Genomic DNA, 49,189 nt, shown 5'->3' with positions numbered 1-49,189 from the left:
TTGCTGTATCTATTTTATAAAATGAAACGCTATTTTTATATTTAATGAAAAGTACATTTCATTTTTCGGAACAAATGTTTATACCGACTGATTTTGTGGTGATCCCGTGCCGTTCGCGGGTTTGCGCAAATGCGGAAAGAATCTGAAAAAATAAAAAATAAAGTTGCTTGAACGATTCACCGTTTTTTTCGCTGAGGTAAATATGCCAAGATAATTACGCAAAATTGAGTTTCCTAACCTCGTTCATATATAAGGATTGTTCGATGTCCAACAATGGCTCGTCACCGCTGGTGCTTTGGTATAACCAACTCGGCATGAATGATGTAGACAGAGTTGGGGGCAAAAATGCCTCCCTGGGTGAAATGATTACTAACCTTTCAGGTATGGGCGTTTCCGTACCGAATGGTTTTGCAACGACCGCCGATGCGTTTAACCAGTTTCTGGACCAAAGCGGCGTAAACCAGCGCATTTATGAGCTGCTGGATAAAACGGATATCGACGATGTTACCGAGCTTGCAAAAGCGGGTGCACAGATCCGCCAGTGGATTATCGACACTCCTTTCCAGCCTGAACTGGAAAATGCCGTCCGCGATGCCTACGCGCAGCTGTCAGCGGACGATGCCAATGCTTCTTTTGCTGTGCGTTCCTCCGCTACCGCAGAAGATATGCCAGATGCGTCATTCGCCGGCCAGCAGGAAACGTTCCTTAACGTCCAGGGCTTTGATGCGGTACTGGTCGCTGTCAAACACGTGTTTGCCTCTCTGTTTAACGACCGCGCAATCTCCTACCGTGTTCATCAGGGCTATGATCACCGCGGCGTAGCGCTGTCTGCGGGCGTTCAGCGTATGGTGCGTTCTGACCTGGCGTCTTCCGGCGTCATGTTCTCCATTGATACCGAATCCGGCTTCGATCAGGTGGTGTTTATCACCTCCGCGTGGGGACTGGGTGAAATGGTGGTGCAGGGTGCTGTGAACCCGGATGAATTCTACGTGCACAAACCGACACTGGCGGCCAACCGTCCGTCCATCGTGCGTCGTACTATGGGCTCTAAGAAAATCCGCATGATTTATGCGCCGACTCAGGAGCATGGCAAGCAGGTTACCATTGAAGACGTTCCGCAGGCGCAACGCGATATTTTCTCACTGACCAACGAGGAAGTGCAGGAGCTGGCGAAGCAGGCGGTGCAAATCGAGAAGCACTACGGTCGTCCGATGGACATCGAATGGGCTAAAGACGGTCATACCGGTAAGCTGTTCATTGTACAGGCTCGCCCGGAAACCGTACGTTCTCGCGGCCAGGTGATGGAACGTTATACGCTGCATGCTCAGGGTAAAATTATTGCTGAAGGTCGCGCCATCGGTCACCGCATCGGTGCTGGTCCGGTAAAAGTCATTCATGACATCAGCGAAATGAACCGTATCGAGCCAGGCGATGTGCTGGTTACCGACATGACCGACCCGGACTGGGAACCGATCATGAAAAAAGCGGCGGCGATCGTCACCAACCGCGGCGGACGTACCTGTCATGCGGCGATTATTGCCCGTGAACTGGGAATTCCGGCGGTTGTTGGCTGTGGCGATGCGACCGAACGCATGAAAGACGGCGAGAAAGTCACTGTCTCCTGTGCGGAAGGCGACACCGGCTACGTGTATGCCGACATGCTGGACTTCAGCGTGAAGAGCTCCAGCGTGGAAACCATGCCGGATCTGCCGTTGAAAGTGATGATGAACGTCGGTAACCCGGACCGCGCTTTTGACTTCGCTTGTCTGCCAAACGAGGGTGTCGGCCTGGCGCGTCTCGAATTTATTATCAACCGTATGATTGGCGTGCACCCACGTGCATTGCTGGAATTCGATGATCAAACGCCGGAACTGCAAAACGAAATCCGCGCGATGATGAAAGGGTTTGATTCACCACGTGAGTTCTACGTGGGTCGCCTGACTGAAGGGATCGCGACGCTGGGCGCGGCGTTTTATCCGAAACGCGTCATCGTGCGCATGTCGGACTTTAAATCCAACGAATATGCCAACCTGGTCGGCGGTGAGCGTTATGAACCGCATGAAGAGAACCCGATGTTGGGCTTCCGTGGTGCGGGGCGTTATGTTGCGGATAGCTTCCGTGACTGTTTTGCGCTGGAATGTGATGCCGTAAAACGTGTCCGTAACGACATGGGGCTGACTAACGTGGAAGTAATGGTACCGTTTGTTCGTACCGTTGCTCAGGCGAAGGCGGTCGTGGAAGAGCTGGCACGTCAGGGGCTGAAGCGCGGCGAGAATGGACTGAAGATCATCATGATGTGTGAGATCCCATCCAACGCCTTGCTGGCTGAACAGTTCCTCGAATACTTCGACGGCTTCTCTATCGGGTCTAACGACATGACACAGCTGGCGCTGGGGCTGGATCGCGACTCTGGCGTGGTTTCTGAACTGTTTGATGAGCGCAACGATGCGGTGAAAGCACTGTTGTCGATGGCGATTCGTGCTGCTAAGAAACAAGGCAAATACGTTGGTATTTGTGGCCAGGGCCCATCTGACCACGAAGACTTCGCGGCCTGGTTGATGGAAGAAGGGATCGACAGCCTGTCGCTCAACCCGGACACCGTTGTGCAGACCTGGCTGAGTCTGGCTGAACTGAACAAGTAATATCATGCCTTACCCGGCCTATTCAACGTAGGCCGGGTAAGACGCGTTAGCATTGCCATCCGGCGCTTTATCCTTCAACGCTCTCCATGTTCTCCACGCTTAAGCGTTGAATAATATCCTTACGTAGCTGAAATTTTTGGATCTTGCCAGACGCCGTGCGCGGTAACCTCTCGACAACCACGATGTGCTCCGGGTACTTGTATTTAGCTACCCGTTTACGGCTAAAAAAGGCCACGACAGACTCCAGCGACAGCGAATGGTGAGGAGGTTTTAGCACCACATACGCACACGATCTTTCGCCTAAACGATCGTCAGGCATTGCCACAACGCAGGCATCATGAATACGCGGATGCTGCAACAGAATATCCTCGACCTCGCGGCTACTGATATTTTCTCCACCGCGCACAATAATATCTTTCTTACGCCCGGTGATTTTGATGTATCCGGCATCGTCCATTCGGCACAAATCGCCGCTGTAATACCAGCCGTCATTATCCAATGCTCGGGCGGTCAGTTCAGGTTCATCAAGGTAGCCCATAAAGACATTGGGTCCGCGGGATGCCTCTTCTCCTTCCATACCCGCAGGCAACGTGTTACGTGCCTCATCGACGACTTTAATTTCCACGCCGGCAGCGGCATATCCGTCGGTGTTCATCATGCGGGAAAGTGAATCATCCAGATTGACCACCGCGTGCGGCGAGCTTTCTGTTGAGCCATAGACGCTTAACAGTTTAATGCCGAGCTGCTGACAATCGCGGGCTATTTTTTTCGGAATAGTGGTGCCGCCGCATAAGAAAAAGCGTAACGACGAGAGATCGTAGGGATGTTTTTCCACACTACACAGCATGTCATAGACGAACGGTGTAGCGCCGAGTACGCAGGTACAGCGCTGTTGTTCGAGCAATTCGAGGCAGGCAGTGGGAGTAAAAATATCCAGCAGTACGCTGCGTGCGCCAATTAAAAACGGCGCGGTCACGCCATGTAAAAAACCGGTAGCATGGCCGAGTGGCGCAGGCATTAAAAATACATCCAGCCAGGTGAGATTAAGACGGGCACAATAGGCGCGTTCACTGGCCAGGATGTTATTGTGGGTCAGCATTACCCCTTTGGGCATCCCCTCTGTTCCGGAGGTAAACAGCACCGCAGCCAGCTCATCGGCATGCACGTTGACTGGCTGAGTTAAGGGGGGTGATAAAAGAAGCTGGCTGAGTGCCAGTGAGTCTGTCGCGGGTGCCAGCTTATCGACGGCAACAATCTGTTGCAGATGCGGCAACTGGTTTTGCAAGGGTAGGATCAGATCCACCGGCCGGGTTTGTTTAAACAGCGTAGGAGCGAAAAAAATCTTTGCCTTGCATTTGTTCAGAACCCATACCAGCTCGGCTTCGCGCCAGGCAGGAAGTAGTGGTACGGAAACCGCCCCGGTTTTCAGACAGGCCAGATAGATAAGGGTAAATTCACACCAGCCGGGCAATTGAAAGGCGATGCGGTCACCAGGCTGGATTCCGCAGGCTAACAGCCAGGTCGCCAGGCGGCTGGCGGCACTGTCGAGCGCGGCGTAGGTGTATGAATCGCCGTGATTATCGACCACAGCGATTTTGTCCGGCATCGCCTGGGCGGTTTGGCTCCAGTAATCACCCAGCGATGCATCCCCCCAAAATCCTTGTTGTCGATAAGCTTCCCGACGTTCGGCATTAAACGTTAATGTGACACTCATGAGTTATTCCCTGGATAATTTCGGTACACGTCCTGCCGGATAACAGACGTGCTGTACCCGGCGTACAACAGGCGATACGTGTTAGCCGTAACGGAAATCCACACCAAATGTCCCAACCGGGTATTCCCATTGTTCGAGGATAGTGGAACCGCACAGAACCCGGCAGGTACCACATTCCAGGCAGCCGGCGGAATCAAAATGAATATTTCCACTTTCGTCCTGCTTATACAGTCCAGCAGGACAGGCTTTCAGCAGCTTGCGAAATTCTTTCATGTCAGGATGTTCGGCAAGGATGATGTGCGGATGCCCTTCATCGACATTGAATTTGTTAACGCCCAGTTTGACGTCAACATTTACGGTGTTGTCCTGACTCATAGCGCGGTTGCTCCCTTGATGCCGTCTTTCAGTAGGTTCATCAGCCCAATCTGCTTCGCGTGGGACAAAATGGTCTTGCGAATTGGCTGGTTCGGGCTGCCATCAACGGTGAACATATCGCTCATGATATCGGCCACCATGCGCGGGTATTGGGTAAACAAACGGGGGTTTTCCATTAGCGCGGGGATCTTACGGAAATGTTGTAAATCACGCATTACACAACCCTGTTCAAGGGCGCGTTTGTAGTCCATCAGGCTGCTGGCGGAGAAATCCTGACGTTCTTTCGCGGCAATGGCGGTTTTGGCTGCAGCCTCTGCAGAAGCGATTGCCAAATCCATGCCACGCACGGTGTAGCCCAGGTTCAGACAAAAACCGGCGGCGTCGCCGACGATCATCACGCCGTCATCAACCAGCTTCGGTACCATCGCCAGGCCACCTTCCGGCACCATGTGCGCGGAATACTCCAGCAGCTCACCGCCGGCGATCAGTGGGCGAATAGTTGGGTGTTGTTTAAAATCTTCCAGCATTTGCGGAATGCTTTTTGTCGCATGCTCGATATCGCCCAGACCACATACCAGCCCCAGAGAGATGGAGTCTTTGTTGGTGTACAGGAAACCTCCGCCCATCAGTCCATTAGATGGCGAACCGGCAAACAACCAGGCGGCTCCTTCATTTCCTGATAGATTAAAACGATCTGCAATGACTGCTGGTGGCAGGCCGATCAGTTCTTTTACGCCAACGGCATAATGATGCGCCGAAGAGGGCGGTACCATTCCCAGTGAACGGCCCAGCATAGAATTGACGCCATCAGCAAGGATAACGATATTGGCTTCCAGGATATCGTCACCCGCCTGCACGCCAGTGACTTTGTTACCTTCTCGGATCAGGGAATCGACACGAACGCCTGGAATAAACTGAGCCCCGGCCTGTTCGGCTTTTTCCATCAACCAGGGATCGAGTCTGTTGCGCAATACGGTATAGGAGTCCTGCGCTGGGCTGTTGTCTTTTTCACGATGGAAATCGAGGGTGACAGCACTTTCTTCGGTAAGGAAAGAGATTTTTTCGCGAGTCACTTTCCGTTCGACAGGGGCTTCCTCTGCGAAGCCGGGCATAATATGCTCAAGGCTATGTGTGTAGAGCCGTCCTCCGGTCATATTTTTGCTGCCAGCACTGTTTCCGCGCTCAATAACCAGCACGTCCAGCCCGGCCTGGGCCATCACGTAACCCGCTACCGCACCCGCCACGCCAGCACCGACCACAATGGCATCAAATTTTTCATCTGACATGTTCTTTGCTCCTTTCCCGCCGCGAATGCAGCGGGATATGTGCGTTAAATGTGGCAGTTAGCGACTGAGCTGTTCGATAAGGGCCGGGACGACTTTGTAAATGTCACCAACCAGACCGTAATCGGCGTAGTTGAAGATCGGGGCTTTTTTATCTTTATTGATGGCGACTATGATCTTCGCGCCGTTCCCGCCGACCATATGTTGAATTTGCCCTGAGATGCCCAGTGTCAGGTACAAATCTGATTTCAACAGCACGCCGGAAACGCCAATATAGCGCTCGCGCTCCATCCAGTTTTCGCCTTCGGCAATAGGGCGCGAGCAACCCACTTCGGCACCCAGAACGGTGGCAAGATTGCGTACCATCTGCAGATCGCTCTCGGCAACCAGGCCACGACCGACGCCAACCACGCGTTTGGCTTTGCTGAGATCCACGCTGCTGAGGGATTTGGCTCGACGTTCCTGGCAAACAATCTCATGAAGCGGCGTGATATAAGGTGCAGAGACGACAGGGCAGGTATGCGCAGGATTGGCTTCTACGGGTTCAAACATGCCAGGGGCAAGTGTGATAATCGCCAGCGCGCTATTCAGTTTCTCTTTACCGAAGGCCAGACCGCCATACATACGGTGTTCTGCAAACAGCACACCTGCATCGAGAGTGACCGATGTGGCGTCGTTTACCATCGCCGCATTCAGTTGAATGCTTAACCGCGCGCCCAGTGATTTTGCGCGTTTAGACGCAGGCATCAGCAATAGACCGGTGTGTGTTTGCAGTAAGGCTGAGACAGTCTCGGCGTAGTTTTCAACACGTTGCAGCCCACAAGCGTGTTCGAGCACGATGATGTCATCGGCACCCAGCGCTTTAACCTGATCGGCCTGTTCGTTACCCTGCACAATAAGGTGTACCTGCTCGCCCCACTGGCGGGCACCGGTCATTAATTCCGCATAGCGTTCTACGTTATCGCTAAACACCCATACGTTGGCTAATTTACTCATGATGATTGTTCTCCGTTGGGCTTAGTTCAGGGCTTTTTTCAGATGTTCGGCCAGTTCGGCAATGGCTTCTGCTGAGTCATTTTCCAAAATGATGTGCTTGCGTTCTGTCTGCGGTGGAACACTGAGGCTGACTAATTCCGCTAGTGGTGACGTTGGCGTCCAGCCGATATCGCTGGCCTGCCAGGGGGTGACGGGTTTTTTGCCGGCCCCAAGAATGGCTTTCATTGACGGAATCCGCGGTGTATTAATATCTGAGGTAACGCAAATTACTGCTGGGAGCGGCAGGTCAATGACTTCGACTTCATCTTCAAGGGTGCGCTCAACCAGTATGCGGTCGCCATTACGTTGGATCCTGCTTACCGCGTTAATCACAGGAAGCTGCAGGAGCTCGCCTACCAGTAAACCGACCTGTTGTGCGTAGACATCGCCGGACCCTTCACCGAACAGCATCAGATCGAATTCAATGTTTTTAGCCGCACAAGCCAGTGCCTGGGCAGTATCGCGCGGCAGCGCATGTTCCAGCTGTGGATCCTGCACCATAAACAGGCTATCCGGACCGCGGGATAGCACGTCTTTACGTACTTTAGAATTTTGCAACAAGGAGCCGCCCACCGTTAAGGCGACAATCTCATCGCCTTCAGCGGTAAGTTGTGTGGCGGCTTCAATCGCATTCAGATCAAATTGACTGATTTTGGCATCGGCCCGATCAAAGTTAAGCGAGCGCTCTGGGGTAACAACAATGTCCTGTTCTTCAGGCACCAACTTAAAGCAGGTTATTATTTTCATGGCATCTCCAGTGAGTCACGTTCGGATGATGACGGTGCGCGTCATTATCGGCAGTAGGGAAAATTTGACTGAAAATAGTGTGCGGCAGAGCGGGGCCTGTTTTCGACGGGGCAATCTGTTTTCATTCCCAACAATCTTGCAGAAAAATGTGCAATGGGAATGCTCAGTTTCTAAGCGAGGGGTAAATATTGTGTACAGAAAATTACACCACGGAAACCCGAGTCGGGAGGGTAATTGAGAAATGCATCATATTTTTAATCGATATCTGGCGGCGTTTGTTTCTGGTATGTAAATCGTTAATGTTGAATTAATAACATTTATTCTTTTCAATTAGTATAAAACGTAAATAACGCAAGCTAAGAGCATTCTTGAGCAAGAAGTGTCATCTTGCAGACGACGCAAATAATTTTGTTTCGCTTGGATAGAATATCGTTGTATAACGTGGTTAATCGTTATCATTTAACACTATTAATTTTCCGCATATTTACCATCTAAAGGTGGAGGCTGTCATGTATCAACGATGTTTTGATAATGCCATGGAAACCCTTTTTGAGCAGGGGAAGACCCCCAGATTTTCGCGATTTGTCATCAGTGATGATCCTAACTGGGAGTCTGGTCACCATGTTCATGACAATGAGACAGAGCTTATCTATGTCAAAAAAGGTGTCGCGCGCTTAATCATTGATTCTTCACTGTACGTCGCTCATGCCGGGGATATTGTGGTGATAGAACAAGGGAGGTTGCATGCCGTCGCCTCGGATAGCAGCGCGCCTGCCACTACCTACACCTGCGCACTGTACGGTTTTCGTTTCAATGGTTGGCAGGATAACCAGTTGTTGCAGTTGCATTCGTGTCCGGTCATCAGCGTCGGCCAGGGAAAAGAGGTTATTAAGAGTATTTTTAATGAACTGAGTATTATGATACCGCAGTGTAAAAATAATCTGTCATCCTCAGCTTATGATGCCTTTGCCTATGCATTAACCGTCTTGTATTACGAAAACTTTAAAAATGCTTATCGTTCGGAGCAGGGGTATATTAAAAAAGACGTGTTAATTAAAGATGTTCTGGTGTATTTGAATAACAACTTTCGCGAAAAAATCACACTTGACCAGTTGTCTAAAAAATTTCGAGCCAGTGTGAGTTATATCTGTCACGAATTCACTAAAGAATATCGTATTTCGCCGATTAATTATGTTATTCAACGGCGGATGACGGAAGCAAAATTTTCGCTGACGAATACGGAAGCGTCATTAGCGGAAATCTCGTGGCGGGTAGGGTATGAAAATGTTGATCACTTTGCCAAACTCTTTCAGCGACACGTAGGCTGTACTCCCAGCGATTATCGTAAGCAGTTTAAAAATAATCTGACCGAGCAGGAATGCCTGCAGCCGGAAGTCTGATTTTCTGGCGTAAGTCCGGATAGCGTTTATCCGCTATCCGGATGACAGAACGGCTTACTTGTTTTGATAATCTTTCAGGATCTGACGTCCGGCGACGTAGATCATGATTTCATCGGTGCCACCGCCAATGCGTTCGCAGCGCACATCGCGCCAGAACCGGGATACACGGGCTTCATCGGTATAACCCAGACCACCCATTATCTGAATCGCGTCGTCGATAACTTCCATCGCTGTGCGGGCGCAGTACAGTTTTGCCAGCGCCGCACTGGTACGCAGTGATTGTTCCTGATCGGCCTGCCAGGCGACTTTCAATACCATATTGCGCATGTTTTCGATTTTAACCGCCATCAGCGCCAGTTTTTCCTGGATCATCTGGTTGTGGCCAATCGGTTTACCAAAGGCGATACGCTGGTTGGCGTAACGTGCGGCATCCTCGAAAGCGCATTCGGCAAAGCCGGTGCTGCGTGCTGCGTTGATCAATCGCTCCATTTCGAAGTTGTACATCACGTTGAGGAAGCCCATACCTTCTTCGCCGACCATATCACTTTCGTCAACTTCAACGTCATCAAGATAGACTTCGCAGGTACTTAACATGTGCCAGCCGATTTTATGCAGCGGATTAACTTTGATGCCGGGTTTCTTCGAATCCACCCACCACAGGGTAAAGGCTTTCTTCGGATCTTTCGGCTCGGGATCGCGAGCCAGGACCAGCATATACGGGTACTCTTTGGCACCGGTAATAAAGGTTTTTTGCCCGTTAAGGTACACCTTGCCGTTTTTGCGGATGTAGCTGGTGGTGGCACTGTTGTTATCTGAGCCAGCGCCCGGTTCGGTTAACGCCAGCGCATAGGCTGGATCGCCTGTCTCCATAGTGCTTTCAGCTGTTTTACGTAACTGCTCCGCGGAGCCAAAACGGCGCATACTGTGGATACACTGACCGTTAGTGATCAGAAAGGCAGGCGCACCACATTTTGAGACTTCCATCAGTGCCAGCATTTGCGTGACGTAATCTGCCGGAATGCCACCGAACTCTTCCGGCACGCCCAGCATCGAAATGCCGTTATCCGCAAGCGCGCGCATAAATTCTTTAGGGTAGGTGGAAGTTTGATCACAGGTGCGGAAATATTCTTCCGGGAAATTACTGGTGATCAGTTCCCGAATGCTGGCAAGCAGCAGCTCTTGTTCTTCAGTTAATGAAAAGTCCATCTGGGTACTCCTTTTAATTGGCAGCGTCGGGCAAAACAAAACCCATCGTGGCATCGATAAATAATCTTTCGTCCATCAGTTTCAGGTCTGGAGAAATAACGGGAGCGAAATCCATTTTGTCCAAAATGTCTTCTTGTAAAGAAACGCCTGGGGCAATTTCTACTAAATGGAGACCGTCTTCTTTTAACGTAAATACGGCGCGCTCGGTGATGTAACGCACATCCAGTCCACGTTCGAGGGCAATTTTTCCACTGAAGGTGATTTCAGGTAATTCGCTAACGAATTTCTTCACCCGACCTTCCTGCACGATATTCAATTTGCCGTCGGCAACATCTGTTTTCAGACTGCCGGCAGTCAGGGTGCCGCAGAAAATAATTTTCTTCGAGGTGGCGCTGATATCAATAAAACCGCCAGTGCCCATGATCTTGCCATTAAATTTATGCACACCGACGTTGCCGTGCTGATCGACTTCGGCAAAGCTTAAATAGCACACATCCAGGCCGCCACCATGGTAGAAGTCAAACTGGGAGGTCATATCCAGAATAGCGCGGGTATTGACGTTGGCCCCAAAAGCGATGCCCTGCGAGGTAATACCGCCGATTGGCCCGGTTTCAACCGTCAGTATGAAGTCATCGGCACAGCCTTCTTCACGCGCGACGAGACCAATACCATCGGCAATTCCTACGCCAACGTTACCCACTGCACCTTTCCGCATTTCGAACAGCGCACGTCTGGCTACCAGTTTACGTTGGTTAAGCGGCAGGGCAGTTTGCAGGCTGTCATCAAGGATGAAATCGCCGGAAATAAAGCGGTTAACCGGCGCTCCGCCATACAGCTGAGTCTGTTCAGGATCGATAACGACGATATCCACCAGATAGCCAGGGATCCGCACTGCTTTAGGGTGCAGTGTGGCTTTCTTCACCATTTTTTGTACCTGCATCATGACGATGCCGCCGTTGTTATGCACGGCCTGCGCGATGACCAGCGCATCGAGATACATCACTTCGTCTTCAAAGGTGGCGTAGCCTTCGCTGTCACAGGTGGTGGCACGAATAAAGGCGATATTCGGTGCAATGGCTTTGTAGTAGAGATACTCTTTGTTATCAATTTCTACCAGTTTGATCAGATCTTCGGTGGTCACTTCATTGAGTTTGCCACCTTGTTGGCGAGGATCGACAAACGTACCAATGCCGATATCACTCAAAATACCTGGCTGATGGGCCGCAGAGGCACGCAGGGTTTGAGTTAATACGCCTTGCGGATAGTTGTAGGCTGCAATTTTATTTTGTTCCGCGAGGTCGGATATACGTGGGGATTGCCCCCAATGGCCGCACAACGCCCATTTAACTAAACCTTCCTGAGCCAGTGGACTAATCCCCCGGTCTGCGCGGTCGCCCAGTCCTGTCGGGCTAATTAGCGACAAATTACGTGGGGATTGGCTATTTTTATATTTCTCAGCCAGTGCATTAATTAATGTTGTGGCCTCAAGTATCCCACCGCCAGCGCCTAATACGCAGAGTGTGGCTTCATCCGGAATATAATTAATTGCGTCAGCTGCAGATAGTACCGGTACCCGACCATCTAAACGTGTTGGTCTTGAAAGTTTCATATAAACTCCAGGTTATATTCGTGCGAATACCTATCGCTATATTCGATAATAGTGTTTTGCGTTATTTGAAAATATTTAATCGTCTGCCAGATATTCGTGGCAAAACGAATATCTGGGGCAGGGCGTTATTTATTGCAATTTAAAAATATTCGGCTATTAAGCCTGGTGTAATATTGTCAGAACGGTACGTAGATCGGTTACGGAGATTTGTCCTGGGGCCGAGGCTTTTTTCACCGCACCAAACGTCGCCGCTGAACCGAAGACTTCACCGGACAGTCGTGAGATCACACCGGTTTTCGCCATTGACATGGTAATAATAGGGCGGTCGGCGTAGCGTTCCTGCATCTCCAGCGTTGCGCTAAGCAATGTCAGCACATCCGTTTTGCTTTGCGGCATCAACGCGATTTTGGGAATATCTGCACCAAGTTCCTGCATTTTACGCAGTCGCTGGACAATATCATCGGCTGCAGGTGTCTTGTGAAAATCATGGTTCGACATAATAACGAAGACATTTTTCGCGTGTGCATGCTCGACGGTGGCTTTAACCAGGTCATCACCGGTGAAAAGCTCCAGGTCGATCATATCCACCAGACCGCTGTCCACTGCTGCACGATTTAATGCAATATAGTTTTCGACGGACAGTGCCTGTTCACCACCTTCCTGTGCACTACGGAAGGTGAACAGCAACGGTTTATCAGCCATCACATCACGGATCGCACGTGCGGCTTCCAGTACTGCGTCAATGGAAGCGACATCGGCGAAATGGTCAACACGCCATTCCAGAATGTCGAAATCCGCTTCGCGATAGGCCAGTGCTTCGCTTTTTACCGTTGAGATGTCTTTACCCATCAGTGAGACAATGATCTTCGGCGCACCCTCGCCAATCACGAGGTTTCTTACGGTTACGGTTTTCATTGATTACCCTTTAACTATTCACAAATACTGCCCATCAGGCTGTAAAACCCATAACCTGTTTGACATACTCCAGCGGGAAGTCTTTCCCGGTCCAGAGCTTGAACTGCTCAGCCCCTTGCCACAACAACATGCCGTAACCATCAATCGTTTTGCAACCGGCATGTTGTGCCTGTTGCAACAACTTGGTCATATGTGGGTTATACACACATTCGGTCACCAGCAGTTCCGGGCGAAGCAGGGAAACGTCGGTCACAATAGATTCGTTATCCAGCGGTTTCATGCCGACTTTCGTGCCGTTGGTCAAAATATCCGCGCTGGCGAGAGCCTCGGCAAAAGCCTGGCGATCGGCAAGGTCGATAACGGTGACAACGCAGTCGGTGTTTTCATTAACACGTTTGGCGAATGCCTGCGCCTTTTCAAAGAACTCATCTTTACGGTTAAAGATCTTAATTTCTTTAATGCCTTCAATAGCTGCCTGAGCGCCAATGGCTGTAGACGCGCCGCCCGCGCCCAACAGTACCATGGTTTTACCCTTAATATCGAAGCCGCTTTCTTTAATCGCGCGAATATGGCCGGTGCCGTCGGTGTTGTAACCACGCAGGTAGCCATCATCATTAACGATGGTGTTGATTGCGCCAACCAGTTTGGCGGCAGGCGTCAATTCATCAACATATTCACAGGCCAGCTGTTTATTGGGCATGGAAACCCCGGTACCACGCATTTTTAACGCTTTTAAACCGGCAATGGCATTAGCAAATGTTGAGTTATCGACTTCAAATGCCATGTAGGTAAAAGGCAGCCCTGCTTTTTCTAATGCTTTATTTTGCATTTCAGGGGACAGACTGTGTCTGATAGGGTAGGCCATCAGACCAATCAGTTCATATTTTGCAGTTACGTCCATTTGATACTCCTTCTAAACAATTTATTGAAAATAACGTTCGCCCAACCGCACATCGTTTTTGGGGATATCAAATACGCGGTAATAGCGAATAAAGACGATGATGGCGGTGATGAATGCCAGCAGAGCAAATGCAAGGTCCAGCAAGATGATGTATTGCAGGCCGATGTTAGAAAGGTATCCGGTGATCAGTGGGATAATAAAGTTGGCTACACCACCCATCATCATATAAACACTGGTGACTTTGGCTTTGCTCTTCGGGAAAAACTCCGACATCACCGAGACACCGAGCTGTAAAATACCGCCAGCAGCAGAGAAGCCAATCAGAAACGATCCTGCGTTACAAACCAGCGGAGAGGGATACAAATAAATGACCGCAGCGGTAATGCTTGCCAAACCGGCGTTAAAAACGTTAGCCCAAATGGGGCGAACCATTTTCTTCAGGAGGGCAGCAAAGATGAATACGCAGACCAGCGATCCCATGCTGTAGTAAGAGATGGTTTTTAAGGCGTCAGTTTCTGCCATGCCAGCAAATGCCATGGCATATTTCGGCATCCAAACCACGATGACATAAAAGGTTGAGAATGCGGCAACCCCAAACAGCACGGAAGCGACACCTTCCAACCAGACCAGGGGTTTACTGTTCATCTGTGGCAGATCTTTGGCGAGACCCGCGTCCACCATCTGGCTGGGAAAGCGACTTTTTAACAGCATCAGGGTGATGACCACGAACAGGACACCCGGGATGATGACCGCATAGCCGTACCAGACATGGTTGAGCAGCATGGTACTGACGATGATGGGGTAAATCATCTGGCCAAACGACACCATGGCTTTAACCAGAATAACCGCCGAGCCGGATGCTTTAGGGAAACATTCCATTAACGCAGGATAACCACCGGTATCCAGCGCTGAATTTGCTACGCCAACGCATACAGCCAGAATAAAGGCAATCATCAGATTGGGGCTGGCGGGAATACCGAAGAAGAACAGCATATATAGAATAACGCCTAACAGAATGATAGCCCGGCGACCGAACTTATCTGATAGAACGCCAAAGAATAAAATACTGACCAGTCGACCAAGACCAATACCGGAAATTAGATAGGCAATTCCTGCATTATCGGTTGAAAACTTTTCAGCCAGGGAGGTCATGTTTTGCGCCAGTGTGATGACGCTAATACCGTGTAAAAAATAACTTAAATAAATACAGGTTATCGCCAGAAGAAATGGCGTGTTAAAGGTCTTTTTCTGAGACATTTTTTCACAACTCCTTGCGGATTTTAAAATTATTCTGTGCTCGTCGGTGTAGTTTAAATTTCGGCGACCTTGTAATTAATATACCAGGCAGTAGTTATTGTACCTACATAGCATGGCGTTTAAGTTACCAGGTATATTGCATATCAAACTGTGAAATCTAATTCGTCAGACCGACGTTTTGCCGTTATTTTAAAAATACGTCCAATTATTTTGCAGAAGAGGGGAACAATATTGCATCCGCGCTATTGCGCGAGCGGAGCCATGTTTAACTGACGCTTTGCTGCAAGTCGGCTGCGATAACCAATAAACAGTGCCAGCAGGAAGCCGAGTGCAGCAATGCCTGCATCAAACCACATGATGTGCGCAATGCTGGTTTCGGAGAGCCTGGCGGTAATCAGTGGGATCGTGAAGGTCGCGATACTGCCCGCGCTGTAGTAAATACCGGTAGCTTTACCTTTCGCATGCGGAAAGCGAGCAGCCATTAGCGTTAGACCGATTTGTACGACACCACCGGCTGAAGAGAATCCGATGACAAAGGCGAATGTAATCACGACCCAGGTTGTTGGATGCAGGCAAACCGCCAGCAGCGCGACAAAGGAGATAAAGGTGTACAGCATTAACAGAGATGTTGCACGACCCGCTTTTCTCGCCAGGGGAGCAGTAATGAATACGCACAACAGCGAACCACAGGTGTAAATACTTAACAGCTTGATAGATAACGTATACGGCATACCGGCGACAAACTGACCATACTGTGCCAGCCACTGGCTAACCAGATAAAATGTGGCCATCGAGATATAGCCATACAACGTGTAACTCCCCAGATCGAGAAGGGAACAACGGTGCTCTGGTTGGATCGGTTCCTGTAAAACGGATGATGGCGTGATGGAATGCTTCGGTCCAGGATGTGCAGGAAAGCGGCAACGAAACAAAAATATGCCGTTGACTGCCATAATTCCCGCCGCCAGCAAGAAGGACCAGCCAAACCAGAGTTCAGCCCACACCAGCAGGCTGATAACCATCGGCAACAGAAACTGGCCGCTGGACACAAAGGCTTTAATCAGAATATTGGCGGTGCTGGGCGAGCGGGGGAAGGCTTCCATCAGGCTGGGGTAGGTTCCGGCATCAAGAAAACTGTTTGCCATTCCCGCTAAAAAACCAAAGGCGTAGGCAATCACAATGCTATGAGTATTGATGATGCCAAAAAAGAAGATTAGGTAGCAGATCATGCCAAAAATGATAAACGGTCTGCGGCCATAGCGATCGGAGAGCATGCCTGCAACTAATAGAACGCTTAACCGACCGATACCAAGGGAGGAGATGACAATCGAGACCCCCGCTGCATTAGTTTGCCACTGTTGTTCAAGTGAGGACATATTGAGGGACATTAGAATGACCCCCATACCGTGTACCAGGTAATTAAGGTACAGCCCTATCGCAGTGGAGAAATAGGTGTTTTTCATAATGTGTTACTCAGCGAAGAGGCTAAATGGATGTTGTGTTCTGTGTCGCGTAGGGCGTGTTAGCCCAAATAGTATGCAGACTGCGCGTGAGCGAGGGCATATTGTCGGGTGCCCGTGTTGCAACGTAGTGGTGACGTTATAACCGCTTAACACAAACGCTCAAGGTTGTGTGCATAGAGTTCCACAGCAGCCGATTGATAGATTTTCCAGTCGAGAAAATTGTCGTGGCTATAAACTGCCTGAAAAGAAACCAGATCGGGGAAAAAACGCATCGTGTTATTACCGATACGATTATTTATTTTTTCGATGATCGCGTTAATTCTTAACTTTCTCTTTGCTTTCATTTCTGTACAAATGCGCGCGATGTTTTCCGGGATTTCTTTTTCACCGCTTTCCCATTGTTGCCAGGCGACAATGTCGCCATCCCGCGCGATATACGCGGCGCTTTCTTCCACCGTCATAGCAAAAATATGGCGGATAGCCTGCAATTCTAATGCGTTCATTATTTAATCACTTCATAAAAGACAGTGGAATAGTAATAACATTAATGTGGATATTTCGGCTTGAAGAGAGTCACAGTATCTTGTGCAATATTATTTGTTATTAATCTGTGAAGTCGGTGCATTTGGTGTGAGAGTGAAATAAAGCAATGGGCTAGCTGATGCGATGTAGGTCGTTAGGGGGAGAGTTCAGGATAAAAAAAAGCCCATCGTGGGAGATGGGCAAAGACTACACACAGCAATTCGTTATTTCACTCAGGGGATTTCCATGCTTATAAATCAATGTGTTGATCTAAAGCCTTGGGGTAATAGTAGGCATGCTGCTTTTTCACGTCGATCAGATTCATCTCAATAGTTTAAAAACTGTAAAGAATTTGCGACATAAATGAGTATTCACACAGGGCTGGCGTTGGATTCGGTTCGGGGAGCTGTGATGCGATTATAAGCAATATTAAACAATCAGGCGGCAATGTTGCCGCCTGATGCTGTACTACTTATTGCTTTCGATTTCAGCGATTTCTTCGAGGATTTGGTCCGGGTCGGTGCCCGGTGCAGGGGCTTCGTTGACCCATGCGGAGAACAGGCGCCATGAAACAGCCAGCACCACTGGGCCGATAAACAGACCAATCATACCGAATGCAATCAACCCACCGATCACCCCGGAAAGAATGAGGATCAATGGCAAATCAGCACCCATACGAATCAGCATGGGACGAATAACGTTATCCAGTGTTCCGACCACACCGCTCCACACAAGTAGCACCGTGCCCCAGGTAGAGTCACCTGTCCAGTAAAGCCAGATAATAGCTGGAACCAGCACCGGTAAAGGCCCCAGTTGCACCAGACAGGAGAGGATCATCAACACCGCCAGTAGTGTAGCGTAAGGTACCCCCGTTACCGCCAGACCAATGCCACCGAGGACGGCCTGCACCAGCGCCGTGACGACCACGCCTAATGCAACCGCACGAATGGCCTGTGCTGCCAACAGAATTGCAGCGTCACCGCGTTTCGATGCAAGACGGCAGGCGAAGTGGCGAATACCTAGCGCCACCTGCTCACCGCGCCAGTACAGCAGGGCGCTGAATAGCAACATCAAGCCACAGTGCATCATAAAGCGGCCAATATGCGCGGCCTGGCCAACAAACCAGGTGGTTGTGGTACCGATATAGGGACGAACCTTAGCCATGATAGCCGAACCGCCCATATCCAACAGGCTGTGCCATGCGCCATAGAGTTTGGCACCCACCAGAGGAATACTGTTTAACCACGCCAGATCCGGCAGCGTCATATCACCGGCGGTAACGGCATGAATCAGAGGACCACTGCCATCAACGATGCTGTTGACCAACAGAGCGATAGGAATAATGAATAACAGAACTAACAACAGGGTCATCACCAGCACGGCAAGCGAACGGCGTCCCCACAGCAATTTTTGTATACGTATCAGGATGGGCCAGGTCGCAATGACCACCGTACCTGCCCAGGCAAAACCGAGGATAAAGGGTTGCACAATCCAGAGACAGGCCACAATCATGATGGCTAAAAACAGCACCGATAGCAGCACTTGTGCAATATCCCTGGGCTGACGGAAATTTACCATAAATACTTTTCACCTTTGTCTTTGCGTCAGAACGTTGACGCGACGTGAACACGTTAATCACACTCTATAATGATGAGCAATTTCAGCGGTTTTGAACAGGCGGATTCTGCCTGTAAATCTGCTGAGCGTATTAGAAAAAAATGTGATACAACAAACAAAGCAACACGCAAACGATTAAATTCACAACACAGACCGCAGGAAAGGGTCACTATAATGATTCCACAAATTTCTCAGGCGCCAGGTGTCGTTCAACTGGTGCTCAATTTTTTGCAGGCGCTGGAGCAGCAAGGGTTCACGGGCGATACGGCAACGAGCTATGCCGATCGTCTGACAATGTCGACGGATAACAGTATCTATCAGCTTCTGCCTGATGCCGTGGTGTTTCCTCGTTCGACGGCTGATGTGGCACTTATCGCTCGCCTGGCGTCAGAGCCGCTCTTTTCGTCGTTGATTTTTACCCCTCGCGGTGGCGGCACAGGCACCAACGGTCAGGCGCTTAATCAGGGCATTATTGTTGATATGTCCCGTTACATGAGCCGCATCATCGAAATCAATGTGCAGGAAGGTTGGGTGCGGGTAGAGGCGGGGGTGATAAAAGATCAGCTTAACCAATATCTGAAACCCTACGGCTATTTCTTTGCGCCTGAATTGTCCACCAGTAACCGGGCGACGTTGGGGGGAATGATCAACACCGACGCTTCCGGGCAAGGTTCGTTGGTCTACGGTAAAACCTCCGATCACGTGCTGGGTATCCGCGCGGTATTGATGGGCGGGGATATTCTCGATACCCAGCCGATGCCGGTTGAGTTTGCCGAAATGCTCGGTAAAAACAATACGGCGATTGGGCGTATCTATAAAACGGTGTATGAACGGTGCCGCGATAACCGACAGCTGATCATTGATAAATTCCCCAAGCTTAATCGCTTCCTGACCGGTTACGATCTGCGGCACGTCTTCAATGATGAGATGACCGAGTTTGATTTAACCCGCATCCTTACGGGGTCTGAAGGTACGCTGGCATTTATCACCGAAGCCCGCCTTGATATCACGCCGCTGCCTAAAGTTCGGCGATTGGTCAACGTCAAATACGATTCGTTTGACTCTGCATTGCGTAATGCGCCGGTGATGGTAGAGGCGCGTGCGCTGTCGGTCGAAACCGTCGATTCCAAAGTGCTTAATCTGGCGCGGGAAGATATTGTCTGGCACTCCGTCAGCGAATTGATTACCGATGTCCCGGATAAAGAGATGCTCGGGCTGAATATCGTCGAGTTTGCGGGTGACGATGAAGCATTAATTGATTCGCAGGTCAGTGCGCTGTGTGAACGCCTGGACGGGCTAATTGCCCGGCAGGAAGCCGGTGTGATTGGCTGGCAACTGTGTACCGAACTGGCCGGCGTGGAGCGCATCTACGCCATGCGGAAAAAGGCCGTTGGTCTGCTGGGTAATGCCAAAGGCTCTGCGAAGCCGATTCCGTTTGCCGAAGATACCTGCGTACCGCCGGAACACCTGGCCGACTATATTGCCGAGTTCCGTGCGCTACTTGATAGTCATGGCCTGAGCTATGGCATGTTTGGTCACGTGGATGCCGGGGTACTGCACGTCAGACCCGCGCTGGATATGTGCGATCCGCAACAAGAAGTGCTGATGAAACGCATCTCTGATGATGTGGTGGCACTGACGGCAAAATACGGTGGCCTGCTGTGGGGCGAACACGGGAAAGGTTTCCGTGCTGAGTACAGCCCGGCGTTCTTTGGCGAGGAACTGTATCGCGAACTGCGCAAAGTGAAGTCGGCGTTTGATCCGCAAAACCGGCTCAATCCGGGGAAAATTTGCCCTCCGGAAGTCATCGATGCGCCAATGATGAAAGTGGATGCGGTTAAACGTGGGACTTACGATCGTCAAATCCCGCTGGCCGTTCGACAGGAGTGGCGTGGAGCAATGGAGTGTAACGGCAACGGGTTATGCTTTAACTTCGATGCGAAAAGCCCGATGTGTCCGTCGATGAAAATTAGCCTCAATCGCATTCACTCGCCAAAAGGGCGGGCAACGCTAGTACGGGAATGGTTACGCCTGTTGGCCGATCGTGGGATCGACCCCGTGAAACTGGAAAAAGAGTTGCCAGAAAAACGTGCCAGTTTACGTACGCTAATCGCCCGTACCCGCAACAGCTGGCATGCACGTAAGGGCGAGTATGATTTCTCGCATGAAGTGAAAGAGGCGATGTCCGGGTGTCTGGCATGTAAAGCGTGTTCGACGCAGTGCCCGATAAAAATTGACGTTCCGGAATTCCGCTCGCGCTTCCTGCAGCTGTATCACACGCGCTATCTGCGCCCGCTCCGCGATCACATGGTCGCCACCGTTGAGAGTTATGCACCGCTAATGGCGCGCGCACCTAAAACGTTCAACTTTTTCATCAATCAACCGCTGGTACGTAATCTGGCTAAAAAACACATCGGCATGGTGGATTTGCCGCTGTTGTCTGCGCCATCATTACAACGACAGTTGGTCGGGCATCGTTCGGCCAATATGACGCTGGAACAGCTTGAGGCTCTCAGCCAGGAACAAAAAGCCCGTACGGTGCTGGTGGTGCAGGACCCTTTCACCAGCTATTACGATGCACAGGTAGTGGCTGATTTCATCCGACTGGTAGAAAAATTGGGTTTACAGCCGGTGCTGTTGCCATTCTCGCCTAACGGTAAAGCGCAGCATATAAAGGGCTTTTTAAACCGGTTTGCGAAAACGGCGAAAAAGACCGCTGAATTCCTCAACCGGGTGGCAAAGCTGAATATCCCGATGGTCGGTGTCGATCCGGCGCTGGTGCTATGTTATCGCGATGAATACAAGCTGGCGCTCGGCGAGCAGCGCGGTGATTTCCATGTCTTACTGGTCAATGAGTGGTTATCGGCTGTACTGGCGTCACAACCGTCGGTCGCTGTTGGTGGTGAACCGTGGTACTTCTTCGGACACTGTACCGAAGTGACCGCTCTGCCGGGAGCACCTGCGCAGTGGGCCGCGATTTTTGCCCGGTTTGGGGCCAAACTGGAAAATGTCAGCGTGGGGTGCTGCGGGATGGCGGGTACGTATGGCCATGAAGTGAAGAATCACCAGAACTCTTTAGGGATCTATGAGTTATCATGGCACCAGGCAATGCAACGATTGCCGCGTAACCGTTGTCTGGCAGCCGGGTATTCATGTCGCAGCCAGGTTAAACGCGTAGAGGGCACGGGCGTTCGCCACCCATTACAGGCATTACTGGAGATTATAGGATGATCTGGAAACGTGAAGTCACACTCGAGGCGCTCAACGCCATGGGTGAAGGAAATATGGTAGGGCTGCTCGATATTCGTTTTGTGCATATCGGCGACAATACTCTGGAAGCCACAATGCCCGTGGACCATCGCACCAAACAACCCTTTGGTTTGTTGCACGGCGGGGCGTCTGTCGTGCTGGCTGAAAGCATTGGCTCGGTGGCTGGATATCTGTGTACGCAGGGCGATCAGAAAGTGGTGGGCCTTGAGATTAACGCCAACCACGTTCGTTCTGCACGTGAAGGGCTTGTCAGAGGGGTGTGCAGCCCTGTGCATACCGGTTCACGTCATCAGGTGTGGCAAATCGAAATCTTCGATGAGCAGGGCCGGTTATGCTGCACCTCGCGACTGACGACTGCTATTTTGTGATGCATGTTGAGTTTGGTCATTATCTGCGCAGGTAATGGTGTTATACTGTGCAGGTTCTGAACACAAGCGAGGATGATATGTCTACCCAATTAGACCCGGCCCAACTGGCAATAGAATTTTTACGTCGTGATAAAACCGATCTTTCACCGGCTCAGTACCTGAAAAGACTGAAACAATTAGAGCTGGAGTTTGCCGATTTATTAACGCTCTCTTCGACTGAACTGAAAGAAGAAATCTATTTTGCCTGGCGCCTGGGCGTTCATTGATTCCGGTATGCCTGTCGTAATAAAAACCCCGACACATGTGTTCGGGGTTATTTTTTGCCTTAAACCTTGTTTACCACTTCATCTCATCGGTATTCACTTTCGCACTCAGTTCCAGAGAGCTTTCGTCTGCAAGGCCAGGCCATGCTGTGGTCATTGTTTTTATCACGTAGGCTGAACCTTTTTTCGCGCCCAGCGCCTGTTCAAACGACTGAAGGTAATCCTGGATGAAGCGAATTGCGTTATCACCCGCCGGGCGTTCGCCAATATAATGACCTGGAACCACCAGGGCTGGATGTAATTGCTGCATTTCGCTCAGCACGTTACGCCATGCCATGCGCTCAGCCGATGACTGCGTATCCGCTGTCCAGACGTGAATACCTGAAGCGATACCGGTTCCGCCAATGATGGCGCGGTTCGCAGGGATCCAGACATATGCCGCATAGTCATTAGGATGGCGTAACTCCAGCGTTTCGCCATCAACCGTAAAGCGTGTTTGCGTGATGGCCTGCGGTACAGTGAGCGAAGTGGGGGCACCGTCTTTCATCTGTGGGCCCCAGAACTGTAATTTGGCTTCTTTGGTGGCACGGATATGATCCACCACGTGCGGCGTAGCCAGCACGTTGACACCTGGGAAGGCTTTGACGAGTGGCTCAAGGCCAAAATAGAAATCCGGATCGCCAGACGTGATCACAATGGCTTTCAGCGTCTTACCGCTGGAGCGAATCATTTGTACCAGTTTTTCACCGTCTTTGGTGCTGAATTGGGCATCAAACAAAATGGCTTCTTTCGGGCCGGACACCAGCGTAGAAGAGACCGGGAAAATAGCCTTTTCCTGCGGATTATAGACATCCAACTGTAGCGGAGCGGCAAATGCCGAAGAGGCAAACAGGGGTAACAGCATAGCCAGTGTATTGATTTTCATAACGGGGAACCTTGTGCAGGACATTGTCTTTTGATCGTTCCTGTATTTTAAGGAAATTCGGATCTGTTAGAATTCCCTTATCAGGACATGCTGAGTTTCATAAAACGATCGGATGGGATGCAATGGACAGAGTCATGGCGGCAACCGTTTTTAACCACATCTGTGATTTAGGCAGTTTGAGTGCCGCCGCGCGTGCGCTGGGGCTTTCCCGACCGATGGTCAGTCGCTATCTGGATGAGATGGAAAAGTGGACCGGGGCGCGGCTTATCCATCGTTCGTCACGACGGTTGACAATCACACCTGCCGGCGAAGAAGCGTTGGTGAAAACCCGCACCCTGGCACAGCTTTCGCGAGATATCGGTGCCGCCGGGCTCGCGCAAACCCCATCGGGCACGCTACGGGTAGCGTGTGCACATTTTACTGCCATACATATTCTGGCGCCGGTGCTGCCCGCGTTTCTTGCTCGCTATCCTGAACTCCGCATTGAAGTTGAGATCAACAATCAACCGGTAAGCCTGGTTGGGGAACGTATTGATGTGGCGATCCGCATCACGGAAAATCCCGAGCCCGGAACGATTGCCCGGCGCTTAGGGGATTGTGAATCGGTGTTATGTGCCTCCGTGGATTACCTTAACCAGCATGGCATCCCAAAAACCGTCGACGATCTTGCGCAGCATAATTGCCTTTATTACAGTGGATTTGCCGGAAAGTCATGGCACTTTCTGGATGCGCAAGGGCAAGCCGTCACGGTGGCCATTAAAGGGAATTTAAGCGCCGGTATCTCGTCACTGCTATGTGAATCCGCCCTGGCGGGGATGGGGATTGCGTTGGTTCCTGAGCAGGAGGCGAGAGAAGGGCTGGCGCAGGGGAGATTAATACGACTTCTCCCCCAACTACAGCCTAAACGCCTGCCGATTTATGGTTTATATCTTTCCCGCGATCACCAGCCTGCGGGGTTGCGGCTGTTGCTGGACGAACTGAATGAGACACAGCGCTAACTATGTGATTGAGCGTGTTTATAAAATAGTCAAAGCGCAATTTGTGTTAAAAAAAATTTATCAGTGTATGAGATTATTCTGATCGCCCCTTCAAGAGCTAAGCCATTGTGAGTGCCGGAGATAAGCGCCGGATGGGGCCGGAACCCTTAAGTCTGCCAGCATGCAGACTTAAGGGTTTTTTATGGCCCACATGCGTTTTGAATCGCATTGTTCCCCCGTAGTCATCCCCACCTATCCCTTAAATAGACATTATCTATACATCTTTTAGCATTTGACCTGCCGGAACGATTACATATTCATAATCTATTATTAATCAATGTATTGAACAAAAAAATCCATCCCTGTTAACCCTCGCCGCAGGGTCTATGCTTAATAAAAGTCGTCAAAAAGGGCGGTTAACCCGAATGCCCCTGCTGTTGAGGGGTTGAAGTGATAATCATTATCACTAACATGGTGTTATAGCTTGAAAGCTAATGACTCGAGGTAACCCTATGGAATTGCATTCAGGAACATTTAATCCCAACGATTTTGCGTGGCGCGGGCTGACGTTAACGCCAGCGGCAGCGGCGCATATCCGTGAACTGGTGGCAAGGCAACCCGATATGTTGGGCGTGCGGTTAGGCGTGAAACAAACCGGATGCGCGGGATTCGGCTATGTGCTGGACACCGTCAAGCAACCCGAGAAAGACGATCTGCTATTTGAAACAGAGGGCGCCAGACTTTATGTCCCGTTACAGGCGATGCCGTTTATCGATGGAACTGAAGTCGATTTCGTTCGTGAAGGATTAAATCAGTTATTTAAATTTCATAACCCGAAAGCCCAGAACGAATGTGGCTGTGGCGAAAGCTTTGGGGTATAGGCGGTACTATGTCTCGTAATACTGAAGCAACTGACGATGTCAACACCTGGGCTGGCGGGCACCTCAATTACAAAGAGGGGTTCTTTACCCAACTCAAAACCGATGAGCTGGCCAAAGGGATCAACGAAGAGGTGGTGCGGGCAATTTCGGCAAAACGAAATGAACCCGACTGGATGCTGGAATTCCGTCTGAATGCGTTTAACGCGTGGCTGACGATGGAAGAACCACACTGGCTAAAAGCGCACTATGACAAACTGAACTACCAGGATTACAGCTATTACTCGGCACCTTCTTGCGGCAACTGTGATGAAACCTGCGCCTCTGAGCCGGGAGCGGTGCAACAAACGGGCGCGAATGCGTTTTTAAGCAAAGAGGTTGAAGACGCGTTCGAGCAGCTTGGCGTGCCGGTCCGTGAAGGCAAAGAAGTGGCGGTGGATGCCATTTTCGATTCGGTGTCAGTTGCAACGACCTACCGCGATAAGCTGGCGGAGCAGGGTATTATTTTCTGCTCGTTCGGCGAGGCCATTCACGATCATCCTGAACTGGTAAAAAAATACCTCGGTACCGTCGTCCCGGGGAATGACAATTTCTTTGCCGCGCTGAATGCGGCGGTGGCATCGGACGGCACGTTTATTTATGTGCCGAAAGGTGTGCGCTGCCCAATGGAACTGTCGACTTATTTCCGTATCAATGCAGAAAAAACAGGACAGTTTGAACGCACGATTCTGGTGGCGGATGAGGGGAGTTACGTCAGCTATATCGAAGGTTGTTCGGCTCCGGTACGTGACAGTTACCAGCTGCATGCGGCGGTGGTTGAGGTGATCATCCATAAAGATGCTGAGGTGAAGTATTCAACGGTACAAAACTGGTTCCCCGGCGATGGCAATACCGGCGGCATCCTGAATTTCGTGACCAAACGTGCGCTGTGTGAAGGTGAAAACAGCAAAATGTCATGGACGCAGTCAGAGACCGGTTCAGCCATTACCTGGAAATACCCGAGCTGCATTCTGCGCGGTGATAATTCGATCGGCGAATTCTACTCCGTTGCGCTGACCAGCGGGCATCAGCAGGCTGATACTGGCACTAAAATGATTCACATCGGCAAGAACACGAAATCGACCATTATCTCGAAAGGAATTTCTGCCGGACATAGCCAGAACAGCTATCGTGGCTTAGTGAAAATTATGCCTACCGCCACTAACGCCCGTAACTACACCCAATGTGACTCAATGTTGATTGGTGCGGACTGTGGGGCGCATACCTTCCCGTATGTTGAGTGCCGTAACAACAGCGCTCAGCTTGAACACGAAGCGACGACCTCGCGCATTGGTGAAGACCAGCTGTTCTACTGCCTGCAACGTGGCATCAGTGAAGAAGATGCTATCTCAATGATCGTCAATGGCTTCTGTAAAGACGTGTTCTCTGAGCTGCCGCTGGAATTTGCTGTGGAAGCGCAAAAACTTCTCGCCATAAGTCTTGAACACAGCGTCGGCTAAAATTTAAGGAAAGCACATGTTAAGCATTAAAGATTTACAGGTCAGTGTGGAAGATAAGGCGATCCTGCGTGGGCTGAGTCTTGAGATTCGCCCCGGGGAAGTACACGCCATTATGGGGCCGAACGGTTCCGGGAAAAGTACGTTGTCTGCGACACTCGCCGGACGAGAAGATTATGAAGTCACGGGCGGGACGGTTGAGTTTAACGGTAAGAACTTGCTGGAACTGTCACCGGAAGACAGGGCCGGTGAAGGTATCTTTATGGCGTTTCAGTATCCGGTGGAGATCCCCGGCGTCAGCAATCAGTTTTTCCTGCAAACGGCACTGAATGCGGTGCGCAGCTACCGTGGCGAAGAGTTGCTGGACAGGTTTGACTTCCAGGATCTGATGGAAGAGAAAATTGCGTTGCTGAAGATGCCGGCAGATTTGCTCACCCGTTCGGTGAACGTGGGTTTCTCCGGTGGGGAGAAAAAACGTAACGACATTCTGCAAATGGCGGTACTGGAACCCCAGCTGTGCATTCTTGATGAGTCTGACTCTGGTCTGGATATCGACGCGCTGAAAATCGTCGCTGATGGCGTGAACGCATTGCGTGACGGAAAGCGTTCGTTTGTTATTGTCACCCACTACCAGCGAATCCTCGACTATATCAAACCCGATTACGTCCACGTTCTCTACCAGGGGCGCATTGTGAAGTCCGGTGATTTTACGTTGGTTAAACAGCTGGAGGAGCAAGGGTATGGCTGGCTTAGTGAACAGCAGTAACGTGCTCCAGCAGTGGCATCATCTGTTTGAAGCGCAGGGTGAGCGTCGCTCACAGCATGCGCAACAACACCTGCAACAGATGTTGCGGCTGGGGTTGCCGACGCGTAAACATGAGGACTGGAAATATACGCCGCTGGAAGGGTTAACCAACGGCCAGTTTGTCAGTCGTTTTTCTGCAATAACGTCAGCACAGTGCGACGCGCTGAGCGGCGCTATTGATGCCCTACGTCTGGTGTTTGTTGACGGTCAGTACTGCGAGGCGCTTAGCGATAGCGTGGACGGCAGCGGCTTTGACATTACCGTTGATGATGCGCGTCAGGCACTCCCTGCGGCTATCCAGCCAGAGGTGTTCCTGCATCTGACCGAAAGCCTTTCACGCAGCGTCACGCACATTCAGGTCAAACGACATCAACGTCCAGCGAAACCGCTGCTGTTGATGCATATCACCCAGGGGCTGGCGGGTGATGAGGTGAATACCGCGCACTATCGCCACCATCTTGAACTGGCCGAAGGCGCAGAAGCTACCGTCATTGAGCACTATGTTAGCCTGAATGCGCATCGACATTTTACCGGTGCGCGCTTAACGATGAACGTGGCGGCAAATGCCCATTTGCACCATATCAAACTGGCGTTTGAGAATCCGGCCAGCCACCATTTCGCGCATAACGATATCCAGTTAGGGGCCGATGCGACGGCGATGAGTTACAGCTTCTTACTCGGTGGTGCGGTATTACGCCATCACACCAGTACCCAGCTTAACGGGGAGAACAGCACGCTGCGCCTTAACAGCCTGGCGATGCCGGTGAAAAATGAAGTTTGCGATACCCGAACCTGGCTTGAACACAATAAGGGGTATTGCAACAGCCGCCAGTTACATAAAACGATTGTCAGCGATAAAGGCCGTGCGGTGTTTAATGGCCTGATTAACGTGGCGCAGCATGCCATTAAAACTGACGGTCAGATGACGAACAATAATTTACTGCTCGGTAAACTGGCAGAAGTGGACACCAAGCCGCAACTGGAAATCTACGCTGATGACGTGAAATGCAGCCATGGGGCGACGGTAGGGCGGATCGACGATGAACAGATGTTCTATCTGCGTTCGCGTGGGATTGGCCAGCAGGATGCCCAACAGATGATTCTCTACGCGTTTGCCGCTGAGCTGACGGAAGCCCTGAGCGATGAAACGCTGAAACAACAGGTACTGGCGCGGATAGCCCAACGCCTACCGGGAGGCGTAGCATGACATTTCCCATTGAAAAAGTACGGGCGGACTTTCCGGTCCTGACGCGTGAGGTCAACGGCTTACCGCTGGCTTACCTCGACAGTGCTGCCAGCGCGCAAAAGCCCAACCAGGTGATTGATGCCGAGGCTGAGTTTTATCGGCATGGCTATGCGGCAGTCCATCGGGGTATTCATACGCTCAGTGCCCAGGCGACGGAAAAAATGGAGAATGTACGCAAGCTGGCGTCATTGTTTATTAACGCACGTTCTGCCGAAGAACTGGTGTTTGTCCGCGGCACGACGGAGGGCATCAACCTGGTGGCGAACAGCTGGGGCAGTAGCAATGTCCGGGCGGGTGATAACATCATCATCAGTGAAATGGAACACCACGCCAATATTGTCCCCTGGCAGATGCTGTGCGCCCGTGTAGGTGCGGAACTGCGTGTTATCCCACTGAATGCCGACGGGACGTTGCAACTGGAAACATTGCCGACGCTGTTTGATGACCGTACGCAACTGTTGGCCATTACCCACGTATCGAATGTCCTGGGCACGGAAAACCCGCTGCCGGAGATGATTGAGCTGGCGCATCAGTACGGCGCAAAAGTGCTGGTAGATGGCGCGCAGGCGGTCATGCACCACCCGGTGGACGTGCAGGCACTGGATTGTGACTTTTATGTCTTCTCCGGACATAAGCTGTATGGACCCACCGGCATTGGCGTGCTGTATGCCAGGGAATCGCTGCTGCAGGAAATGCCGCCGTGGGAAGGCGGTGGCTCGATGATAGCAACCGTCAGTCTGAGTCAGGGAACGACGTGGGCCAAAGCCCCCTGGCGTTTTGAAGCCGGAACACCGAACACCGGAGGGATTATCGGTCTCGGAGCGGCTATTGAATATGTTAGCGCGCTGGGGCTTACTGAAATCAGTGAATATGAGCAGTTCATGATGCGTTATGCACTGGAACAACTGGCGGAGGTACCTAATCTGACGCTCTACGGCCCGGAAAATCGTTTAGGCGTGATCGCCTTTAACCTGGGCAAACATCACGCGTATGACGTCGGTAGCTTTCTCGATAACTATGGAATTGCCGTTCGCACGGGGCATCACTGCGCGATGCCGTTGATGGCTTATTATCACGTTCCCGCGATGTGCCGGGCTTCCATTGCCATGTATAACACCCATGAAGAAGTGGATCGCCTGGTGACTGGGCTCAAGCGTATTCATCACTTGTTGGGATAACAGGGAGGCATTATGGCTGCGCTACCGGATAAAGAAAAACTGTTGCGTAATTTTCTGCGTTGCGCTAATTGGGAAGAGAAATACCTGTACATCATTGAACTGGGTCAGCGGCTGCCGGAATTAAATGCCGACGATCGCTGCCCGGAAAATAGCATTCAGGGATGTCAAAGTCAGGTATGGATTGTTATGCGGCAGAATGCTGAAGGTATTATTGAATTGCAGGGCGACAGTGATGCGGCAATTGTGAAAGGACTTATCGCCGTCGTCTTCATTTTGTATGACCGGATGACGGCTCAGGATATTGTGAATTTTGATGTGCGTCCGTGGTTCGAAAAAATGGCGCTCGCACAGCATCTCACACCTTCACGTTCACAGGGACTGGAAGCGATGATACGGGCGATCCGCACCAAAGCCGCAACTCTTAGCTAAACTGATAAAACACGTCATCTTTCAGGCTGACTGGAATGATTCCGTGAAAGGCACCGCAATGACTCGTAGGCCGGATCGGACGCTTGCCGTCATCCGGCAATAACGCCAGGGGGGTGAGTGAGTATGAAACGCGCGTCTATTATTACGTTAATGCTGATCGGCGCTTACAGCGCTATACAGGCCGCTTGGGCGGTCGATTATCCGTTGCCTGCGGCGAACAGCCGTCTTGTTGGGCAAAATCAAACCTACACCGTGCAGGAAGGCGATAAGAATCTCCAGGCGATAGCCCGGCGTTTTGACACCGCTGCAATGCTGATCCTTGAAGCAAATAACACCATAGCCCCCGTACCCAGACCTGGAACCCTGATTACCATTCCCTCGCAATTATTGCTACCGGATGTGCCACGCGAAGGCATTATTGTGAATCTGGCGGAACTGCGTTTGTATTACTTCCCGCCGGGAGAAAATATTGTTCAGGTATTCCCCATTGGCATTGGTTTGCAGGGGCTGGAAACACCGGTGATGGAAACCCGTGTTGGGCAGAAAATACCCAATCCGACCTGGACACCTACACCGGGCATCCGTAAGCGCTCTCTGGAGCGCGGCATCACATTACCGCCGGTAGTACCTGCGGGGCCAAATAACCCGTTAGGACGCTTTGCATTGCGTCTGGCGCATGGAAATGGTGAATACCTTATCCATGGGACCAGTGCACCTGACAGTGTTGGCCTGCGCGTAAGCTCCGGATGTATCCGTATGAACGCGCCGGATATCAAAGCGTTGTTCGAGCAGGTGCGACCAGGTACGCCTGTCAGAGTGATCAACGAGCCGATAAAGTACTCCGTTGAGCCAAATGGAATGCGCTATGTTGAAGTGCACAGGCCGTTGTCACCGGAAGAGGAACAAAACGTTCAGACCATGCCCTATGTATTACCGGTAGGTTTTAATCAGTTCAAAGAGAATAAGGCTGTCGATAACAGTCTGGTTGAGAGAGCTCTGTATCGTCGTGCGGGTTATCCCGTGACCGTTAGTGCCGGGCAGACACCTGTCGTTGCCAATGGACCAGAAGTGAAATCAGCGCAGAACGGTGCGCCAGGGGAGGATGCGCAGATGCGCACAACGCAGTAACAGGGAAGAAAATAACGGGCAAAAAAAATGGCGCACAATGTGCGCCATTTTTATTACACAGATACTATTACTTGCGGTATTTAGTAGCTGCGTTGTCCAGACGCTGGTTAGCGCGAGCTGCGTCATCTTTAGCAGCCTGAACGTCGGAACGCATTGCGTTCACGTCGTTGCTCAGCTGGTCAACTTTAGCGTTCAGAGTCTGAACGTCAGAAGACAGCTGATCGATTTTAGCGTTGCTGGAGCAACCTGCCAGCAGAGTAGAACCCAGGATTACCGCGCCCAGTACCAGTTTAGTACGATTCATTATTAATACCCTCTAGATTGAGTTAATCTCCATGTAGCGTTACAAGTATTACACAAAGTTTTTTATGTTGAGAATATTTTTTTGATGGGAATGCACTTATTTTTGATCGTTCGCTCAAAGAAGCATCGAATTGTGCAAAAACAGCTAAAAACCCGAGAGAAAACAGAAAGCTTCCATCGGATTCATCTTAGATAATCTCGGATTAGATAGTGAAATCCGATTTGATTTTTTATTAATCGTGGCTATCAAGAAAATAAAAAAAGCGCCGCAAGGGCGCTTTTTAAGCAAATTAATTCGCGATGGAATTATTACAGCACGTGAACAGATGCCGTATTGGTCGTGCCGCTCGGAACCAGTGCGCCGGAAACCATAACAACGACGTCACCTTTCTGTGCCAGACCACTTTCCAGAGCCACTTCTTTGCCCAGACGGTAGAAATCATCAGTAGAGGTGATTTCTTTAACAACCTGTGCAACGACACCTTTGCTCAGCACCAGCTGGCGAGCGGTAGTTTCATTGGTGGTCAACGCCAGGATGGTTGCATCCGGGAAGTATTTACGCACAGCACGTGCAGATTTACCGCCCTGGGTTGCCACGACGATCAGCGGAGCATCCAGTTTTTCTGCAGTTTCAACAGCACCACGGCACACCGCTTCAGTGATGCGCAGTTTACGGCTGTCATTATTGAAGTCCAGGCGGCTGGTCATCACACGGTCGGTACGTTCGCAGATGGTGGCCATGATGGTCACAGCTTCCAGCGGGTATTTACCTTTCGCGGATTCACCAGACAGCATAACGGCATCGGTACCATCGAGGATGGCGTTCGCAACGTCGCCGGCTTCAGCGCGGGTCGGACGTGGGTTTTTGATCATGGAATCCAGCATCTGGGTCGCAGTGATAACGACCTTACGTGCACGGATACATTTCTCGATGATCATCTTCTGCGCGAAGATAACTTCTTCAACCGGGATCTCAACGCCCATGTCGCCACGAGCAACCATGATGCCGTCGGACGCTTCGAGGATTTCGTCGAAGTTGTTCAGGCCTTCCTGGTTTTCAATCTTGGAGATGATCTGGATGTTTTCGCCGCCGTGTGCTTTCAGGTGCTCACGGATTTCAACGACGTCAGAACGTTTACGGATAAAGGAGGCCGCAACGAAGTCAACGCCTTGCTCACAACCGAAGATCAGGTCCTGTTTGTCTTTTTCAGCCAGTGCTGGCAGGGCAATGGAAACGCCAGGCAGGTTAACGCCTTTGTTTTCACCCAGATCGCCGTTGTTCAGCACTTTACAGATAACTTTGTTACCTTCAATAGCGGTAACTTCCATGCCAATCAGGCCATCATCAACCAGTACGGTGTTGCCGACAGACAGGTCTTTAGTGAAGCCTTCGTAGGTAACAGCAACGATTTCGTTGTTGCCGACAACAGATTTGTCGGTAGTGAACGTGAAGGTCTGGCCCGCTTTCAGAGAAACGTCGTTGCCGCCTTCCAGCTTAATGGTACGGATTTCCGGACCTTTGGTGTCGAGCAGAATTGCAGCTTTTTTACCGGTTTTGCTCATGACGTTGCGCAAATTCTTGATGCGCTGACCGTGTTCTGCGTAATCACCGTGGGAGAAGTTCAGACGCATGACGTTCATGCCCGCGTCCAGCATTTTGGATAACATCTCTTCGGATTCGGTTTTCGGACCGATGGTGCAAACAATTTTCGTCTTTTTCATGACAGTCTTAGTCTTTAAGTTGAGAAGGATATGGAAATCTGGCTTCCATCGCGCACGGATGGAAAGCTAAACCTGAGTTACGAAAGTTGTGATGCCTCGCTCTAAGAATAGGTGACATCGATAAAGCGTGCAGAGGAATGTGTGCTTGCGTTTCAGCCCAACGGGATGGTGAGTTTTGTAGTCGTTGAGTTTTACAGGTCAATGTGCTGAAACCATTCAAGAGACAATTGGCGCGCATTATACGCTGAAAATTATCAAAAAGGAAAATGGAAACAGCGTTTCAAAAGAGTTCTGTGCAGTTTAACAAAGAATCTGCATTAAATTGTTTCAGGTTGGTTAACAAAACACCGCCCAACGTCAGGCGGTGTTGCGCAACAAGAAAAAATAACCTGTTGCAAACTCAGTATTCAGACGACTTAGTCGAGCAGCTTTCGCCCCTCAAGATCGATATTGATGTCCTGCTTATGCGCTTTCCGATACCACAGAATCGCCAGACCGATTACAGACCAGATGCCCCCCAGCGTCAGCGCGTGAATGTTCATATTCATACAGACATAACCGATGACGACCATGCCCAGCACAGGAGAGATCACGTGAGGGAAAAGGCGACGATGTTCTTTCATCTTTACGTTGTAGAGCACAAAGACACACAGGTTTACCACAAAGAAGGCGAAAAGCGCGCCGAAGTTAACAAGGGTGGATATGGATTCAATTTTCCCGGAAAACAGGTAGCTAAGAAAGAGTGTCACAGCCCCGGTGAACAGAATGGCATAGTCAGGTGTTTTTCTTTTATTGTGTACGTGCGCCAGGAATGTGGGCAACATTTTGTCGCGCCCCATAGAGAACAGAACGCGGGATACGGCGGTTTGTGCCGTAATGATATTGCCGACTGCGCAAACGAACGCCACGATGATAGAAAATGCGACTTTAAGCCAGATACCGCCAACATCACCTGCAATCGTGAAGAAGGCTTCGTTTGTTTCAGTGCCGTCGGCAAAGCTGTCTATTTTGCCGGTGGCGAATGCGGCAAACGTCACCACAATAATAAACAGCACGGTGGCCAGGATCAGGGCGAGAAGAGTTGCCTTACTGACCGCTTTTCCGCCGCCTTCGCTTTCTTCGCTTAAGGTACTGATGGCATCAAACCCGAGGAAGTTGAGTGCCGCAACAGAGATAGCGGTAGCAATTAAGCCAGGCGTAAACCACTGAGAGTCAAAAAAGGGTTTGAAAGAGAATGACACATGGCTGCTATCGAGCATCAGCAGACGCAAAATCAGCACCACAAAAATGGCCAGAATACCGAGTTGAATAAAGACCAGCAGCTTGTCGAATTTAGCCGTTTGTTGTATTCCCAAATAGTTTATGCCCGTTCCGATGGCCACATAAATTAACGGCCACACCCAAATCGGTATTTGCGGAAGTATGGCATGAACAGCAACACCGCCCAGCACGGCAACCAGCGTAGGGAATAACAGATAATCCAGCAGCAAAATCCAGCCGGTGAGAAAACCCACCGCGGGGTTGATGCACACGCCCGCATAGGTATAAGCCGACCCGGAGGAGGAGATGTGCTTTGACAATGTTGAATAGCTGTGGGCGGTAAAAAACATCGCGATAGCGCCAATAATATACACCAGCGCGACCATGCCATGAGATAAATTATAGACGACACCATAGAGAGAAACCGGCGCGATCGGAACCATAAATACCAGCCCGTACAGCACCAAATCTGTAAGAGATAACTTTTTGATTTTACTCATAGTAAACACCTCAATTCGTGTTAATCAAGGGCGCGTAAAAACGCACGGACCGCAGTGAGGCAAGGCCCGGTATTTTCTTCATGCGGGTTATGGCTGCTGTCAGGAATCGTGACGCCCCGACAATGGGTTATATGGGTAATAAGCGGTTGAACGACCTGCGATGTCGCCTGATCGTGCTCGCCATGAAGGACTAATCCAGGGCATTGAATCTTGTGCAATGAATCGGTGATATCCCACTGTGCCAGCGTGCCATTGACCGCCAGCTCATTGGCGCCCCACAAAATGTGGTAAGCCGTGGGGTCGGCGGCGAATTGCGCATTAGCACGCTGAATATGCAGCGGTTCTTGCTGCAGGGAATAAACATGCCTGGCGTAATAGGCAATAAGCTGCTCAGGCGGATGCTGATAGATTTTTGCCTGCATAATGACATCGCCTGGCATTGTATCCGCGCCAGCCGTGAGTTCTTTAAACAGCCGCAGGACTTCACTTTGCCAAAGTGGGATGCTGGCAGGAGAGCTGGCGTATATCACACCACCTAATCCTTCCGGCTGTGTGCAGGCATGCTCTGCTGCCAGCATGCCTCCCCAGGAGTGTCCGAGTAATGAATATCGCTGGCCAATATTCAGATGGCAGATTAATTGCTGGAGTTGCTGAAGATAGCGTTCTATTGTCCAGAATGAGGCCTCCGCCAGCGGGAAATGCGTGGAACGACCGCAGCCATATTGATCGTAAAATACCACCATGCGCCCATCATCAGACAGCTGGTGATAATTTAACAGATAATCAAAACCGCCTGATGGGCCGCCGTGTAAAATAATTAATGGCATTAATGAAGATGCCGGATCACCGTAGATACGATAGCTGGTTAATATGCCATCGTAAAACATTTCACCATATTTGTAGTGACTTTGCATATTTTTAACCGATACAGAGAGAAAAGGGCAGGTGATTCAATAATCACCTGCAGACAGACACTTATTTTTTAATTGATTGCAGAACGTTACACCAAAATGGCGTGTAATGTTCCCATTGCATAAATTGTGGACTACCCCAGTGCGGCGCACAATCACTGGCAAAACAACCGACTTTCCCTTTATTGTATTCACCGAGAACTAATAGCGGGTCGTCATTTATTTTGACCAGCGTTGTAGTGTTTACTTTGGCGCGCAGTTTGTTATAACCGAGTAAGGGGGGCCACTGCGTCAGATCTTGCGTAATGACATGCCGTTCATCAGTGTTGATTGGGCTGCATCCTTCTGGAATTTCAACGCGATCGTCATAGTCCAGCATTTCGACAGGCAAAACGTCGGCCAGCAAGGTGTTTTTATAATTCGCTTTAGCCTCAATGCCAGTGAAGGACAGGTATCCGCCAATCATTAACAGACCGCCGCCATTGGAGACATATTCTTTAATCAGCGCTAACGCATTCGGGATGATATTCATCTGATAAAAGGTCTTGTTTTGCAACAAAAAGGTATTACTGCCAATATCACTAATCACGATCGCGTCGTATACGTCGAGTTCCGCTACGGTTTGCGGAAAACGAGTTTGTACAATATGCGCTGGCATATAGTCGATAGTAATATTCTGCTGGCGCAGACAGGATAAGAGATAGTCAGCACCTTCTTCGTATTTACTGGATGTGAAGCTGTCATATCCCTTAGAATGAATCATATGAATATGCCATGACTCACCGATAAATAAAATTTTCATACTGATATCCTATTATTTGATATTAACAATTTCATGCGATTGAGTGCGCATTCGGTGCAGTACCTGCTCATGTTGCGGCATGCTCGATGCGCCTTCTTGTTCTACTGCCAGTGAAGCAAAAGCAGAGGCATACTGAATGGCTGACACAAGGTCCGATTTTCGGGCAAGTGAGGTGGCCAGTGCGCCATTAAATGCGTCACCCGCGCCCGCGGCATCCTTGACGACGGCACTCCAGGCGGGGATAAACAACGTTCGGTGATGTTCGCACAGCAATGATCCTTGCGCGCCAAGAGTGATAATGACCTTCTTAACACCTGACTGCAGAATGATATTTCCTGCTTTTTTGGCATCATCAATACCGGTAATGGTAATACCTGACAAAAATGAAGCCTCGGTTTCATTAGGTGTCAGGATATCGATGGAAGATAATAAATGGTGGATATTTTTAGTATAGGGTGCTGGATTAAGAATGATAGTTTTGTTTTCTAATTTACCCAGGCGCACGAACTCTTCAATAGCATCGATATTCGTCTCCAGTTGCATCAGCAGGACATCGGCTTCAGAGATATAACCCTGCTGTTCATTAATTTCTTGTTTGCTCAGCGTCATATTAGCGCCGGGATAGATGGCGATGATATTATCACCATCCTCCGCTGAAACATAAATGAGTGCACTCCCGGTGGGGGCATCATCGGTTTGATAGGCACAATAAGAGTTGATGCCCGATTGAATAATATGATTGAGTGCGAAAGCGCTGAACTGATCTTTGCCAACTTTAAAAATAAAATGGACATCAGCACCCGCATTATTTGCGGCCAGAGCCTGGTTGGCACCTTTTCCTCCCGGATAAAAACCGAACTGGCTTGCGAGGATAGATTCACCGCTCTGAGGCAGCCACGGCACAGTGGCGGATACGTCAATATTAAATGAACCTAAAATACAAACTTTGCCCGACATTTTAGCCCCTTCTTTGTTTAAGCGAATATCTTTGTTTGCCGGAGTTGCTATAGTGCCGGAGATATCTATTTTATTTTCAGTAATAAGTTTGCTTAACGCCTGACGATTAACAATACCACCACCGTAACAACGCACCAGCATTCCTTTTTTCTGAAAATAATAAAGATCTGAACGAATAGTCTCCCGGCTAACATTAAAAAGAACGGCAAGTTTACTTACGCTTACGCTATGATCTTTGATCAACAAGTTAAGAATAGTGGCGCGCCTTTCTTCTTTAAACATTAAAGCCTCCGTGTATTTCGTTGAATTGTATTTAGAGTAATGTTGACATGTGGTGAAATGAATCACAGATCATGCTGTAAACCGGAAGCAAAACCAAATTATCACGCAGGATAAAAAGACGATTTCATTTTTTTAGTTCTTATATGCTTACACTTGCGGGGCTACAGTTTGTGATGATTGTCATATCTCAGTGATGCAATTTTTGAACGCTCCTTATAAAGGTGTTGGCTTTCTCGATTCAGTTTTAAATAACCACGGTTTGGTCAGTTAAAAATCAGTGAGTAAATATTTCAGAAGAATTTTTCATGCTGTCAGCCCACTCGGATGTGGAAGTGAACGCGGGCTGAGTCTCTTGTTGCGGTATGGATATTCCTTAAAGTTATATCAAATTCGTTTTAATTCATTTTAAATCACCATCTCGCTGATTACACTCATTTGGACATCCATACTGCTAAACAGCTAAAGGCACTAGCAGGATAACAATAAGCAGCAGCGGATACCCAAACGATATGATTGTCCTGAAAAATATTTCGAAAGTGTTTACGCCAGGCAGGCTTGCCATTACCGCTGTCGATGATGTCAACCTGACGGTTGAGCAGGGGCAGATTTACGGGATCATTGGCTACAGTGGTGCAGGGAAAAGTACCTTGATTCGCCTGCTGAATGGTCTGGAGAAACCCTCGTCCGGCAGCGTGACCATTAACGGCCACGCTATTTCTGCCGCACGCGGGGAATCGCTGCGTCAGGCACGGTTGAAAATCAGCATGGTGTTTCAGCACTTTAATTTACTGTGGTCACGCACCGTCAGTGAAAATATCGCTTTCTCTATGCAAATTGCCGGTGCGCCGAAAGCGATGATTAAGGCGAGAGTGGCCGAGCTGATTACCCTTGTCGGTCTGAGCGGTCGCGAAAATGCGTATCCATCGCAGCTCAGCGGCGGCCAAAAGCAGCGCGTAGGGATCGCCCGCGCGCTGGCGAATAATCCTGATGTACTGCTCTGTGACGAGGCCACATCAGCGTTGGATCCGCAAACCACCGATCAGATTCTGGAGTTACTGCTCGATATTAACCGTCGCTTCAAATTAACCATTGTGTTGATCACCCACGAGATGCATGTGGTGCGCAAAATCTGCGATCGCGTCGCGGTGATGGAAAACGGCAGGGTAGTTGAAGAGGGCGATGTTCTTACTGTCTTTACCCATCCACAGCAGCCAATTACCCGACAGTTTGTCCGGCAGGTGAGCCAATACACCGAAGAGGATGAGTTTAATCCGCAACTGGCAAGCGAACTGGGCGGTGTCGTGATCAAGTTAACTTTTACCGGGCAGCGCACTCACCGACCGGTGGTTGGAGAACTCACCCTGCGCTATGGCCTGCCGTTTAACATTTTGCACGGCAAGATGACGCAAACCGCGCATGGCGTGTTCGGGCAGCTTTGGGTGCACGTCGTGGCTAGCGAAGAACAACTCAGCAATATTCTGGCCGACCTGCACCACAGCGACATTGAAGGCGAGGTGATTCAACATGCCTGAAGATCTGTTTCCCCATCTGAAGTGGGACCAACTGCTGGCAGCGACCCAGGAAACGCTCTACATGACGGCGCTTTCTGGCGCGGCAACGTTTGTCCTTGGGATTGCACTCGGGCTGGCGCTGTTCCTGACCGCGCGCGGTGGATTATTCCAGAACCGCGCCTTGTATAGCGCGATCTCGCTGGTGGTCAATATTTTCCGCTCGATCCCGTTCATCATTCTGATCGTGTTGTTAATACCTTTTACCAAAACGATAGTTGGCACCATTCTCGGTGCAAATGCCGCGTTGCCCGCGTTGATTGTGGGTGCTGCACCTTTTTACGCACGCCTGGTCGAAATCGCCCTGCGTGAAGTAGATAAAGGCGTTATTGAAGCGACGCGCTCGATGGGCGCACGTCTGACGACGCTTGTATTTCGGGTTTTACTGCCTGAATCCTCACCCGCTCTGGTGTCCGGGATCACCGTGACGCTGATTGCTCTGGTTAGCTACAGCGCGATGGCGGGGGTGATTGGTGCCGGTGGTTTAGGGAACCTGGCTTACCTGGAAGGATTCCAGCGCAACCACAGCGACGTCACGCTGGTGGCGACGGTCACGATTCTGCTCATCGTCTTCATCATTCAGCTTTGCGGCGATGTGATCACCTCTCTGTTAGATAAACGCTAATAAAATACGGAAACCATCATCATGAAAAAATCACTGACATTACTCGCAGCAGCAACCTTAAGCGCCCTGAGCTTTGCTTCCTGGGCTGATACGCTGACCGTTGGCGCGTCAAACGTACCCCATGCGGAGATCCTTGAGCAGGCCAAGCCGATTCTGGCGAAGCAAGGGATAGACCTGGAGATTAAACCATTCCAGGACTACATTCTGCCGAACACCGCCCTGGCGGGTCGCGAGATTGATGCAAACTATTTCCAGCATATCCCGTACCTGAATAGCGTGATTAAAGATCATGCTGGCGACAAATCCTATGATTTCGTTAGCGCTGGGGCGATTCATATCGAGCCGATTGGTATCTATTCGAAAAAGGTGAAGTCACTGAAGGATCTGCCGGAAGGTGGCAAGGTGATCATGCGTGATGCGGTATCTGAAGAAGGTCGTATTCTGTCGATTTTTGAAAAAGAGGGTGTGATCAAGCTGAAACCGGGAGTGGATAAAGTGACGGCGCGCATTAGCGACATCGTAGAGAACCCGAAAAAGCTGAAGTTCTTACCTAACGTTGAAGCAGCGCTGTTACCGCAGATGTATAACAATGAAGAAGGGGATGCGGTCGTGATCAACGCCAACTACGCAATCGACGCCGGGCTTGATCCGGTGAAAGATCCGATTGCCGTAGAAAGCGGTGAAAACAACCCGTATGCCAATATCATTACCGTTCATCGCGGTGATGAGAAGAAAAAGGATATCGTGGCGCTGGTTGATGTGCTGCACTCAAAAGAGATCCAGGACTGGATCCGCACCAAATATAAAGGCGCGGTTATCCCGGTTAATAACTGATCCGTTTATGCCGTACCCGGCCTACGATGTGCTGTAGGCCGGATAAACGCGTTAGCGTTGCCATCCGGCACCCGAGTTACACTCGTTCAAGCTTCGCTGGCAACCCCTGACGCACAGCGGCTCCTGAAACCCAATCCAGCCAGGTGTTGGCCACTTTTCGTGTCGGATCCGCAAAACCCAGATCGTTGATATTGATCCCTGACTTTATCTTTTTATCGAACGGCATCGGCTCACCGTCGAGCGTATGCTGCGCAGCGCCCATCTCTTTATGTCCATAGCCATGCTCAATCGCGATTACCCCTGGCATCACGCCATGCAGTAAGCTGATTTGCGCGTCAACCTGCCCGCCCGGCGTGGTGATGCGAACGGTATCGCCGTGAGATAAACCATAGCGCTTGCCGTCCTGCGGGTTAAGCGCCACCAGATTGACTGGCTTAAGATGATGCAGCCTGGGGATCACGGCCGACGCGCTGGACATGGTATTCGATTTAAATGAAATCAACTTCAGCGGCCATTCCTGCTCAGGGAATAGTTCCTCCACTGAACGCCCGTCAGAGAGTCGCGAAGGATACCAGGCCGGACAGCCGCTGTAGCGTTCACCGGTAATCGCATGACGGTGTGCAGCGACATCCGCATTCCAGATTTGCAGTGGTTTTTCCCACGCATTACCGACGCGGTTATCGACCCGACCACTGTTGTCTGGCGCAAAACGGCCACCGCGCGAATAGATAAACGCTACGCGACTCACCTCATCGGCTTTTAACGTTTGGGTCATCACCGGCAAAATTCGTTGCACCCCGGTGAGCGCGATATCCTCTTCCCGTGCCTCTGCCACCGGCGCTTTGCCCATAAAGGCAATGTTGGCGGCAAGGCGCAGATAATAATCTTCGGCGCGGTTGAGTGGATACACGTTGCCCTGTGGATCGGAAATGGCATTGTCGCCAAAGCCGGGGAGACCAATGCGCTTAGCCACCGCGATGCAGAAAGCCTCCATCGAGACGGGTTGACCGTCAGCGGTCTGACGGGTAGCAGGCCTGACCACAGGCCAGCGGGCGGTGGTAGCTTTACTGGCGACACCGGCCCATGGGGCGCTGAATCCCCAGCTTTCGAAGTTATGCGTGTCCGGTACGATGTAATCCGCAAGCGCGGTTGTTTCGTTCATGAACGCATCAATCGCGATAAACAACGGCAAACGCGCAGGGTCTTTTAGCTTTTCTTCTGCTACACCGCGTAAGCCCGCAATCCCATAAAACGGGTTGGTCATGTTGGAGATCCAGGCCTTTAGCGGATACGGATAACCTTCCAGTGCAGAAACCAGTAATTCGGTAAGCTGGCCTGCGACAAATGGATACCAGGGCGCTTTGGCCGGGAAGGGCGATTGCCCGGCGGCGACTTTGTTGCGGTACTCGTCGGAAGACTCATAGGCTGTCTTGCTGCGGGCAATGCTCAGACCTTTAGGTTTCACCTTCCCGGCAAAACTGTCCATATTGTAGCGCGGGCCGTCAGTTGCACCGTTGAACTTACCGCCGCCGACGAACACGCCGCCTTCGAGGCTCAGGTTCCCGATCAACGCATTAAGCATCATCACCGACCAGGCATTATAAAAACCGTTACCCGCCATCATCCCGCCGTGGGTGATCACTGCAGCTTTTCGTCCGTGACGGGTGAAAGCATCGGCCAGCGCGCCAATGTCTGCCTCAGAAACACCACACTGCTGGCTGTATTGCGCCATTGACAGTTTCTCAGCGGATTCTTTCAGACACTGGAAGCCACTTTTTACCGTGACCGTTTGCCCCCCGGCCAGCGTGACTTCACGGGAGATGAACAGCTGGGCACGTTGGCAACTGTTGGCGGCGACAATCTCTCCGGCTTCGTTAATGACGGTGGGTTCGTTGGCGGCGTCTGCGCGTAAATGCGCCAGCGTTAGATGCTGACCGGCGAGCGTTGGAATTTCATCGGTAATGACCAGATGGGTAGCGTTGGTCCAGCTTTTTTCCCCGGCCTGCTTCATGGCCTGTATGTCAGGAATCGCCAGGTAATCAGCGTTATAGCGCTGCTTTTCAATTATCCAGCGGATCATCCCCATCGCCAGTGCGGAGTCCGTCCCTGGACGTACGGGCTGCCAGTGCCCACGATCGTCGGCAAGCACTGTCGTTAGGGGGAGGGCTGGTGCAACCACAACATAGCGGAAGTCATCACGTAAACGGGCACTGGCAAGCTGGCGAGCCTGGCGCTTAAACGGGTTGCCGGATTGTGCTGGAGATGTCCCCATAAACAACGCAAATTCGACATTATCCCAGTCGGGTTTCACGTGGGTATTTTTATCCAGATCGCCCATCAAAGCGCCAGACCCGGCACGATAGGCCAGACCACAGTACGCGCCATGTGCGCCGAAGTTTTTGCTGCCGAAACTGTTCAGGGCAAAGCGACGCAAAAATGTATCACGTCCTTCATCACTGGTATTGGTGACCAGTAGCTGATTGGATTTTGGGCCGAAACCGGGGTGTCGGGCATCAATCGGTGTATCGGGATCGTGGATCGCGCGCAGACCGTCAACGTGGCCTTCGCCGAACAGATCGCCGCCTTCCACCACTTCTTTGATCAGTTGCTCAAAGCTGATGCGCTGCCATTTTCCTTCCCCACGTTTACCCACGCGTTTCATTGGCTCCAGAATACGCAGTGGGCTGTACAGGCCTTCAAGTAACGTTGCACCGCGAGCGCAGGCGGTGGAGCGGGCATCGAGTCCGGTTTCACCCGCCAGTTGTTCCATCGCGGTGGCAAAGGGAACTGAGGAGTCAATGTGGTGTTCGTGAGATAGCGGATGGTACGGGTTGCCCGCAATACGCAACACTTTGCCTTGTTCGTTATCAACACGGACACGCACGCCACATTGCGTCCAGCAGCCGAAACACTGCGTCATGGAGATCACCTGCTGCGGGTTCTGTTGCCAGCGCGGTCGGGCATGTGCTTCGGGGATGAGTGCATTACCAAAGATACGATCGCGGGTTATTTTTCCTGATGTTCCGTCAAGCAAACCATCAATCGCGCGCTTCGCCACGTCCCGATAACTCAGGCCGAAGGTCACCATGCCCCCGACAGCAAGACCGACTTTTAGCCACTGACGACGAGTTAAATTAGCCATGTTGCATTCTCCTTGCGATCGCGTTCAGGGCTTCACGAACCATAATGATCAGTGCGACCCACAGGCCAAAAGTGCCAAGAATGGCCAGCCAGCCATCAGTGCCACCGGGCAGGGTATAGGGGTTAAACTGGGCGTTAAATTTCGGTACGGTCTGTACCTGAATGAGTAATGTCCAGCGCATCAGCCAGCACAATGTCATTGCGCTTATTGCCAGCAAAATACGTAATGGCAGTGATAACGGATGGCGTAACACCAGGGCGCAAAGACCCAGTGAGGTAACCCAAGGTGCAATCCAGCCGATGGCGTAATGCCGCGCAGAAGCCGCCACATCCAGCCACTGGCGAATCGCTGACCCCGATAGCGTGTTGCCACTTGCCCACATCACCACCACGATAGCCAGCGCGCACAGCGTGACTATCTGGCCCCATGCCAGTTTGCGCGGTAATGTTGTCCCTGCGTTTTTCACCGTGGCGATAAGCAGGGCAAGGAACGTTTGCAGGGCACTGAGGAACATCGCTACCGGGAAGGCGTAGCTGAACCAGATCGGACGCGCTTCGACAATAGAGACCTCGCGACCGGTATAGACCAACAGTCCAATAGCCGACAACGCACTTCCCACGGCCAACCATTTAGTGACACTGTAACTTTTGGCGGTTAATCGCTTAACGTGTTGTGCTATAAACCACAGTCCTAAAAACCCGGTAAACAGCGGTAAAAATAGCGCCCCCCACGGCATCCATGACCACGGTGTCGGGTAGGCATAGAAATGCCAGACGCGTGCCGTCTGGTGTAAATCAGCCGTCAGTGCCAACGGTGCGGTAATCGCGCAGGTCAGGGCTACCAGCAGCGTGAGGTTTTCTAACTCGGGCCTCTCCTTTTTGCGCCAGTGGAGCACGCAGGCAAACAGTGCCGCGCAGGCGGCAATGCCGATAAAAAAGAAATATTGCACAGCCCAGGGTAACCAGCTTACGTCCTGTGGATGCGTCAGAACCTCTTCGATAATCAGGGTAGGGTTCATTTAAACCTCCTGCCAGAGCGCGGGCTGGGCGCGCCCCATTAATGGTGTCACAAAGGCCTCATCCAGGCCCAGATAGAACACGTGCGGCGAGGTGCCACTTTCCGGTTTCAGGACCTTGATGGCGTCATGATGTTGCTGCAGCATTTGAGAAATCCGGCTGTGTGGATCTTTGATATCACCGATGATGCGCGCGCCGCCAACGCACGACTCGACGCAGGCCGGGAGCAGGCCCGCTTCCAGTCGATGAACGCAAAAAGTGCATTTATCGGCGGTTTGCGTTTCATGGTTGATAAACCGTGCATCGTATGGGCAGGCCTGCACACAGTAGGCGCAGCCAACACAGCGTGTGTTGTCGACAACCACAATGCCATCTTCGCGCTGGAAGGTAGCCTGCACCGGGCACACCGGCACGCAAGGGGGGTTATCACAATGGTTGCACAGGCGCGGCAGCAGGACGTTGGTGACGCTTTGCTGGCCTTCAAGTTGCACCTGATACTGATTAACGTTGGTACGAAACTCACCTTGCGGCGTCTGGTTTTCAATCGCGCAACTCACGGTGCAGGCCTGGCAGCCGATACACCGACGCAGATCGACCAGCATGCCGTAGCGATGCTGGGGCGATCCTTCATGCCGTTCAGGCGAAAAGGGAAACTGGGCCTGTGCCAGGGGAACCAGTGATGCGCCAGCGGTCAGGACGCCCAGTTGCTGGAGAAACTGCCGTTTACTGCTGTCCATATTTTCTCCCGTCACGATGCAACAACGAAACATTGGTCACGCCGTTGATTTGCGTGTGATGAATAAAGAACCTCAATGATTTACAGTGTAAAAATCGTGGCGGGGGCAGCTCTATTGTGGTTAACCACATACCCGGCTTGTTGTTGATCTAAAACAACATAATTGACAGGGATAATTCAGTGGGAAGTAACATCGTTCGATGCCTGACGCTATTGGCCTCCGTGTGGATGCTCAGCAGCGTGGCATGGGCAGGTTCGTGGAATGTGGGTGTTTTAGCGATGCGTGGAGAGGTCTCGACACGTACCCACTGGCAACCGCTGGAAACTCTGTTAAATCAGCAAATCCCGGGTGAACAGTTTCATATTCAACCGCTGGACTTGCAGCAGATGCAGGAGGCGGTTAACCGTGGAACCGTCCAGTTTATGGTCACCAATCCTGCGCAATTCGTGCAGCTAAACAGCCATGCAGCGCTTCGCTGGCTGGCATCATTACGCTCCACGCGTGGCGGAAAGGCAACCAGCAACGTGATTGGCAGTGCTGTCCTCGTCAGGCGTGACAGTGGGATTGTGAATGCACACGACCTGATTGGTAAAACGGTAGGTGCCATTGATGCTCAGGCATTTGGCGGTTATTTGCTGGGATACAAAGCACTCAGCGATGCCGGTTTACGCCCTGAGCGTGATTTACGTCTGACGTTTACCGGCTTTCCTGCTGATGCTTTGCTGTATTTATTACGTGAAAAAGCGGTTCAGGCGGTGATTGTGCCCGTGTGTCTGCTGGAAAAAATGGATGAAGAAGGGCTAATCCGCAAAGCGGACTTTAGGCCCGTGATTACCTATCCAACGTCAATTCCTTGCGTAACCAGTACGCCGCTCTATCCTGACTGGTCGTTTGCTGCCTTGCCCGCGGTCAGTGATGAACTGGCCGATCGCGTGACGCGGGTACTGTTTAACGCGCCACAAAACGCCGCCTTTCGTTGGGGCGCGCCGGCCTCGACCCGCGAAGTAGAAGCTTTACTGCGCGATGTCCGTCAGCACCCACAGCAACGCCAACTCTGGCTGGATGTCAAAAGCTGGTTTATTCAACATCGTCTGGCCATGGGGGCTGCAGGTATCGTCCTGTTGTTGCTGACGCTCAATTACATATGGGTCATGCTGTTGGTCCGCCGACGCGGAAGACTGCTTGAGCGTAATAATGTGTTGTTGCGCAAACAGGAACAGGCGCTGGAAACCGCGCGTCAAATGAGTGTGCTGGGCGAGATGACGTCCGGATTCGCTCATGAACTTAACCAACCGCTTTCGGCTATCCGCCACTATGCACAGGGCTGTCTGATTCGTCTGCGTGGCCAGGATCAGCAGCATCCGTTGTTACCCGCCCTTGAACAGATTGACGCGCAGGCGCAGCGGGGCGCCGATACGCTACGCAATTTACGTCAGTGGGTCAGTCAGGCGCAGGGAAATCCGGTGATGACCGACGACTGGGAGCCTATTAACGTTCATGATGCGATCCATCATGTCTGGCAGTTGTTACGCATGGCACAGCAATTCCCGACGGTAATGTTACAAACGCAGGTCGACAATTCGCTCACGGTTACACTGCCGACCGTTTTGCTGGAGCAGGTTCTGGCTAATCTGGTACTAAACGCAGCTCAGGCGGGGGCAAAAACGGTGTGGTTCTCCGCGTACAGTGAGGAGCATGGTGTGCGCATTCTGGTGCAGGATAATGCCGGAGGGATCGACGATGCGCAGTTATACCAGGCATTCCAGCCCTTTATGACCACCCGCAAGGAAGGGATGGGACTCGGGCTGGCCATTTGTCAGCGACTGGTTCGCTATGCAAATGGCGACATCAGCATCAAAAATCACCCAGCGCCTGACGGCCTGGCGGGGGCAGTGGTGACATTACATTTTAAGCAAACACAGGAAGGAGGGCCTCGTGGCAATAATTCATCTGTTGGATGACGATATAGCGGTGACTCAGGCCTGTGCATTTTTACTGGAAAGTATGGGGTACGAGGTACGTTGCTGGGAGCAGGGCGAAACGTTTTTGGCTCAGGCCGATCTGCACCAGGTCGGCGTATTGTTGCTGGATATGCGCATGCCGGTACTGGATGGGCATGCCGTGCATGAAGCAATGCGTCAGCGCGAGAGCACCCTGGCGGTGGTATTTCTTACCGGACATGGTGATGTGCCCATGGCGGTTGAACAAATGAAGCGCGGAGCCGTCGATTTCTTACAGAAGCCGGTTTCAGCCGCGCCGCTACAGGCTGCGCTGGAAAATGCTTTGCAGACCTCGGCAGCGGCTTTTTCGCGACAGGAAATTGTTGCTTGCTATCAGCAACTTACACCGAAGGAACGAGAACTGGCGAATCTGGTTGCAAAGGGATTGATAAATCGGGAAATAGCCGATGCCATGAATATTGCCGTTCGCACGGTTGAAGTGCATCGGGCGCGGGTGATGGAAAAAATGCAGGCCGGAAGCCTTGCCGAGCTGGTAAATCGGCTTCAGCGGATCCAGTAAAATTGTGACATTTATTTGATTTTCATTGGATTTTGTCTAATTCGCCAGAGTGATATATGCTGTGGGTTTGAGTTAATGACGAGCGGGTGAATATGGGAAATCAGACCAAAGACGACGAGCTGTACCGCGAGATGTGCAGAGTAGTCGGTAAAGTAGTGCTGGAAATGCGCGATCTGGGGCAAGAGCCTAAGCATATCGTCATTGCTGGCGTACTGAGAACAACCCTCGCCAATCAGCGTGTGAAGCGCAGTGAGTTAGAAAAACAGGCCATGGAGACGGTGATCAAAGCATTGGCCGGTTAATCCATAAAAGAGGTCGGTAGAAATATTCTGCCGTCCTCTTATTTTCATCTTCGTTATCT

The 49,189-nt window shown here is 51.0% G+C and carries 43 protein-coding genes and 1 other RNA gene; 19 read left to right on the top strand and 25 right to left on the bottom strand.

The genetic code is table 11. The features are described from left to right. Positions 1-263: 263 nt before the first annotated feature. Complete coding sequence (gene ppsA, locus NNO02_RS09405) at positions 264-2,642, top strand: phosphoenolpyruvate synthase (protein ID WP_271454643.1); 2,379 nt, start codon at positions 264-266, stop codon at positions 2,640-2,642. A gap of 67 nt (positions 2,643-2,709) precedes the next feature. Here the strand turns inward: ppsA and fadK are convergent, their stop codons facing one another. The 5 genes from fadK to NNO02_RS09380 form a co-directional block, all read right to left on the bottom strand. Further along, the gene (fadK, locus tag NNO02_RS09400; RefSeq protein WP_271454642.1) at positions 2,710-4,356 is read right to left on the bottom strand and encodes a medium-chain fatty-acid--CoA ligase; all 1,647 of its coding nucleotides are present in this window, start codon (positions 4,354-4,356) and stop codon (positions 2,710-2,712) included. Positions 4,357-4,437: 81 nt separating this feature from the next. Beyond that, entirely contained in the window at positions 4,438-4,731 is a 294-nt protein-coding gene (locus NNO02_RS09395; protein ID WP_271440768.1) for a ferredoxin family protein, read from the bottom strand. Further along, positions 4,728-6,017: an FAD-dependent oxidoreductase gene (locus NNO02_RS09390; RefSeq protein WP_271454641.1), complete on the bottom strand. Its 1,290-nt coding sequence runs from the start codon at positions 6,015-6,017 to the stop codon at positions 4,728-4,730. The genes NNO02_RS09395 and NNO02_RS09390 overlap by 4 nt, the downstream gene beginning before the upstream one ends. Positions 6,018-6,074: 57 nt before the next feature. Beyond that, positions 6,075-7,010 carry an electron transfer flavoprotein subunit alpha gene (locus NNO02_RS09385; protein WP_271454640.1) on the bottom strand — a complete coding sequence of 312 codons (936 nt, stop codon included), beginning with the start codon at positions 7,008-7,010 and terminating at the stop codon, positions 6,075-6,077. A gap of 21 nt (positions 7,011-7,031) precedes the next feature. After that, positions 7,032-7,796 carry an electron transfer flavoprotein gene (locus tag NNO02_RS09380; protein WP_271449078.1) on the bottom strand — a complete coding sequence of 255 codons (765 nt, stop codon included), beginning with the start codon at positions 7,794-7,796 and terminating at the stop codon, positions 7,032-7,034. Between the two features lie 509 nt (positions 7,797-8,305). Here NNO02_RS09380 and NNO02_RS09375 point away from each other — a divergent pair. After that, complete coding sequence (locus NNO02_RS09375) at positions 8,306-9,196, top strand: AraC family transcriptional regulator (RefSeq protein ID WP_271440772.1); 891 nt, start codon at positions 8,306-8,308, stop codon at positions 9,194-9,196. A 54-nt stretch (positions 9,197-9,250) separates the two neighbouring features. On the opposite strand, the gene NNO02_RS09370 is transcribed toward NNO02_RS09375, so the two are convergent. From NNO02_RS09370 to ydiK, 9 genes are all read right to left on the bottom strand, one after another. Next, on the bottom strand, positions 9,251-10,402 hold the full coding sequence (locus NNO02_RS09370) for an acyl-CoA dehydrogenase (protein WP_271440773.1): 1,152 nt from the start codon (positions 10,400-10,402) through the stop codon (positions 9,251-9,253). A 13-nt stretch (positions 10,403-10,415) separates the two neighbouring features. Next, positions 10,416-12,011 (bottom strand): acyl CoA:acetate/3-ketoacid CoA transferase, encoded by a 1,596-nt coding sequence (locus tag NNO02_RS09365; RefSeq protein ID WP_271454639.1) that lies wholly within the window; start codon positions 12,009-12,011, stop codon positions 10,416-10,418. A 156-nt stretch (positions 12,012-12,167) separates the two neighbouring features. Further along, a complete protein-coding gene (aroD, locus tag NNO02_RS09360; protein ID WP_005120262.1) occupies positions 12,168-12,926 on the bottom strand; it encodes a type I 3-dehydroquinate dehydratase in 759 nt (252 codons plus the stop codon). Between the two features lie 34 nt (positions 12,927-12,960). Further along, positions 12,961-13,827 (bottom strand): quinate/shikimate dehydrogenase, encoded by an 867-nt coding sequence (ydiB, locus tag NNO02_RS09355; protein WP_271440775.1) that lies wholly within the window; start codon positions 13,825-13,827, stop codon positions 12,961-12,963. 21 nt (positions 13,828-13,848) lie between these two features. Next, the gene (locus NNO02_RS09350; RefSeq protein WP_202038793.1) at positions 13,849-15,084 is read right to left on the bottom strand and encodes an MFS transporter; all 1,236 of its coding nucleotides are present in this window, start codon (positions 15,082-15,084) and stop codon (positions 13,849-13,851) included. Positions 15,085-15,326: 242 nt separating this feature from the next. Next, positions 15,327-16,547, bottom strand: a complete 1,221-nt coding sequence (locus NNO02_RS09345) for an MFS transporter (RefSeq protein WP_271440776.1) — start codon at positions 16,545-16,547, stop codon at positions 15,327-15,329. A 146-nt stretch (positions 16,548-16,693) separates the two neighbouring features. Then, positions 16,694-17,050, bottom strand: a complete 357-nt coding sequence (locus NNO02_RS09340) for a YdiL family protein (RefSeq protein ID WP_271449076.1) — start codon at positions 17,048-17,050, stop codon at positions 16,694-16,696. 191 nt (positions 17,051-17,241) lie between these two features. Further along, positions 17,242-17,349: antisense sRNA RprA (gene rprA, locus NNO02_RS09335), an RNA gene on the bottom strand. 188 nt (positions 17,350-17,537) lie between these two features. Beyond that, a complete protein-coding gene (gene ydiK, locus NNO02_RS09330; protein ID WP_271440778.1) occupies positions 17,538-18,647 on the bottom strand; it encodes an AI-2E family transporter YdiK in 1,110 nt (369 codons plus the stop codon). Positions 18,648-18,860: 213 nt separating this feature from the next. Here ydiK and ydiJ point away from each other — a divergent pair, with 213 nt between their 5' ends. The 3 genes from ydiJ to NNO02_RS09315 all read left to right on the top strand — a co-directional run bounded on the left by ydiJ (position 18,861) and on the right by NNO02_RS09315 (position 22,590). Continuing rightward, complete coding sequence (ydiJ, locus tag NNO02_RS09325; RefSeq protein WP_271454638.1) at positions 18,861-21,917, top strand: D-2-hydroxyglutarate dehydrogenase YdiJ; 3,057 nt, start codon at positions 18,861-18,863, stop codon at positions 21,915-21,917. Then, positions 21,914-22,324, top strand: coding sequence for a 1,4-dihydroxy-2-naphthoyl-CoA hydrolase (gene menI / locus NNO02_RS09320; protein WP_137383333.1), 411 nt, complete (start codon positions 21,914-21,916; stop codon positions 22,322-22,324). The genes ydiJ and menI overlap by 4 nt, the downstream gene beginning before the upstream one ends. A 77-nt stretch (positions 22,325-22,401) precedes the next feature. Then, positions 22,402-22,590, top strand: a complete 189-nt coding sequence (locus tag NNO02_RS09315) for a YdiH family protein (protein ID WP_005120249.1) — start codon at positions 22,402-22,404, stop codon at positions 22,588-22,590. Between the two features lie 70 nt (positions 22,591-22,660). Here NNO02_RS09315 and NNO02_RS09310 read toward each other — a convergent pair whose 3' ends face one another. Further along, positions 22,661-23,512 carry a Vmh family MBL fold metallo-hydrolase gene (locus tag NNO02_RS09310; RefSeq protein ID WP_271454637.1) on the bottom strand — a complete coding sequence of 284 codons (852 nt, stop codon included), beginning with the start codon at positions 23,510-23,512 and terminating at the stop codon, positions 22,661-22,663. Between the two features lie 122 nt (positions 23,513-23,634). Here NNO02_RS09310 and NNO02_RS09305 point away from each other — a divergent pair, with 122 nt between their 5' ends. The 8 genes from NNO02_RS09305 to ldtE all read left to right on the top strand — a co-directional run bounded on the left by NNO02_RS09305 (position 23,635) and on the right by ldtE (position 31,649). Continuing rightward, on the top strand, positions 23,635-24,510 hold the full coding sequence (locus NNO02_RS09305; RefSeq protein WP_271449072.1) for a LysR family transcriptional regulator: 876 nt from the start codon (positions 23,635-23,637) through the stop codon (positions 24,508-24,510). A gap of 491 nt (positions 24,511-25,001) precedes the next feature. Then, positions 25,002-25,370 (top strand): Fe-S cluster assembly scaffold SufA, encoded by a 369-nt coding sequence (gene sufA / locus NNO02_RS09300; protein ID WP_005120243.1) that lies wholly within the window; start codon positions 25,002-25,004, stop codon positions 25,368-25,370. 8 nt (positions 25,371-25,378) lie between these two features. Further along, positions 25,379-26,866, top strand: a complete 1,488-nt coding sequence (gene sufB / locus NNO02_RS09295; RefSeq protein ID WP_061067803.1) for a Fe-S cluster assembly protein SufB — start codon at positions 25,379-25,381, stop codon at positions 26,864-26,866. A gap of 16 nt (positions 26,867-26,882) precedes the next feature. Further along, positions 26,883-27,629, top strand: a complete 747-nt coding sequence (gene sufC / locus NNO02_RS09290) for a Fe-S cluster assembly ATPase SufC (RefSeq protein ID WP_271454636.1) — start codon at positions 26,883-26,885, stop codon at positions 27,627-27,629. Continuing rightward, the gene (sufD, locus tag NNO02_RS09285; RefSeq protein ID WP_271454635.1) at positions 27,604-28,875 is read left to right on the top strand and encodes a Fe-S cluster assembly protein SufD; all 1,272 of its coding nucleotides are present in this window, start codon (positions 27,604-27,606) and stop codon (positions 28,873-28,875) included. The genes sufC and sufD overlap by 26 nt, the downstream gene beginning before the upstream one ends. Next, the gene (gene sufS / locus NNO02_RS09280; RefSeq protein ID WP_271440785.1) at positions 28,872-30,092 is read left to right on the top strand and encodes a cysteine desulfurase SufS; all 1,221 of its coding nucleotides are present in this window, start codon (positions 28,872-28,874) and stop codon (positions 30,090-30,092) included. Before sufD ends, sufS begins: the two co-directional genes overlap by 4 nt. A gap of 12 nt (positions 30,093-30,104) precedes the next feature. After that, positions 30,105-30,521, top strand: coding sequence for a cysteine desulfuration protein SufE (gene sufE, locus NNO02_RS09275; protein WP_271440786.1), 417 nt, complete (start codon positions 30,105-30,107; stop codon positions 30,519-30,521). 123 nt (positions 30,522-30,644) lie between these two features. Continuing rightward, positions 30,645-31,649 carry a L,D-transpeptidase LdtE gene (gene ldtE, locus NNO02_RS09270; RefSeq protein WP_271449138.1) on the top strand — a complete coding sequence of 335 codons (1,005 nt, stop codon included), beginning with the start codon at positions 30,645-30,647 and terminating at the stop codon, positions 31,647-31,649. Positions 31,650-31,716: 67 nt separating this feature from the next. Here ldtE and lpp read toward each other — a convergent pair whose 3' ends face one another. The 7 genes from lpp to NNO02_RS09235 all read right to left on the bottom strand — a co-directional run bounded on the left by lpp (position 31,717) and on the right by NNO02_RS09235 (position 38,386). Then, a complete protein-coding gene (lpp, locus tag NNO02_RS09265; RefSeq protein ID WP_003029373.1) occupies positions 31,717-31,953 on the bottom strand; it encodes a murein lipoprotein Lpp in 237 nt (78 codons plus the stop codon). Between the two features lie 308 nt (positions 31,954-32,261). After that, the gene (pykF, locus tag NNO02_RS09260; protein WP_137383325.1) at positions 32,262-33,674 is read right to left on the bottom strand and encodes a pyruvate kinase PykF; all 1,413 of its coding nucleotides are present in this window, start codon (positions 33,672-33,674) and stop codon (positions 32,262-32,264) included. Positions 33,675-33,681: 7 nt separating this feature from the next. Next, positions 33,682-33,876, bottom strand: coding sequence for a protein YnhH (ynhH, locus tag NNO02_RS09255; protein ID WP_245163452.1), 195 nt, complete (start codon positions 33,874-33,876; stop codon positions 33,682-33,684). A 214-nt stretch (positions 33,877-34,090) separates the two neighbouring features. Continuing rightward, on the bottom strand, positions 34,091-35,434 hold the full coding sequence (locus NNO02_RS09250) for an APC family permease (RefSeq protein WP_271440787.1): 1,344 nt from the start codon (positions 35,432-35,434) through the stop codon (positions 34,091-34,093). A gap of 20 nt (positions 35,435-35,454) precedes the next feature. Then, positions 35,455-36,348, bottom strand: coding sequence for a proline iminopeptidase-family hydrolase (locus NNO02_RS09245; RefSeq protein WP_271454634.1), 894 nt, complete (start codon positions 36,346-36,348; stop codon positions 35,455-35,457). Between the two features lie 61 nt (positions 36,349-36,409). Beyond that, positions 36,410-37,147 carry a glutamine amidotransferase gene (locus NNO02_RS09240; RefSeq protein ID WP_271454633.1) on the bottom strand — a complete coding sequence of 246 codons (738 nt, stop codon included), beginning with the start codon at positions 37,145-37,147 and terminating at the stop codon, positions 36,410-36,412. 12 nt (positions 37,148-37,159) lie between these two features. Continuing rightward, a complete protein-coding gene (locus tag NNO02_RS09235; protein ID WP_271454632.1) occupies positions 37,160-38,386 on the bottom strand; it encodes a PfkB family carbohydrate kinase in 1,227 nt (408 codons plus the stop codon). Between the two features lie 509 nt (positions 38,387-38,895). On the opposite strand from NNO02_RS09235, the gene NNO02_RS09230 reads away from it, so the two are divergent. Genes NNO02_RS09230 through NNO02_RS09220 form a run of 3 tightly spaced genes read left to right on the top strand, consistent with a single transcriptional unit; the run spans position 38,896 to position 41,413 of the window. Further along, positions 38,896-39,918, top strand: coding sequence for a methionine ABC transporter ATP-binding protein (locus tag NNO02_RS09230; protein WP_271454631.1), 1,023 nt, complete (start codon positions 38,896-38,898; stop codon positions 39,916-39,918). Further along, a complete protein-coding gene (locus NNO02_RS09225) occupies positions 39,911-40,579 on the top strand; it encodes a methionine ABC transporter permease (RefSeq protein WP_048211835.1) in 669 nt (222 codons plus the stop codon). The genes NNO02_RS09230 and NNO02_RS09225 overlap by 8 nt, the downstream gene beginning before the upstream one ends. Positions 40,580-40,600: 21 nt before the next feature. Next, entirely contained in the window at positions 40,601-41,413 is an 813-nt protein-coding gene (locus NNO02_RS09220; RefSeq protein ID WP_048211834.1) for a MetQ/NlpA family ABC transporter substrate-binding protein, read from the top strand. Positions 41,414-41,489: 76 nt separating this feature from the next. Here the strand turns inward: NNO02_RS09220 and ttrA are convergent, their stop codons facing one another. Genes ttrA through ttrB form a run of 3 tightly spaced genes read right to left on the bottom strand, consistent with a single transcriptional unit; the run spans position 41,490 to position 46,308 of the window. Next, complete coding sequence (gene ttrA, locus NNO02_RS09215) at positions 41,490-44,555, bottom strand: tetrathionate reductase subunit TtrA (protein WP_271454630.1); 3,066 nt, start codon at positions 44,553-44,555, stop codon at positions 41,490-41,492. Beyond that, positions 44,548-45,573, bottom strand: coding sequence for a tetrathionate reductase subunit TtrC (ttrC, locus tag NNO02_RS09210; protein WP_271454629.1), 1,026 nt, complete (start codon positions 45,571-45,573; stop codon positions 44,548-44,550). Before ttrC ends, ttrA begins: the two co-directional genes overlap by 8 nt. Beyond that, complete coding sequence (gene ttrB, locus NNO02_RS09205) at positions 45,574-46,308, bottom strand: tetrathionate reductase subunit TtrB (protein ID WP_005122827.1); 735 nt, start codon at positions 46,306-46,308, stop codon at positions 45,574-45,576. A gap of 227 nt (positions 46,309-46,535) precedes the next feature. Here ttrB and ttrS point away from each other — a divergent pair, with 227 nt between their 5' ends. The 3 genes from ttrS to fumD all read left to right on the top strand — a co-directional run bounded on the left by ttrS (position 46,536) and on the right by fumD (position 49,130). Further along, positions 46,536-48,269: a tetrathionate respiration histidine kinase TtrS gene (gene ttrS / locus NNO02_RS09200; protein ID WP_271454644.1), complete on the top strand. Its 1,734-nt coding sequence runs from the start codon at positions 46,536-46,538 to the stop codon at positions 48,267-48,269. Continuing rightward, complete coding sequence (gene ttrR / locus NNO02_RS09195) at positions 48,244-48,828, top strand: tetrathionate respiration response regulator TtrR (RefSeq protein WP_271440795.1); 585 nt, start codon at positions 48,244-48,246, stop codon at positions 48,826-48,828. The genes ttrS and ttrR overlap by 26 nt, the downstream gene beginning before the upstream one ends. Positions 48,829-48,920: 92 nt before the next feature. Further along, positions 48,921-49,130 (top strand): fumarate hydratase FumD, encoded by a 210-nt coding sequence (fumD, locus tag NNO02_RS09190; protein ID WP_040233753.1) that lies wholly within the window; start codon positions 48,921-48,923, stop codon positions 49,128-49,130. Positions 49,131-49,189: the final 59 nt, after the last annotated feature.

The sequence above is a fragment of the Citrobacter sp. Awk 2 genome, assembly GCF_028069815.1.
Classification (GTDB): domain Bacteria; phylum Pseudomonadota; class Gammaproteobacteria; order Enterobacterales; family Enterobacteriaceae; genus Citrobacter.
Note: the sequence above shows the minus strand (reverse complement) of the source record. Positions and strands in the feature narration are given on the sequence as shown.

Bases quoted from the DNA above. Each gene is read 5' to 3' on its own strand.
- ttrS (WP_271454644.1), top strand. From the start codon at position 46,536: ATGCTCAGCAGCGTGGCATGGGCAGGTTCGTGGAATGTGGGTGTTTTA.
- ppsA (WP_271454643.1), top strand. From the start codon at position 264: ATGTCCAACAATGGCTCGTCACCGCTGGTGCTTTGGTATAACCAACTC.
- ydiK (WP_271440778.1), bottom strand. From the start codon at position 18,647: ATGGTAAATTTCCGTCAGCCCAGGGATATTGCACAAGTGCTGCTATCG.
- NNO02_RS09305 (WP_271449072.1), top strand. From the start codon at position 23,635: ATGGACAGAGTCATGGCGGCAACCGTTTTTAACCACATCTGTGATTTA.
- pykF (WP_137383325.1), bottom strand. From the start codon at position 33,674: ATGAAAAAGACGAAAATTGTTTGCACCATCGGTCCGAAAACCGAATCC.
- NNO02_RS09385 (WP_271454640.1), bottom strand. From the start codon at position 7,010: ATGAGTAAATTAGCCAACGTATGGGTGTTTAGCGATAACGTAGAACGC.
- sufS (WP_271440785.1), top strand. From the start codon at position 28,872: ATGACATTTCCCATTGAAAAAGTACGGGCGGACTTTCCGGTCCTGACG.
- ldtE (WP_271449138.1), top strand. From the start codon at position 30,645: ATGAAACGCGCGTCTATTATTACGTTAATGCTGATCGGCGCTTACAGC.
- fumD (WP_040233753.1), top strand. From the start codon at position 48,921: ATGGGAAATCAGACCAAAGACGACGAGCTGTACCGCGAGATGTGCAGA.
- NNO02_RS09225 (WP_048211835.1), top strand. From the start codon at position 39,911: ATGCCTGAAGATCTGTTTCCCCATCTGAAGTGGGACCAACTGCTGGCA.
- ttrC (WP_271454629.1), bottom strand. From the start codon at position 45,573: ATGAACCCTACCCTGATTATCGAAGAGGTTCTGACGCATCCACAGGAC.
- menI (WP_137383333.1), top strand. From the start codon at position 21,914: ATGATCTGGAAACGTGAAGTCACACTCGAGGCGCTCAACGCCATGGGT.
- NNO02_RS09340 (WP_271449076.1), bottom strand. From the start codon at position 17,050: ATGAACGCATTAGAATTGCAGGCTATCCGCCATATTTTTGCTATGACG.
- sufD (WP_271454635.1), top strand. From the start codon at position 27,604: ATGGCTGGCTTAGTGAACAGCAGTAACGTGCTCCAGCAGTGGCATCAT.
- sufB (WP_061067803.1), top strand. From the start codon at position 25,379: ATGTCTCGTAATACTGAAGCAACTGACGATGTCAACACCTGGGCTGGC.
- ttrA (WP_271454630.1), bottom strand. From the start codon at position 44,555: ATGGCTAATTTAACTCGTCGTCAGTGGCTAAAAGTCGGTCTTGCTGTC.
- lpp (WP_003029373.1), bottom strand. From the start codon at position 31,953: ATGAATCGTACTAAACTGGTACTGGGCGCGGTAATCCTGGGTTCTACT.
- NNO02_RS09250 (WP_271440787.1), bottom strand. From the start codon at position 35,434: ATGAGTAAAATCAAAAAGTTATCTCTTACAGATTTGGTGCTGTACGGG.
- NNO02_RS09315 (WP_005120249.1), top strand. From the start codon at position 22,402: ATGTCTACCCAATTAGACCCGGCCCAACTGGCAATAGAATTTTTACGT.
- sufA (WP_005120243.1), top strand. From the start codon at position 25,002: ATGGAATTGCATTCAGGAACATTTAATCCCAACGATTTTGCGTGGCGC.
- NNO02_RS09245 (WP_271454634.1), bottom strand. From the start codon at position 36,348: ATGCAAAGTCACTACAAATATGGTGAAATGTTTTACGATGGCATATTA.
- NNO02_RS09380 (WP_271449078.1), bottom strand. From the start codon at position 7,796: ATGAAAATAATAACCTGCTTTAAGTTGGTGCCTGAAGAACAGGACATT.
- ttrB (WP_005122827.1), bottom strand. From the start codon at position 46,308: ATGGACAGCAGTAAACGGCAGTTTCTCCAGCAACTGGGCGTCCTGACC.
- NNO02_RS09375 (WP_271440772.1), top strand. From the start codon at position 8,306: ATGTATCAACGATGTTTTGATAATGCCATGGAAACCCTTTTTGAGCAG.
- NNO02_RS09345 (WP_271440776.1), bottom strand. From the start codon at position 16,547: ATGAAAAACACCTATTTCTCCACTGCGATAGGGCTGTACCTTAATTAC.
- aroD (WP_005120262.1), bottom strand. From the start codon at position 12,926: ATGAAAACCGTAACCGTAAGAAACCTCGTGATTGGCGAGGGTGCGCCG.
- NNO02_RS09350 (WP_202038793.1), bottom strand. From the start codon at position 15,084: ATGTCTCAGAAAAAGACCTTTAACACGCCATTTCTTCTGGCGATAACC.
- fadK (WP_271454642.1), bottom strand. From the start codon at position 4,356: ATGAGTGTCACATTAACGTTTAATGCCGAACGTCGGGAAGCTTATCGA.
- ydiJ (WP_271454638.1), top strand. From the start codon at position 18,861: ATGATTCCACAAATTTCTCAGGCGCCAGGTGTCGTTCAACTGGTGCTC.
- NNO02_RS09235 (WP_271454632.1), bottom strand. From the start codon at position 38,386: ATGTTTAAAGAAGAAAGGCGCGCCACTATTCTTAACTTGTTGATCAAA.
- NNO02_RS09220 (WP_048211834.1), top strand. From the start codon at position 40,601: ATGAAAAAATCACTGACATTACTCGCAGCAGCAACCTTAAGCGCCCTG.
- NNO02_RS09230 (WP_271454631.1), top strand. From the start codon at position 38,896: ATGATTGTCCTGAAAAATATTTCGAAAGTGTTTACGCCAGGCAGGCTT.
- NNO02_RS09240 (WP_271454633.1), bottom strand. From the start codon at position 37,147: ATGAAAATTTTATTTATCGGTGAGTCATGGCATATTCATATGATTCAT.
- ydiB (WP_271440775.1), bottom strand. From the start codon at position 13,827: ATGGACGTAACTGCAAAATATGAACTGATTGGTCTGATGGCCTACCCT.
- NNO02_RS09370 (WP_271440773.1), bottom strand. From the start codon at position 10,402: ATGGACTTTTCATTAACTGAAGAACAAGAGCTGCTGCTTGCCAGCATT.
- NNO02_RS09365 (WP_271454639.1), bottom strand. From the start codon at position 12,011: ATGAAACTTTCAAGACCAACACGTTTAGATGGTCGGGTACCGGTACTA.
- sufC (WP_271454636.1), top strand. From the start codon at position 26,883: ATGTTAAGCATTAAAGATTTACAGGTCAGTGTGGAAGATAAGGCGATC.
- NNO02_RS09395 (WP_271440768.1), bottom strand. From the start codon at position 4,731: ATGAGTCAGGACAACACCGTAAATGTTGACGTCAAACTGGGCGTTAAC.
- sufE (WP_271440786.1), top strand. From the start codon at position 30,105: ATGGCTGCGCTACCGGATAAAGAAAAACTGTTGCGTAATTTTCTGCGT.
- NNO02_RS09310 (WP_271454637.1), bottom strand. From the start codon at position 23,512: ATGAAAATCAATACACTGGCTATGCTGTTACCCCTGTTTGCCTCTTCG.
- NNO02_RS09390 (WP_271454641.1), bottom strand. From the start codon at position 6,017: ATGTCAGATGAAAAATTTGATGCCATTGTGGTCGGTGCTGGCGTGGCG.